This is a genomic window from Kluyvera sp. NPDC087067, from assembly GCF_044745165.1.
In the GTDB taxonomy this organism is placed as follows: domain Bacteria; phylum Pseudomonadota; class Gammaproteobacteria; order Enterobacterales; family Enterobacteriaceae; genus Kluyvera.
Genome location: NZ_JBIUZS010000012.1, coordinates 1 through 57,671, shown reverse-complemented (window position 1 = coordinate 57,671; position 57,671 = coordinate 1). Strand labels below are relative to the sequence as shown.

The following is a 57,671-nucleotide window of genomic DNA, read 5'->3' as shown; positions in this document are numbered from 1 at the left end:
TCTTGCAGCAAGTTGGCGATAATACTGCCGCGTACCGCGGGCACGTCATGCACTTCTTTAATTGTTGCTTCCTGCGCAAACGCTGAGATAGGCAGCAATAGCGCCAGTAATCCACTCCATGAGAACCGCATCAGACACTTTCCTCTGAGATTTATAAAAACGATGAATAACAAAATGACACGTATTCTACCTGTTTGTGTAAGTCTTGCTCATCAAACCTTTCCAAAAGTAGAAATCATCGCGTTATGAGCATAAAATCAACATTTCATTAACATTGAATGCAAGGTCGCTATGTCTGTACAACTCACCGCTGATGCCGCTCTCAAGCTGGTTGGCGAAATCTTTGTCTATCATATGCCGTTTAACCGGGCGCTAAATCTGGAGCTGGAAGTCTACGAGAAAGCCTTCGCGCAGTTGAGTTTTAACAATCAACCGATGATGGTCGGCAACTGGGCGCAGAGTATTTTGCACGGAGGCGTGATTGCCTCAGCGCTGGACGTCGCAGCCGGTCTGGTCTGTGTTGGCAGTACGCTGACGCGGCATGACACCATTAATGAAGATGAGCTACGTCAGCGGCTATCAAAAATGGGTACCATCGATCTGCGCGTTGACTATTTACGTCCGGGCCGCGGTACTCGTTTTACCGCCACCAGCACATTGCTGCGTGCCGGCAATAAAGTGGCCGTCGCCCGCGTGGAGTTGCACAACGAAGAACAAACGCATATTGCCAGCGCCACCGCGACATATATGGTGGGATAACCGCCATAATCGCGTAACATTGTGTGACTTTTCTCGAAATGGATATTTCTCATGGATCCCAAACAGACGCGTCAGGGCGTACTTCTTGCCCTTGCCGCCTATTTTATCTGGGGCATTGCACCCGCCTACTTTAAGCTGATTTATTACGTCCCTGCCGATGAGATCCTGACCCACCGCGTCATCTGGTCGTTTTTCTTCATGGTGGCGCTGATTAGCATCAGCCGTCAGTGGACGCAGGTCAAAACGCTGCTGAAAACCCCCAAAAAAATCTTTCTGCTGGCGCTGTCGGCGGTGCTGATTGGCGGAAACTGGCTGTTGTTTATCTGGTCAGTCAATAACCATCATATGCTTGAGGCCAGCCTCGGATACTTTGTTAACCCACTGGTAAACATTGTGTTGGGGATGATTTTCCTCGGCGAGCGTTTCCGCCGGATGCAATGGCTGGCGGTGATTCTGGCTATTTGCGGGGTGCTGGTTCAGCTCTGGACGTTCGGCTCGCTGCCGCTCATCGCGTTAGGATTAGCGTTTAGCTTCGCGTTCTACGGCCTGGTGCGCAAGAAAATCGCCGTAGATGCCCAGACCGGTATGCTCTTTGAAACGCTCTGGCTGCTGCCGGTGGCGGCAATTTATCTGTTCGGTATCGCCGACAGCGCGACAAGCCATATGGGGAGTAACCCGTGGTCGCTTAATCTGCTGCTGATTGCCGCGGGCGTTGTCACGACGATTCCGCTGCTGTGCTTTACCGGTGCCGCCACCCGTCTGCGCCTGTCGACGCTGGGTTTCTTCCAGTATATTGGCCCAACGTTAATGTTCCTGCTGGCGGTGACATTCTACGGCGAAGTGCCGGGAGCGGATAAGATGGTGACCTTTGCGTTTATCTGGGTTGCACTGGCGATATTTGTGATGGATGCGGTGTATACGCAGCGACGAGGGCGTCGCGGATAAATCCTTGCCGGATGGCGCTTCGCTTATCCGGCCTACAAGTCATTGCTAACCGTAGGCCGGATAAGGCGCAGCCGCCATCCGGCACGGCAATTACAGCCAGTTCTTGCGTTTAAAGTACAGATACGGCGCAAGCCCCGCCAGAATCATAAAGATAATCGCGCCCGGGTAACCAAAGCTCCAGCGCAGCTCCGGCATAAACTCAAAGTTCATCCCATAGCTCGACGCCACAAGCGTTGGCGGCAGGAATACCACCGAGACCACCGAGAAGATTTTGATAATGCGGTTCTGCTCGATGTTGATAAAGCCCATCGCCGCCTGCATCAGGAAGTTAACCTTCTGGAACAGTGATTCATTGTGCGGCAGCAGGGATTCGATATCTCGCAGGATTTCACGCGCCTGCTCCAGCTGATTTGCCGGTAGACGCGCTTTACGCACCAGGAAGTTCAGCGCGCGCTGGGTATCCATCAGACACAGGCGCACCTTCCAGCCGATATCTTCCAGTTCAGCAAGCGTTGAGAGTGCATCATCGTATTCATCGCCCTGACGCCCTTCCATAATCACACGGCTGAGCTTTTCGAGATCGCTGTAAATATTTTCAATTTCATCCGCCAGCTGTTCGATTTTTGTTTCGAACAGATCGAGCAGCAGCTCGTAGGCGTTGCCGTCCATCATAAGCTGGCTACGCGCACGCATACGGTACAGGCGGAATGCCGGCAGTTCGCGCTCACGCAGGGTAAACAGGCGGCCTTCGCGGATGGTGAATGCGACGGTGGAGTTACCGGCGTGATCGTCCGCATCTTCATAGAAGAAGAAGGAGTGAATATGCAAACCGTCTTCGTCTTCAAAAAAACGCGCGGATGCTTCGATGTCTTCCAGTTCAGGGCGCGTGGCCAGGTTCTGGCCCAAATCCTTTTGCACACGGTTTCGTTCATCGTCATCCGGCTCGACTAAATCTACCCATACCGAACTGGCCAGGTGATCAATCTCGTCCGCTTCAAGACGCGTTAAACGATTTTTTTCCAGTTGAAATGCGCTCAGCATGACCGGGACTCCCAATGCAAAAAATTATCGGACAGCCGGTGGGCACACAGAAACTACAGAGGTTTCAGACCATTAAACAGCCTGACTCAATGCGACGGGATCAATACGAGTCGCTGACAACCGCTAAGGCTATCAGCATAAGAGGATAGCCTTAGGAGTTGTTCCTGGATGACAGGAAGGTGAGCCAGCATCTACTGGGTGTGTCCAAGGCTTTGTCCTCTTAGCGTAATCGTGCGCGCATGTTACGCCAGCAAAAAAACGGCGTCAACACGCAACGAAACGCTAACCGGCATTAATTACCTTCAATTCATTAAGGCTAGCAGTTCGTTACAAAATAATGATATTTTTCCGAAAGTTATACCGTTTCCAGTCTGGCGTAAGCTGCCACCAGCCATTTGATCCCTTGCCCCTGGAAAGCAACCTGAAGACGGCTATGCTCACCGCTGCCTTCCAGATTGACGATAGTCCCTTCGCCAAATTTGGCATGGCGAACGCGCTGCCCCAGCTTATAGCCGGTATCGTTCTCTGTCATCGGCGTGCCCATGCGCTGATGGTTAACCGGGCGGCTAACCGTGGCGCGCAGACGCACTTCCTCGACACAGCCTTCCGGTAGCTCGCCGATAAAGCGCGATGGGCGGTGATAGACCTCTTTGCCATACAGACGGCGCGTTTCAGCGTAGGTCAGGGTCAGCTTTTGCATGGCGCGGGTGACGCCAACATAGGCCAGGCGGCGCTCCTCTTCCAGACGTCCGCCTTCATCCAGCGACATCTGGCTCGGGAACATGCCCTCTTCCATACCGACGATAAATACCTGCGGGAACTCCAGCCCTTTGGCCGAGTGCAGGGTCATCAACTGCACCGCATCCTGCCAGGTGTCGGCCTGACCTTCCCCGGCCTCCAGCGCCGCATGGGAGAGAAACGCCTGCAGCGGCAGCAAGTCTTCTTCTTCATCGTTGTAGCTGAACTGGCGCGTTGCCGTTACCAGTTCGTCTAAGTTCTCGATACGCGTCTGGCCTTTTTCGCCTTTCTCCTGCTCATACATCATGCGCAGACCGGAATCTTTAATCACCCGGTCAGTCTGCACGTGCAGCGGCATGTCGGCGGTTTCCTGCGCTAGTGCATCAATCAGCTCCATAAAGCGCTGTAATGCGCTTGCCGCGCGTCCGGCAAGGGCTTTTTCTTGCAGCAGCTCGCGACAGGCCTGCCACAGCGTCAGCTGGCGCTCACGCGAGGTCTGACGCACCACGTCCAGCGTACGATCGCCAATGCCGCGCGTTGGCGTATTCACCACACGTTCAAAAGCGGCGTCGTCATTACGGTTGGAGATAAGACGCAGATAGGAGAGCGCATCTTTGATTTCCTGACGCTCGAAGAATCGCATCCCGCCGTAAATTCGGTACGGCATACTGACCTGTAACAAGGCCTCTTCCAGCACGCGCGATTGGGCGTTGCTGCGATAGAGAATGGCACACTGCTCCAGCGCGCCGCCGTTGTCCTGCCAGGTTTTGATACGATTGACCACGAAGCGCGCTTCGTCGAGTTCGTTAAACGCACAGTAAAGCGAGATTGGCTCACCGTCGACACCGTCGGTCCAAAGCTTCTTACCCAGACGCCCGTTGTTGTTCTCAATCAGGGCGTTAGCGGCACTCAGGATATTATTCGTTGAGCGATAGTTCTGCTCCAGACGAATGGTTTCGGCACCGGGGAAGTCGTTCAGGAAGCGCTGGATATTTTCCACCTGGGCGCCACGCCAGCCGTAGATTGACTGGTCATCATCGCCGACGATCATCACCTTGCCCGTGTCGCCCGCCAGCAGGCGGATCCAGGCGTACTGAATGTTGTTAGTATCCTGGAATTCATCCACCAGAATATTGGAGAAACGTTCACGGTAGTGCTGGAGGATATGCGGCTTGTTAAGCCATAGCTCATGGGCGCGCAGCAGCAGCTCGGCGAAATCCACTAATCCGGCACGGTCGCACGCTTCCTGATAGGCCTGGTAAACCTTCTGCCAGGTTTGTTCCACCGGGTTGCCGTAGCTTTGCAGATGGTGCGGGCGCAGCCCTTCGTCTTTCTGGCTGTTGATAAACCACATCGCCTGACGCGGCGGCCACTGTTTCTCATCAAGGTTCATCGCCTTGATTAGCCGCTTAAGCAAACGCAGCTGGTCTTCGCTGTCGAGGATCTGGAAATCCTGCGGCAGGTTGGCGTCGAGATGATGGGCGCGCAGCAGTCGGTGCGCCAGCCCGTGGAAGGTGCCAACCCACATTCCGCCCTGAGAGGTTCCCATCAACTGAGCGATACGGTGGCGCATCTCCGCCGCCGCTTTGTTGGTAAAGGTCACCGCCATGATGGAGTACGGTGAGCAGTTTTCCACGCTTTGCAGCCAGGCGATACGGTGCACCAGCACACGTGTCTTACCACTGCCCGCCCCCGCCAGCACCAGCATATTGGTGCGCTTGGCCGCGACGGCTTCGCGCTGTTTATCATTGAGGCTGTCGAGCAGGTAAGAAACGTCCATTGGCACCGCCGGAAAAATAGAGGCCCAGTGATACACTGGGAATTTATACAGAGTTATTGGTGATTATATCAGCGAGGTCAGAGATGCCAACCGCGAAATCTCAATGTGCGGCAACAAACGGCTATCCGCGGTCTGCATCAGGTCGGCATTTTCCGGTTTAATCCAGCACGCCTGCATACCGCAGCGGATTGCGCCCGCAACGTCGGTGGTCAGGTCATCGCCCACGTGCAGGATCTCGCTTAGCGGTAGATTCAGTTTTTGCGCCGCCAGATGGTACATATCGGCAAAAGGCTTGGAGCGCCCGTCGGGGCCCGCGCGCAGGACAAACTGGAAATAGTCGCTCAGACCGAACAGCTCCGGCTGAGCGTTACCGTTGGTGATCGCCACCAGCGGCCATTTTTGCGCAAGCTTAGTGAGCGTATCGTGGGTTTCATGCGGTACATCAACCCGGCTACGCCACTCAGCGAAGTTCGCCATCGCCGCATCGGCGCCGTTGGCCGCCTCTTGTGCCGTGAGCCCGGCCTGACGCAGGCCGAATTCCAGCGCACGCCAGCGCCACTCGGTCACGTCGTGGTAAATTTCCGGTTCGCTTTTTAAGAGTTCATCACGCCAGCCTTGCAGCATACGGGCGTCAAAGTCTGCCAGCACCGGATGGTAGCCACGAACAAAGCTCACCGACTCTTGCATCGTCCTGTCAATGACCGGGCGGTTATCGTAAAGGGTATCGTCAAGGTCAAAGGTCAACGCGGCAATGGTGCCCAGCGGTCGATAAAAACGCATTATTTCTCCCGTTTGGCGCGTGGATGCGCCGCATCGTACACCGTAGCAAGGTGTTGAAAATCAAGATGGGTATAGATTTGAGTGGTGGAAAGGTTCGCGTGGCCCAGCAGCTCCTGCACGCCGCGCAGATCGCCGCTCGACTCCAGCATGTGAGTGGCAAACGAGTGGCGCAATTTATGGGGATTCACATGGCTATTGAGCCCCTGCTTGATGCCCCATTCGGCAAAGCGTTTTTGCACATTGCGCGCGGAAATGCGTTTGCCTAATTTCGACAAAAACAGCGCATCATCATCGCCGCCAAACAATCCACGTAAGTCCAGCCAGTGCTCAATCCACGTCACAGCATTGCGGCCAATCGGCAAGCGGCGCTCTTTGCTGCCCTTGCCCATCACCCACACTTCACCGGTATCTAAATCGAGATGTTTGATATCCAGCCCAACCAGCTCGGATAATCGCAGGCCCGCGCCGTACATCACTTCAAGCATGGCGCGGTCGCGTACCGCCAGCGGATCGTTAAGGTCGATATCCAGCAGACGGTTGACGTCGTCGACGTCGATATTTTTAGGCAGATGGCGCGGGGCTTTTGGGGCCGCAATCCCTTTTGCCGGGTTCGCCGGTAGTTCGCCCTGACTCACCATCCAGTCAAAGAAACTGCGCAGCGCCGACAGGCGTAGCGCCAGACTCGCGGCCCCCAAACCTTTACGGCGGCTGCGGGTGGCGAAGCTACGCACCATTGCAGCATCACATTGTTGCCAGTTCTGCATGCCCATGGCGGCGGCCAGTTCAATAATGGCATCAAGCTGACGCTGATAGTTCAGTAGCGTTATCGGGCTAAGCTGGCGCTCTACGCCCAGATAGCGCAAAAAGCGCGTGACGGCGGGCGCCAGAGAGAGGTCGGTCATACGCGTTCAATCCAGCGTTCCAGCAGGCCTGGAAGCATCAGCGCAATCTCCTGCAATAATTGCGTTCCCTGCCCCGGTTGGTAATGCTGCGGGTCACGGCTACTGAATAAGATAACCCCGAGATCGCCATCGCTGCCCATCATCGACATCGCCACGGAACCCACGGCTTTAGCTTCTGGCAACACCAGTAGCAGTTCTGGGCCGTTGAGATTGCCAAGATAGTGGTTTGATTGGCCTAAACGCTGAATACGCAGCGGCTCAAATGCCTGCCGTGAAAGCACCAGGTGGGTGTATTTCGACGGTGCGCCCAAACGCCAGCGATCGGAAAACAACCGCAGCGATGCGCCCGCCAGCCCCAGCTCGCGCGCCCAACGGTGGAAGCGTAACAGGAGATCATCCAGACTTTCCGCACAGGCCAGACGATTTTGCAGATGCAGCAGACGGTAGAACAGCCCTTCATTGGCCGTTGCCTGATCCATCAGCTGGTCCATATTCTCTTCCAGCATGGCGATATAGTTGCGCGAGCGCGCCATGTGCCACTCCACCAGCGACACCATGCCGCGCACCGGGTGCGGCACGCGCATTTGCTCGACAACGGCGGCATTTCGAATAAAGAATTCAGGATGTTGCAACAGATAATCGACAACCGCACCGTCATTTAGCGCAATGGCTGCATCCTGTTGTTCTTCCCCGACATGTTTCATAGATGAATAAATCCGTCATAGACGTGTGCCGCCGGGCCAGTCATAAACAGCGGTTGGCCCGGGCCTTTCCAGGCGATATCAAGACGCCCGCCCGGCAATTCCACGCGCACTTCCTGGGCCAACAAACCTTGTTGAATGCCGACCGCAACCGCCGCACACGCCCCGCTTCCGCAGGCTTGGGTTTCACCGGCGCCGCGCTCATACACGCGCAAACGGATATGTTCACGCGCGACAATCTGCATAAAACCAATGTTTGCACGTTCAGGAAAGCGTTCATGGCTTTCCATGACCGGGCCAAGCGTTTCGACCGCCGCAGTATCGACGTTATCGACCTGAATCACGCAGTGCGGATTGCCCATGGAAACCACGCCGCACAATACTGTCTGTTCCGCCACACGCATAATATAGGTCTTTTCCGCTTTGTTGGCGCGGAAAGGAACCTGTGACGGCTCAAAGTTCGGCTCGCCCATATTAACGCGAACCAGTTCGTCGTCCGTTACGGTTAATACCATACGGCCGTTTGCCGTGCTCACACGGATGTCACGTTTATTGGTCAGGCCTTTCAGACGCACGAAACGGGCAAAACAGCGCGCACCGTTTCCGCATTGAGAGACCTCGCTGCCATCAGCGTTGAAAATGCGGTAGTGAAAATCCAGGTCAGGATCGTAAGGCGGCTCGACGACCAACAGCTGGTCGAAGCCCACGCCATGATGCCTGTCCGCCAGGCGACGAATCAGCTCTGGCGAGAAAAAAACATTCTGCGTTACCGCGTCGACAACCATGAAATCGTTGCCGAGGCCATGCATTTTAGAAAACTGCATCATCTACTCCAGTTGCGCGGAACAGAACGTATTAATTATTAGTAGTTAACTTGCGTCGGGCCGCCGGTATCACCACGGTTGTTACGATCCGGAGTATCGCTTTGTACCGGAGAGGTGACCGGTTGGGTCGGCGGTGCGGCCGTTTTATCCGCCGGAGGAAAATAGAGCGGGCCTTTCAGGCCGCAGCCAGCAAGGCTAAACAATGCGAGTAACAGCGCCAGCGGTCGAAAAATATTATTCATTGTGAAGATGCCTGTTGTTCAATGCTTTCTATTTTCTATCATCGCAGGAGAAGCCGCAAAAGCAAGTGTTAAGCGCCTGACTGCAACGTGATTTGTTTCACGCTATACTGCCGAATCACTAAAAAACGGGAAACAACCATGAACGACAGTGAATTTCATCAATTGGCCGATACCCTGTGGATGACCATTGAAGAGCGCCTGGACGATTGGGAAGGCGACAGCGATATCGACTGCGAAATCAACGGCGGCGTGCTCACCCTCAGCTTTGAAAACGGCAGCAAAATTATTATTAACCGCCAGGAGCCGCTGCATCAGGTGTGGCTGGCGACCAAGCAAGGCGGCTACCATTTTGACCTGAAGGGCGATGAGTGGATTTGCGACCGCAGCGGTGAAAGCTTCTGGGATTTGCTGGAACAAGCCGCAACGCAGCAAGCGGGTGAAGAAGTTAGCTTCCGTTAAGGCTGATTGCCGGATGGCGGTATAAACACCTTATCCGGCCTATAAACGCTGCGAAACAAGTGGGCCGTATAAAGCTAAGCCGCCATCCGGCACTAAAATTAAGAGAAATACTGCTGCAGCAGCGGCGTATTATCGTTGTCCTGATTGGACGGTGGCGGTGGCGTGATCGTCTGGCTACGGAATGGGATCACCTGCGTGCGGCCATCAACCTTCACAATCTGGTAGAACTGCGGCAGGTTGAAGTTGATAAAACTTGAGCCGTAGGTAAAGCGGTCGTGCGACGATGAGTAGAAACGACTGACGTCACGCACCAGCTCCTCTTTACTGCCCTCACAGTGGTGATACACCTCGGCGCGGTTGCTCTCGTCGAGAATGTAGATATTAAAGCCTTGATCTTCGCCCGATGCTTCAAAGAAGAACTGGATAATCCCTTCGCTGGCAAAACCATCCACGACCGGCGGTAACTCCACATGGTTGGTCTCAACTTGTACCGACAGGCCATGCAGCTTGTTGTGCGAAATCGCGCCGTAGAACTCAATGGCGTTTTCCAGCTTCTGCACCGACACGTTCAGGCGCTCAAAGAACAGCCCCCAGGTCTGCCCGGAGACGCGCAGCGCTTTAAAGCGCCCGGTTTCATGACGGGTGCTGGAAAGGCGCAGCTCAATACATTCCGATACCAGCTGCTGTACGCGGGTACGAATTAAGCCACGCAGATGCTGGCTGTAGCAGAACACTTCAACGCTATCCGGCGGCGCAGCATCCTGGTGCATTTTGCCCAGAATAGTTTTCAGCGCCTCAATCATCGCCTGTTCGCCGTTAAAGTGCAGCGTACGCACCTCGTTCCACGAGTTGCGGTACAGCAGGTCGACGCTGCCGACCAGGCATTTTTGATCTTCGCCAAAGCTGAAGGTATCAAGCTTACGGAAGTCGAAATGCACCACCTGATTGCGGAACGCCGCCGTCGGGTCATATTCGAGGTTAACGATAATCGCCAGATGGCGAATTTCGCACGGGCTGTACAGCGCTTTCGGCGTCGGTGACGGTAAACGCAGCGGGAAGTGGTGCGATACGTCGGCGACCATTTCCTGAAGCTTCGCCAGGTCAACAATCCCATTGCCTTTAATATACAGGCGCGTACGGGAGGTCAACAGGCCGTTAAACCAGGCCCAGGCCACCAGCTTATTGAGATAGCGGTTATATTCCAGCGGCTGGTGACTAACGATAGATTCCATGTTCGGCGCACGGTTGTAGAGATACCAACCCGTACGGTTAGCGCGTCCCGGCGGAACATAGATGAAGGTCAAATTCGGTTCGGAAAGATCCGGGGAAATTTGCGGGTTCACCAGCGTGACTTTACCCGGCAATGCTTCAAACGCCGCGTACAGTTTACGCGTCAACACGCCGATATCCTGCGGGCTAGCGGAAACACTGAGATTATTACGGCGGGCAAAGCGGATCAGGTTACGATAGCTTTGCATCATCGCATCAAGCAGTTCGTTGTGTGCTTCACGCACCTGATCAATTTTCCAGTTGGCCCGGTTGTCGAGAATTGCCAGACGTTCTTCGCTCCAGCCCCACTCTTTCACCAGTTGCCCCACCACCTCACGACGCCAGCCGACGCAGGCACGTTCACGGCTGAGCTTTTCGCAGACTTTCAGGTAGAAACAGCGACGCACAAGATCGAGGCGGGTTTCATCTTCAATCGCCTTCAGATACTCGGTGACGCGCTCCAGCATCATGCAGTAGGCATCAAGACCAAAGGAGACAATCTCGCCATCGTGCAGGCGCTGTTTGATATCTTTCGCCAACAGGCGGGTATTCGGGTATTCCCAGGAATAGGCTTCCAGCAGCAGGGTTTTCAGCACCGCTTTGTACGGTGAATCAATACTCTTGTAGAGCTGCCACAGGCTGGCGCCAAAGTACTCTTCGGCAGAGAGCGAGCTCAATCCGCCGAGGTCGAGCCATTCGTTTGGCGTCAATACACCCTGCGCGTAGAGCGTCATCACGTAATCGTCGTAATGCTCTTCTTCTTCGCACGGCACCATATTCCACAGAATACGTTTGCCCGCGAGGCGTACCGCCGTACGGTAAAATTCGTCGAGCAATAAAATGTGCTGCGTTGAACCGCAGTCTTCGCCACCAAGGCTGCCGCTTTCATTGTGACGGAAGCGGTTTTCGTCGATCAGGAAGAAGCTGACTTCAACGCCCAGCGAGGCCGCCCAGCTTTCCAGCAGGCTACATTTTCGCTGCAATAATTGGCGTTCATCGTTATCCAGCCACGACTGGTGGCAGACCCAGATATCGAGGTCTGAGGAGCAGCTTTGCCCAACGGACGAGGTGCTACCCATAGAGTAGATGCCCGTTATCGGCAGCTCGCCCTTCGCAGAGGTCTGCGGCGGCATACCGCGGTGCAGCTCGAGCTCATCCAGGTAATGGCGTTGGGTTTCATCAGGCGTGTAGATGCAGATGCCCTTGGGAACGTTACCGTCAAGGTAACCCGGCATCAGCGGATGATGATAATGTAATAATGTCGGCAGTAGACTGTATACCTGCTGGAAAGCAGGGCCCATGGCTGCAAGCGCGCGATCTACACGCAGTTGGTTGATAGCATCCAGTCTCTGTTTTAGCGTCTCAATATAGAGGTACAAGACATATCGCCTGATGTTCAAACCTCGACGTATCTTTAAGTCGTACAGGTACGGAGGTTTTTAGTATTTCAACAAGAAGAACCGTTACCGTTTTTCGTCCGCCGTTGTGATGATTAAAATTCGGACAAAAAATGGTTTAAAACGTGATCAATCTAACACCTTGCCGGTTGACGGTAAAGAATGTTGCACTACAACAAGTGTAGCATTGAATGCTGTTGTAAACCCCGGCATACGATCAAGACAGTGCCAGTAATACCAGGTAAACACAACTCCGTTTACGTCTGCCATCATTTACACAACGGGCACGCTTCCTGCATTGCGATTTGTTCTGAGTATGAAACCCTGAAAACTAACATCATTAAGTCAACAATGTTAGGATGAAGAACGGACGATAATGACGGTAACAAGCATGTTAGACAAAGTTTTGAGAATTGCCACACGCCAAAGTCCGCTCGCTCTCTGGCAAGCGCACTATGTTAAAGACCGCCTGATGGCTTGCCATCCTGGGCTTACGGTGACGCTTGTCCCCATGGTGACGCGCGGAGACGTAATCCTTGATACGCCGCTTGCTAAAGTGGGCGGCAAAGGGCTTTTTGTCAAAGAGCTGGAGCTGGCACTGCTTGAAGATCGCGCCGATATCGCCGTGCATTCGATGAAAGATGTGCCCGTTGAGTTTCCCTCCGGGCTGGGCCTCGTGACCATTTGTGAGCGCGATGACCCACGAGATGCTTTCGTCTCTAACCGTTACACCTGCATGGATGAACTTCCGGCAGGCAGCATCGTCGGCACCTCCAGCCTGCGCCGCCAGTGTCAGATTGCCCAGCGCCGCCCGGATCTGGTGATTCGCTCGCTGCGCGGGAACGTCGGCACGCGCCTTAGCAAGCTCGATAACGGCGAATACGATGCCATTATTCTGGCCGTCGCAGGCCTTAAGCGCCTTGAACTCGATGCCCGCATTCGCCAGCCTATGTCGCCGGAGGAGTCGCTCCCGGCCGTGGGTCAAGGTGCCGTCGGCATTGAATGCCGTCTCAATGATGAACAAACCCGCGCCCTGCTCGCCCCGCTAAACCACGACGAAACCGCTATCCGCGTGTGCGCCGAGCGCGCCATGAACACGCGTCTGGAAGGCGGTTGTCAGGTTCCTATTGGCAGCTATGCAGAACTTATCAACGGTGAGCTGTGGCTTCGCGCGTTGGTTGGTTCGCCGGACGGCAGTGAAACGGTACGCGGCGAACGTCGCGGCAAACCCGAGGACGCCGAGCGCATGGGAATTGAACTGGCCGATGAACTGCTTGATAACGGCGCACGAGAAATACTGGCCGCCGTGTACGACGGAGATGCCGCCGTATGACCATCCTGGTAACCCGTCCCTCTCCGCAAGGAGAAGCGTTAGTCAGCCGTTTACGCGCGCTGGGGCGTGTTGCCTGGAGTTTCCCGCTTATTAATTTTACCCCCGGCCGCGAGCTCAATACGCTCGGTCAGGCGTTAGGTGCTTTAGGCGATGGCGATTTGGTTTTCGCACTGTCGCAACACGCCGTCAGCTTCGCTCATGCGCAGCTACAGCAACAACGCCTTCACTGGCCGACATCGGCACACTATTTTGCGATTGGCCGCACCACGGCGTTAGCCTTGCATCAGGTCAACGGGATGGATGTTCGCTATCCATTAGATCGGGAAATCAGCGAAGTGTTGCTACAATTACCTGAATTGCAAAATATTGCGGGAAAAAAGGCGCTCGTCCTGCGGGGGAATGGTGGACGTGAATTAATCGCCGAAATCCTCACCGCACGCGGTGCTGATGTGACGCTTTGTGAATGCTATCAACGCTGTCCCATCCATTACGATGGCGCGGAAGAAGCCATGCGCTGGCAGTCGCGCGACGTCACGACGATTGTCGTCACCAGCGGCGAAATGCTGCAACAACTGTTGACGCTCATTCCCCTCTGGTATCGGGAAAACTGGTTGTTTAAGTGCCGACTGCTGGTGGTGAGTGAACGCCTTGCAAAACTTGCCCAGGAGATGGGCTGGCAGGATATTCAGGTTGCCGATAGCGCAGACAACGATGCGCTGCTGCGCGCATTACAATAACTCTCAAAATTGGAAGCCATAATGACGGAACAAAAAGAAAACTCCGCCGTGGTTGAAGAGTCCAGGGACACCGTGAACATCACGCCACAACCCGACGCTCGTAAGCCAGAAAATGCTGAGAAGAAAAATAACGGCGGGAAAGCCAGTCTGGTGCTGAGCGCAGTCGCGATCGCCATTGCGCTGGCAGCAGGCGTTGGCCTTTACGGCTGGGGCAAACAGCAGGCCGTCAATCAATCCTCCACCAGTGATACGCTTGCCAACCAGCTTATTGCGCTGCAAAAAACGCAGGATGAGCAAAAAGAGGCGCTGGAAACCACCCTTAAACAGCAGGCGGCTCAGTTAGAAAAGGCCAAAGCCGAACAAAGTGAGCTGGCAAAGCAGCTCGACGAAGTTCAGCAGAAGGTCGCTGCTATCTCTGGCACCGACTCAAAAACCTGGCTGCTGTCTCAGGCTGATTTCCTCGTGAAGCTGGCGGGACGCAAGCTGTGGAGCGATCAGGATGCCACCACGGCGGCGGCACTATTGAAAAGCGCCGATGCCAGCCTTGCCGATATGAACGATCCGAGTCTTATCACCGCCCGTCGGGCAATCACTGAAGACATTGCCAGCCTTGCGGCGGTATCCCAGGTGGATTACGACGGCATCATTCTTAAAGTGAATCAGTTAGCAAACCAGGTCGATAATCTGCGCCTGGCGGATAACAATACCGATGATTCCCCGATGGATAACGATGGCGGCGAACTGTCAGCATCGCTTGGCGAATGGCGCGTGAATCTGCAAAAAAGCTGGCAGAGCTTTATGGACAGCTTTATTACCATTCGCCGCCGCGATGAGACCGCCGTACCGCTGCTGGCACCTAATCAGGACATCTACCTGCGGGAAAACCTCCGTTCTCAGCTGCTGGCAGCCGTACAAGCGGTGCCACGCCATCAGGATGAAACCTATAAGCAGGCGCTGGATAATGTCTCAACGTGGGTTCGCGCCTACTACAACGTCGACGATCCCGCGACCAAAACCTTCCTCAGCGATATTGAAACGCTGAGCCAGCAGAGCATTTCGATGGACGTACCGGAAACGCTGCAAAGCCAGCCGATTCTGGAAAAATTGATGCAGACTCGGGTGCGTAACCTGATGGCGCAACCGGCCGTTGCCCAGCCGGCGGCACAACAACCTGCCGCGCCAGCACCAGTGCCTGAGCCGCCAGCCAAGCCACAAGGAGAATAATCGATGCTGAAAGTTCTCTTACTCTTTGCGCTGCTAATTGCCGGCGTGGTGGTCGGCCCAATGGTTGCCGGGCATCAAGGCTATGTGTTGATCCAAACGGATAACTACAACATCGAAACCAGCGTGACCGGACTGGTCATTATTATGATTCTGGTGATGGTGGTGCTGTTTGCGCTGGAGTGGATCCTGCGCCGCATCTTCCGCACTGGCGCGCATACGCGCGGTTGGTTCGTCGGGCGCAAACGCCGTCGCGCACGTAAACAAACTGAACAAGCGCTATTGAAGCTGGCGGAAGGCGACTATCAGCAGGTCGAAAAGCTGATGTCGAAGAATGCCGACCATGCCGAACAACCGGTAGTGAACTATCTGCTGGCAGCCGAAGCAGCGCAGCAGCGTGGCGATGAAGCTCGTGCTAATCAGCATTTGCAACGCGCGGCGGATATTGCCGGAAACGATCTGATCCCGGTCGAAATCACCCGCGTTCGCTTGCAGCTTGCCCGTCATGAAAATCACGCGGCGCGCCACGGCATTGATAAGCTGCTGGAGATTGCGCCACGCCATCCAGAAGTGCTGCGTTTGGCGGAACAGGCGTATATTCAGACCGGTGCCTGGAGCTCGCTGCTGGATATCATTCCATCGATGGCGAAAGCCCAGGTTGGCGATGAGGCTCATCGCAACGCGCTGGAGCAGCAAGCGTGGATTGGCCTCATGGATCAGGTACGCGACGATAGAGGCAGTGAGGGTCTGCGCGAATGGTGGAAAAACCAGAGCCGCAAAACCCGCCATCAGGTTGCGCTACAGGTTGCTATCGCCGATCACTTAATTGAGTGTGACGATCATGACACTGCCCAGCAGATCATTATCGACGGCCTTAAACGCCAGTATGACGACCGTCTGGTGATGCTGATCCCACGTCTGCACACCAATAATCCTGAGCAGATGGAAAAACTGCTGCGCCAGCAAATTAAATCAGTGGGCGATCGTCCGCTGTTATGGAGCACGCTGGGCCAGTCGCTGATGAAACATGGCGAGTGGCAGGAAGCGAGTCTCGCTTTCCGCGCCGCACTGAAGCAGCGCCCGGATGCCTATGATTATGCCTGGCTTGCCGACGTGCTCGACCGCCTGAAGCAGCCGGAAGAGGCCGCGACCATGCGCCGGGAAGGGTTAATGTTAACGTTGCAGAATAACCCGCAAGCGTAGACGTGACGCGTTTTCTAAAAGGGACCGAAAGGTCCCTTTTTTAATGGCAACACGCGCGGGCTACCGTTCAGACATAAAAAAACGCCTGCTCGTATTCGGAGCAGGCGCTAAACAGGTTTAATTCGACAACTATTGGTGCTTCACTCAACGTAATGTCCATGGTGTCTGATGAGGCGAAAGCGACATCTGTCAGTGGACGATAAGCACCGTAAACGGCTCTGCGTCATTCCTGGGTTTATGAGGCCAAAGGCGAACATAAGAGATGGAATGAGCATCTACGCGGCGCATTATGTCACAGGATCCTAAGGGATGACACCTCTCGTTACATAAAAATGATCGCCGCCTGGCGGCCCCATCCTGCGCCACAAAAAGTCGGCTGGAGGTCAACACGCTTTGCTGGGCAAAAGTGTATTCCGCGAAAATAAAAATATAATTAAATAACTGAATGCGATATTTAATCTTCATTTATTTACTGACTTTATATTTAAAGAAGAAGTAACAATTTAGAACGCTATAAGCCTCGCATCTCTTCGGAAGTTATATTTACAGTATCAAAATATCAGGTATAAGATTCTGAGCACGAGAAGAAATGGCGCTGCTCATCCCTATATATATTCATAAATATTATGTAGTTATATCATTCATTTATCCCTGAGCGGCTCCAGATATACAGCATTGATATTTATTGAATATATATATTATGGAGAATCTATAATGGATTTATCATTTCCTCGCAAGCTGCTTGCGGTTGCCGTCATCGCCGCGCTCCCCGCTCTCGCGAATGCTGCGGATACCCCGGCAGTCGCGACGGCAAAACCGGGTTATTCTGGTTACGATCATCCCAACCAATATTTAGTTAAACCGACAACCAGCATCGCGGATAATATGATGCCGGTTATCATGCACCCCGATCAGAATAAAGAAACCCAGCAAAAGCTGGCGGAGATAGAGAAAAAAACCGGTAAGAAACCGAACGTCATCATCTTCATACTTGATGATGTGGGCTGGATGGATGTCGGTTTTAACGGCGGCGGCGTGGCAGTGGGTAACCCGACTCCAGATATTGACGCGGTCGCAAACCAGGGCCTCATCCTCACCTCCGCCTATTCCCAGCCAAGCTCCTCCCCGACCCGCGCGACCATCCTGACCGGACAATATTCCGTTCACCACGGTATTCAAATGCCGCCAATGTACGGTATGCCTGGCGGCCTGGAAGGGTTAACCACGTTACCGCAGCTGCTGCACGATCAGGGCTATGTCACTCAGGCTATCGGTAAATGGCATATGGGCGAAAACGAAGGTTCCCAGCCGCAGAACGTCGGCTTTGATGATTTCCGCGGCTTCAACTCCGTCTCTGATATGTATACCGAATGGCGCGACGTTCACGTCAACCCGGAAGTGGCATTAAGCCCTGCCCGTTCCGAATACATTAAGAACCTGCCGTTCAGTAAAGATGATGTCCACGCGGTACGCGGCGGTAAGCAGGAAGCGATTGCCGATATTACGCCAAAATATATGGAAGACCTCGATCAACGCTGGATGAAATACGGCGTCGACTTCCTGAATAAAATGACCAAAAGCGATAAACCGTTCTTCCTGTACTACGGCACGCGCGGCTGTCATTTTGATAACTACCCAAATGCCAAATATGCAGGCAGCTCGCCGGCACGTACCTCATACAGCGATTGCATGGTTGAGATGAACGATGTCTTCGCCAATCTGTATAAAACGCTGGAGAAAAACGGCCAGCTTGATAACACGCTAATCGTTTTCACCTCCGACAACGGCCCAGAAGCGGAGGTTCCACCGCACGGTCGTACGCCGTTCCGCGGCGCGAAAGGATCGACCTGGGAAGGCGGCGTTCGCGTCCCAACCTTCGTTTACTGGAAAGGGATGATCCAGCCGCGTAAATCTGACGGCATCGTCGATCTTGCGGATCTGTTCCCAACGGCGATGGCGTTGGCCGGTAAGCCAGGCGCTGAAGTGTCAAAACTGGTGCCAAAAACCACCTTTATTGACGGTATCGATCAGTCATCATTCTTTATTGGCACGAACGGCCAGTCTAACCGTAAAGCGGAGCACTACTTCTTGAACGGTGAGCTTTCAGCCGTGCGTATTGATGAATTCAAATACCACCTGCTGATTCAGCAGCCTTATGCGTTTACGCAAAGCGGCTATCAGGGCGGTTTCACAGGTGCGGTGATGCCAACGGCAGGCACCATGATCTTTAACCTGTATACCGACCCGCAGGAAAGCGAGTCTGTCGGCGTGCGTCATATTCCGATGGGCGTGCCGCTACAGACTGAAGTTCATGATTACATGAACATTCTGAAGAAATACCCACCGAAGGTACAAATCAAGCTGTAAGGCTTGCTGCCCACTCCCAGCCGGAAGTGGGCTTTTGCTATTTTTTCACCATGACCAGATTCGCCCGCATGATATCGCTGGCGGGGCGACCGCTTGCCAGCAGGTCAGCCATTGCCTTCAGATACGGCGGCAGGTGGCTGAAATAATGCTGGAACCCGGCGCAAAGATAGTTCAGCCCCGGCTCACCAGAGGCGGTCAGCATAAAACGATGCTTCGGACAGCCGCCCCAGCAGGCTTTGAGCACTTTGCATTCGCGGCACTGCGCGGGCAACGTGCTGTACTTGTCTTTACCAAACGCGACCTGCGAGGGAGAATCGACCATGCTCGCAAAGGTGTCCTCATGCAAATTACCCAGCCGGTACTGGAGATAGACAAAGTGATCGCAAGCATAGACGTCACCGTTATGCTCAACGACCAGCGAACGTCCGCAGGTAGGTTGATGATGACAAACCGCGCCCGGTGCACCGACAAAGCTGGCGAAGGCCCACTCGATATTCATCACGAATACCCGGCCTACATCGCGCGTGACCCAACGATTAAATACGGCAACCAGAAAATCACCGTATGCCTGCGGCTCCACCGACCATTGGGTCAATGAACCTTTCATCTCACCTGGCGCATGGAGCGTCAGCCCGGCCTGGGCAGCGCTCGCGTCGGCGAGACGTTCAACAACCGGGATAAACTGGATAAACTCCACGCCCGCCTCACATAGGAAATCGTAGATGCGGAGAGGCTCGCTGGCACTGGTGCGGTTTACGCAGGCCAGCACGTTGTAATTCACGCGATGCTTTTGCAGCAGCGATAGCGCACGCATCACCAGCTTATGCGTCGGGCGACCGCCTTTGGTCAGGCGATATTGATTATGGATCTCCGCCGGGCCATCCAGCGACAGTCCCACCAGGAACTGGTTTTCCGCCAGAAAGGCGCACCACTCGTCATCCAGTAGCACGCCGTTGGTCTGAAAGCTGTTACTGATTCTTCGGCCCGCGCCAAATTTCTGTTGCAGAGCTAACGCCCGCCGATAGAAATCGAGGCCCAGCAGCGTGGGTTCACCGCCCTGCCAGGTAAAGGCAATCTCGTTTTGGGATTCATTGGCGGCAATATAGTGGCGCACGTAGGCTTCCAGCGTAGCGTCGTCCATACGCTGCGTCGGATGAGAAGAATACAGGGCGTGTTTTTCGAGGTAGAAACAGTAGTCACAGTTCAGATTGCACTCTGAACCGCTTGGTTTGGCCATCGCGTGAAACGCGCGCGTCGGAACCTGTTGCAGCATGTTCACTCCTTCCTGAGCAAAATGGTGTCCATAAGGAAGAAGGGATAGTACTGCGACGACAGAAATGGAAAGGGGCGTTTATTGCGGCGTGATGTGAGCAGGATTGCAGAAAACAAAAAACCCCGCCGAAGCGGGGTTCAAAATTGGTCGGCGAGAGAGGATTCGAACCTCCGACCCACTGGTCCCAAACCAGTTGCGCTACCAAGCTGCGCTACTCGCCGAAATACTGCGGTACTGCTTTTTGAATTTTGAGTTCAATTCGTTGTTTTGTTAACGGAAGATACGTAAACAAAAAACCCTGCCTGAGCAGGATTCAAAATTGGTCGGCGAGAGAGGATTCGAACCTCCGACCCACTGGTCCCAAACCAGTTGCGCTACCAAGCTGCGCTACTCGCCGAAATTTTGCTTACTGCTTTTTGAACGCTTCGTTCAATTCGTTAAAGTCGTGGTGCGAAGGGAGGGACTTGAACCCTCACGTCCGTAAGAACACTAACACCTGAAGCTAGCGCGTCTACCAATTCCGCCACCATCGCATGTTCACAACTTTATCAAATAATGGGGTGGCTAATGGGATTCGAACCCACGACAACTGGAATCACAATCCAGGGCTCTACCAACTGAGCTATAGCCACCACTACTTATTCTTTCTACGCGGTCATTAAAACCACCGCAGCTCCAGCACCGGGTAAATGGTGCGCCCGACAGGATTCGAACCTGAGACCTCTGCCTCCGGAGGGCAGCGCTCTATCCAGCTGAGCTACGGGCGCTTAGCGCCGTTGCGGGGTCGGATATTACGGACTTCCTACCCCGCTGTCTAGTGCCTTTTTAAAGAAAATTATCGTTTGCTCATGCTTTGCGCATTTTGTCGCTTATTTCTGCAAATTTTGCACTTTTGCGCCCTGGCTCATGCCAAATACCTTATAAACCAGCGTCACAATGGCTAAGAACAGTGCTCCGACAAACAACGACATACGGGTATCTTCATTCAATCCCATCCCGATAAGTACACAAACCAGGAAGGCCATCGTCACGTAGTTGGCCCAGGGGAACAAAATGGAGCGGAACGGATGGTTGGCAATCGCTTCTTTATGGGCACGGCGGAAGCGCAGCTGGCTAATCAGGATAACAAACCACGGCACCATGCCCGGTAACACGCTGGCGCTGTAGACATAAACAAACACGCGCTGCGGGTTAGGAATGATGTAGTTGAGGCATGAGCCAATCAGCAAGATCACAATCGACACGCTAACGCCTGCTGCCGGCACGCCGCTTTTGGTCACTTTCGCCATCGCCGCCGGGAGCTGGCGGTTTTTCGCCAGTGCGTAGAGCATGCGTCCACAGCTATACATACCGCTGTTACAGCCGGACAGCGCCGCCGTCAGTACCACAAAGTTGATAATCCCTGCCGCCGCGGTAATCCCGATTTTAGCAAAGGTGAGAACGAATGGGCTGCCGTTGGTGCCAATCTGGTTCCACGGGAAAATCGTGACGATGACAAAAATCGCGCCGACATAGAAAATCAGGATACGCCACAGCACTTTGCCTACCGCGCTGCGCAGCGTGGTCTGCGGGTTTTTCGCTTCACCGGCGGTCATACCGATAAGCTCTACGCCCTGATAAGAGGCGACCACAATACACAGCGCCGTCAGGAAGCCTTTCCAGCCGCCCGCAAAGAAGCCGCCGTGCTCGGTCAGATTACTAAAGCCAATCGACGTGCCGCCGTTACCAAAGCCAAAGAAAATCACGCCGAGACCAATCACGATCATCACGATAATGGTGGTGACCTTAATCATCGCAAACCAGAATTCGATTTCACCGTACAGGCGTACCGCCGCCAGGTTGGCAAGCGCCACAAGCCCGACGGCAATCAAGGCCGGGATCCACTGCGCCATTTCCGGGAACCAGAACTGGACGTAAACCCCTATCGCGGTTATCTCCGAGATGCCCACCGCCATCCACATAAACCAGTAAGACCAGGCGGTGAGATAGCCGAAAAAGGGGCTCATGTATTTATGCGCGTAGACCGCGAACGAACCGGTTACCGGCTCGATAAACAGCATTTCCCCCATCGAACGCATGATGAAGAAAACAAAAATTCCCGCAAGAATATAGGCAAGCAGTACCGACGGGCCAGCCCACTTCAGCGTGCTGGCGGAGCCCATAAACAGGCCGACACCAATGGTGCCCCCCAGGGCGATTAATTCAATATGACGGGCTTCCAGACCGCGCTGGAGCTCCGGTTTTTTCTCTGCCATAAGTCCTCTTGTGTTTGCATATGGCCGGTCGATGCCGGTTTTATTTTTATAAAAAATGAGATGTCTGTCGGATGCGGATGTCTGCGTAAAAATACGCAGATACCTTTAGGGCAGGCGAATGGTTTAACAATTTCGAATAAATGGCAAATATAAATGAGGAGGAAAGTATCGAAATTGTGAAAGTATCACGCAGGAAATGCGCGATACCTTCACCTTAGAGCCTATCCCAGTAGGCGTAATTGTTGAAGCCAGTTTGGTGCCGGACAGCGCGGAGAAACCGGAGCGTACACGTAGTACGTGAGGATTTCGAGCACTGCCCGGTGCCAAAATGGCGAATAAAATAGCCTAATGGGATAGGCTCTTAAAGCGCAGGATATTCAGAGATTATTACTGTAATGCCAGCGTAAATAACGCAGCAGGCGAAGCTGACGCTTGATGCGGCTAGGCTGGGAGAGCAAGCGATACAGCCATTCCAGACCCAGATTCTGCCACACTTTGGGGGCGCGCTTGACGTGGCCGGTAAAGACGTCGTAAGTGCCGCCAACGCCCATATACAGCGCATCGGGATAAACCTTGCGGCAATCGCGCATCAGGATCTCCTGCTTTGGCGATCCCATCGCGACGGTAACAATCTTTGCGCCGCTGTCACGAATGCGCTCAAACAGCGCCTGTCGCTCCTGCGCCGTGAAATAGCCGTCCTGCGTGCCCACCAGGTTGACGTTCCACTGCTTACGCAGCTTTTCCGTGGTTTCCGCCAGCACGTCAGGCTTACCGCCGATCAGAAAGACCGGCGTACCTTCTGCACCGGCACGCGCCATCAGCGCCTCCCACAGGTCGGCACCCGCCACCCGCGAGACATTAGCCTTAGGGTATTTTTTATTGATAGAACGCACCACGCTAATCCCATCGGCATATTTAAATTCTGCCGCGTTAATCAGCGTCTTTACCTCTGCGTCATCTTCTCGCGTCAGCATCTTCTCGGCGTTAATCGCCACCAGCGTACCCTGCTTCAGGTTGCCGCCCGCATAGAGGAAGTCCAGCGCATGCTGCATATTGCGCCAGCCAATCAGCTCCAGCCCCCGCAATGTGTAGGTTGGTGCGGTCAGTGAATCGTCCATTTTACCCTTCTCTAACGTGCAGGGGATGTTTTGACCGCTGATGAATTAGCCCGGCACTTTCAAACAACCAGTACAACAGTTTCGCCACCAGCAAGCAGACCCCAAAGATAACCATAAAAAAGACCACGCGAGAGCCGAAAGAGTCCAGCCCCTCGCGAGCCAGCACGATCATATTAAAGATCGCGCCAAAACAAAAACTGTGCAAAATGGCCGCTTTATAGCGGTTCGGTTCCTCATTGCCCAGCATGTACAGCCAGTCAAACCACTTAATAATCAACCCGACCGCCACTGCGCCAATCGGTACAAACCACACACCGCCCATCACCACCAGCGAGCCAATCAGCGTCGGCGAGATGGCGAGCCCGGAGTGGTTGTTAAGCACTTCCCAGGTAAAGTAGTTGGCGGTATTGAGTATCACGCCCGGCCGCGATGGCCACAGCCAGCTCGGAATAAAGACGTAGAAGTCGCGCGCAATCGGTGCCAGCCCCTGAAACTCTATCTTGTCGTAGTTTTGCAACAGTAGCGCCAGGTTCTCCCACGGAGAAAAGGTATCGCGCGTCAGGTAGAGGAAGGTATAAAACGCCTCATCACCGCTCACGTTCATGCCATAGCGCTTAAGCGCCAGCCAGAACATCCCCACAATGCCCATCACGCCTGCTGCCGCCAGCATCCACAACGAAATCCAGCCGCGAATAATACCGATAAACAGGAAGATGGCAAAAGCGATGATGATATTCGCTCGGGTGCCGCCCACAATCGCATAGGTCAGCAGCCCAAAAGCCACGGTGGCGAGCAGGAAACCTATCCAGGCTTTCCAGCCAGGCTTTAAGAAATAAATCACCAGCATCGCCGGAATAAAGAAGTAGAAGAAGCGTTTGAGCGCCACGCCGGAGACTTCACTGGAGAAAATCTGGCTATATGAGTGCAGCTTAAAGAGCAGAAAACCGTTATGCAGGAAGAAGGTGCCGACCGTGAGCAGCGCCAGCCCCATCAATAAAATCCAGGTGATATGCGTCTCTACCCGGTTCATGGTAAATAATGGTCGACGCGGCGCGCTGCCTACGGTGGCTCTGCGCAGCCGGGTTTTGTAGGTGACGTAGTACAACGCGTAAAAGCAGACCGAAACCAACAGCGTTTGCAGCAGCACCTCAGGCGGCGCGACGCTCACGTCGAAGCGAAACACCAGCGTGCAGGTGAGCGGGAAGCCGAAGAAGAAGGTCAGTAAAAACAGCAACGAGAAAAAAACGTTGAAGTTAAAGCGGACGCGGCGAAATTCAAACCATGTCAGGGTGCCGATAAACAGCGTCGATAACAGCCAGACGGCAAACAGCCCGGTAAACTGCATTTCGCTCATACCGCTTCCCCCGCCGCCAGCCGCAGCGCCCGATGCCAGGGCGCCAGATAATTAGGTTTGAAAAAGGCGATATCGTTTTTATCCACCAGCGCCAGTTGACGCTGAGCTTCACGTACCACCGGCACGGTTAACGTATCGTCGGTAAACAGCACCGGAATATGCTGCTCCACCATATCCTGCCAGAATGGATTCTGACGGTTCAGCACGCAGGGGATCCCCGCTTGCACCAGTAAGCACAGCGTGCCAATGCCCTGCTGGCGGGCAAAAATAAAGTAGCCGAGATCGCAACGGCGCAGCAAGGCCAGATACGCGTCAAATTCCAGTTTTTCACGCAGGATCTGCACATTTTCGCGACTGAAAAGCGCCTGCGCCGCGTGTTCTACCTCATCAATATAGGCGTTATTATTGGCCGGATATCCCATTGGCACCATCACATTGACCGTATCGCCAAACTGCTGATGAACCGCCTTAAGCGCAGCAACGTGTTCATTACTGCGATCGCCGGAGTTCCCGACCAGAATCGTCAGCTTACCGTCGCGCGGAGCACCGTCCGCCAACTCGTTCAGCGAGGGATCCATTCGCGTTGGGAAGTAGAGCAGCTCGCCGGACACCTGGGGGTGCCGCGCGCCAAAGTAGCTCAGGTCGCCACGGGTCGCGAAAACGTGCCCCACTCGCCCCTGTGCCATGCGGCGCAGTGGATAAAACAGGCGGAATTTGAGTCCGCGTGAGACTTCGTACAAATCGGCGCCCCAGATGTGCCAACTCACCTGCGATGGCTTCAAGCCGCCGCTGAGTAAGGCCAGCCAGATACCGGTATTAAATTGACCGTGGAAGAAGAAGCGCTGCTGGCGATTCGCTTTGGCCCTCGCCACCACCGCTTTCGCCAGCGTCGATTTATCCGTAAAGCGCTCAATCGTCAGCTCAGGAAACGCCGTAGCCAGAGCGTCATCATGGCTCACCACCATAAAATGCCGGGCATGCGCGTATTCTGTTGCCAGTTCGTCAGCAAAAAAACGTAGCACCGTCTGGTTATGGTGGGGAATATCCGATCCCAGGATATGTAAAAGTTGGGTCATTGCCGTTTACGCCAAATTAAAAATACGCCGCTGCACAGCGTGAAATAGACAATATAGGTCGCCATGTAAGCCTGAGTCGCCCCCAGCGCGCCGTGCGTGGGGATAAGCCAGTGGGAGAAACCGGTTAACAAGGCAAACTGACTTAGCTCGGCCAGAATATACAAACGCAGCGAGGCTTTGGCGATAACTAAATAACCAAAAACGTAAGCGCCTACTTTCAATACATCGCCGACCAGCTGCCACGCGAACAGGTCGCGCATGGCGACAAATTTCGCCGAGAACAGTAACCAGATCGCAAAATCACGCAGTAGCCAGACGGTGAGGCTTGCTGCCGCGACCGCGGGCAGAACAAACTTCAACGAGCGGCCAATTTCGCGGGAGATATCCTGCTTTAGCGTCAGCCGGGAGAGCGTGGGCAGCAGGTAGACGCTAAACGAAGCGGTGATAAATTGCAGATAGGCATCTGAAATACTGCTGACGCCCTGCCAGATACCGACTTCATCCCAGCTGTAATGCGCCGCCATCAGGTTTCGCATCATCACATAGGCCACCGGCATGGTGACCGAGGTCATCAGCGCCATCAGCGTGAACTTGCTAAGCTGGCCCGCCAGCGGGCGATCCCACTGCGGCTTCAGATAGCGCCACGGGATCGTGCCGCGCATGGAAAGCATCACCGCCGCCGGAATAACAATCAGCGCCGGAACCAGCGCCAAACCCAGCAATGCGCCTTCATATCCGTCGAAGCGGTAGCAGGCATAATAGGCAATGACGCCAATCACGCTACCGGCAATCAGCGACAGCGCGTTACCCGCCGCATCGCGAAAACCCTTCATCAGCGCCAGCAGCAGGTTCGCCCAGGCGATGCCCATTTGCACCAGCGCGACCAGGCGCACCAGCCCCTGATAATTCGTGTGACCAAACAGTCCCTGACTAATCGGGGCCGCCGCCAGCAGGAAAATCAGCGCCAGCAGCGTAGAAAACCCCAGCACCATCGCCGAGGAGGTTCCGACCACCTGACGCAGACGCGCCGGATCATCATGATGCTGGGCGACAAATTTCGTCACCCCGTTGAATATCCCCGCACCGGCCAGCACGCCAAGCACGGTCACCAGTTGGCGAAAATTTCCCGCCTGACCAACGCCTGAAGGGCCAAACGACACCGCCAGCAGTTTTACCACCAACAGCCCAACGCCAATTTTTACCAGCGTGGACGCGGCGGTCCACACCGAAGCTTTAGCCAATGACATATCAGGCGAAGTAGCTCAGCAGCGTATTGATCACGGTGCGCTGATCGACCGATGACAGGTTATAGAACAGCGGCAAGCGGAGTAACCGCTCACTTTCCGTTGTGGTATGACGATCTTCACCACGGAACTCGCCAAACTTCTCGCCCGCCGGGCAAGAGTGCAGCGGAATGTAATGGAACACGGCAAGGATTTCGGCTTCTTTCAGCCAGTCAATCAGCGCACTACGGTCTTCCATATCGCGCAGCTTGATGTAGAACATGTGCGCGTTATGTCCGCAATCGGGCGGGATCACCGGCAGCTCGATGCGCCCGGCGTTCGCCAGCGGCAGCAGCGCGTCGTAATAGTGTTGCCACAGCGAAAGGCGCTGTTTGTTGATGCGTTCGGCGGCCTCCAGCTGCGCCCACAGATAGGCGGCCTGAAGGTCGGACATGAGATAGCTGGAACCAATATCGCGCCAGGTATATTTATCCACCAGCCCGCGGAAAAACTGGCTGCGGTTGGTGCCTTTTTCACGAATGATTTCAGCGCGCTCAACCAGCGCACGGTCGTTAATCAGCGTTGCGCCGCCTTCACCGCCCGCGGTGTAGTTCTTGGTTTCATGGAAGCTAAAGCAACCAATGTGCCCGATAGAACCCAGCGCGCGGCCTTTGTAGGTTGACATCACGCCCTGCGCGGCATCTTCCACCACGAAAAGGTTATATTTCTTCGCCAGCGCCATGATGGTGTCCATCTCACAGGCGACACCCGCGTAATGCACCGGCACGATAGCGCGGGTTTTATCGGTGATCGCCGCTTCAATCTGCGTTTCATCGATATTCATCGTCTCTTTGTGAACGTCCACAAAGACGATCTTCGCCCCACGCAGCACAAATGCGTTGGCGGTAGAGACAAAGGTGTAGCTCGGCATGATCACTTCATCACCCGGCTGGATATCCAGCAAAATCGCCGCCATTTCCAGCGAGGCGGTACAGGATGGGGTCAGCAACACTTTGGCGCTGCCGAAGCGCTGTTCCATCCATTGCTGACAGCGACGGGTAAAACCACCGTCGCCGCACAGTTTGCCGCTGCCCATTGCAGACTGCATGTAATCGAGTTCTGTACCCACGACCGGTGGGGCGTTAAATGGGATCATGATGTCACCTGTATAGCCAGTACGCGGTGCTGACAACGTTGGCACCGCTGTGAATATAGCGTTGAAGTGCTGCGGTATTGCCGGCTTGCGTCGCCACCCGTAGCGTCGAATGGCCGCGAGTATGCGCCCAGCGCACCGCCGCCTGCATCAGTTCTGCTCCAGCACCACGACCGGCCAGCAGGCCAATACGGGCGTCAGAGGTATTTAATTCACGTAAGGAGACAAATCCACGGATTGCGCGGCGCTCATCACGCAAAATGAGGCATTGCGTGTCGAAGGTGCCTTTTACTGCGTTTTCAATCCATTGGGCGTAGAAACGTCCGCTGGCGTCGGCGGCGTACCACGGCGCACGGAAGCGGCTTAAGGCAAACGCCTGCGCCGCCTGCACCCGCAGGTCGGGGATATCGGCCTGCGTTGCCACTTCAATCTGCGAACCGGCGACGGCCGTCACCGGCAGCGCCAGATCGACTTCACCTTCCACAAGCTGGAAACCCAGCTGCTGGAGGGAATCAAGCGCTTCAACCTGGTGTGCGGCAATCTTTGCCTGCACCCGCGACCAGCCGACAAGCCTTTCGGCGGTGAGCGTCGGCGCATCGTCCGCAAAGCGGACAATGGCACTTGTCACGTCAAAGAACTGGTTTTCCCAGGTCAGAGGCTCAATATTGGCGCGGACGGGCACGGAGCAACTCCAGCAGGTATTGACCGTAACCGGTTTTAGACAGCCTCGCGGCAGCGCGTTTAACGCCCTCATCATCGAGCCAACCGTTACGCCAGGCAATTTCTTCCAGGCAGGCGATTTTAAAGCCCTGCCGTTTTTCAACCGTCTGCACAAACGTGCTGGCTTCAATCAGGCTGTCATGGGTGCCGGTATCGAGCCAGGCAAAACCGCGCCCCAACAGTTCCACGTTTAGCTTGTTATCGTCGAGGTACATCTGGTTAAGCGAGGTGATCTCCAGCTCGCCGCGTTCAGATGGCTTCACGCGCTTCGCGTATTCAACCACATCACCATCATAGAAATAGAGCCCAGTCACCGCCCAGTTGGATTTTGGCTGCTTTGGCTTCTCTTCCAGCGACAGCGCGTGGAAATTATCGTCAAACTCAACCACGCCAAAGCGCTCAGGATCCATCACCTGATAACCGAATACCGTCGCCCCCTGCGTGCGCGCCGCAACGTTGCGCAGTTTCGGGCTAAAGGCCTGACCGAAGAAGATATTGTCACCCAGCACCAGGCACGATGGTTCGCCGTTCAAGAACGTTTCGCCAATAATGAATGCCTGCGCCAGACCGTCCGGGCTCGGCTGCTCGGCATACTGCAAGGAGATACCGAACTCACTGCCGTCGCCCAGCAGACGCTGGAAGCTGCTTTTGTCTTCCGGGGTGGTGATGATCAGAATTTCGCGAATACCCGCCAGCATCAGCACTGACAGCGGGTAATAAATCATCGGTTTGTCGTAAATCGGTAAAAGCTGTTTTGATACGCCACGGGTGATCGGATGCAGACGCGAACCCGAACCACCAGCAAGAATAATGCCTTTCATTGCGTTCTCTCCTCCGCAGGATTAACCCTTCAGGCCCAGACGTTCGCCCTGATAGCTCCCGTCCTGTACCTGCTTCCACCAGCTTTCGTTGGCAAGGTACCACTGCACGGTTTTACGCATTCCGCTTTCAAAGGTCTCTTCCGGCATCCAGCCCAACTCTCGGGCAATTTTCGACGCATCAATGGCGTAGCGCAGGTCATGTCCGGGACGATCGGCGACAAAAGTGATCAGATCGCGATAGTGCGCAAGGCCCTGAGGCTTCTGCGGCACCAGCTCTTCCAGCAGCGCGCAAATGGTCTCGACCACATCGAGATTTTTACGCTCATTATGGCCACCAATATTGTAGGTTTCGCCGATGGCGCCTTCGGTGGCGACCCGGTAAAGCGCACGCGCGTGATCGTCAACGTACAGCCAATCGCGAATTTGCTGGCCGTTGCCATACACCGGCAGCGGTTTACCCGCCAGCGCGTTGAGAATGGTCAACGGGATCAGTTTTTCCGGGAAATGATACGGACCGTAGTTGTTCGAGCAGTTGGTAATCAGCGTCGGCAGGCCGTAGGTACGCAGCCACGCGCGCACCAGGTGATCGCTGCTGGCCTTAGAAGCGGAGTAAGGGCTGCTTGGCGCATACGGCGTCGTTTCGGTAAAGAAATCGTCCGCGGAATGCAGGTCACCGTACACTTCATCGGTAGAGATATGGTGGAAGCGGAACGCGGCTTTCAAAGCGTCATCAAGCGTCGCCCAGAAGCTGCGAGCGGCTTCCAGCAGCGTGTAGGTGCCGACAATATTGGTTTCGATAAACGCCGCAGGCCCGTCGATAGAGCGGTCAACGTGACTTTCCGCCGCCAGATGCATCACCACATCCGGCCGATAGTGCGCAAAGACGCGATCTAATTCGGCACGGTCGCAGATATCCACCTGCTCAAAAGCAAAGCGCGCATCGTGCGCCACCGGAGCCAGCGAGGCCAGGTTGCCCGCATAGGTGAGCTTGTCGACTACCACCACGCTGTCTGCCGTGTGGTTGATGATATGGCGAACGACCGCCGAGCCGATAAAGCCCGCGCCGCCGGTGACCAGGATCCGTTTCAACGCCAGACTCCTTTGGTATCGACCACATACTGCTGCGTAATCGCATCACCGCTAATGGCTTTAAACTGCGCGTGATCCACCAGCATCACAATAACATCGGCGCTAGCCAGCGCGGTTTCTACCGATACCAGTGAGCAAAGCCCATCGAGTTTTTTCGGCAACTGATGAATATTCGGTTCGACCACCAGCGTTTCGCCGCTGTGCCATTGGGCAATCAGCTCGGCAATTTCCATCGCCGGACTTTCACGCAGGTCATCAATGTTGGGCTTAAACGCCAGGCCAAAGCAGGCGATTTTCAGCTCGCTGGCACGTTTGTCGTTGGCAGCCAGGCAGTCGGCCACATTGGCCTTCACCTTATCAATAACCCACAGCGGCTTATGGTCGTTCACTTCACGCGCGGTGCGGATAAGACGCGCCTGTTCTGGGTTTTGCGCCACGATAAACCACGGGTCGACGGCGATACAGTGGCCACCAACGCCAGGGCCTGGCTGGAGAATATTGACGCGTGGATGGCGATTCGCCAGGCGAATCAGTTCCCAGACGTTAATCTCCTGATCGGCGCAGATAAGCGAAAGTTCGTTAGCAAAAGCGATATTGACATCGCGGAAGCTGTTTTCCGTCAGTTTGCACATTTCAGCCGTGCGGGCATTGGTCACCACGCATTCACCTTCAAGGAAGATGTTGTAAAGCTCGCTGGCGCGCGCCGAACATACCGGCGTCATACCGCCAATGACGCGGTCATTCTTGATAAGCTCAACCATCACCTGTCCTGGCAACACGCGCTCCGGGCAGTAGGCGATATTAATATCTGCCTGCTCGCCAGCCTGCTGCGGGAAACTCAGGTCAGGACGCATTTCAGCCAGCCAACCGGCCATCAGCTCGGTGGCGCCGACCGGAGAGGTTGACTCGAGGATCACCAGCGCGCCTTTTTTCAGTACCGGTGCAATAGAGCGTGCCGCCGCTTCCACGTACACCATATCCGGCTCGTGGTCGCCTTTGAACGGCGTCGGTACGGCAATCAGGTAAGCGTCCGCCGCGACCGGCGTAGTCGTTGCACGCAGGTAGCCATCCGCCACGGCGGTTTTGACCACCCGGTCGAGGTCAGGCTCAACAATATGAATTTCACCGCGATTGATGGTATCTACCGCGTGTTGATTGATATCGACACCCACAACCTGTTTTTGCCGTGAAGCAAATGCAGCCGCAGTAGGAAGGCCGATATAGCCCAGACCGATCACCGAGAGGGTTGAGAAACTCATAGCGTTACCTGATTATTTTTTAATGCTGATAAGATACGTTCGCATGCCTGGCCATCCCCGTAAGGGTTATGCGCCCGGCTCATTCTTTGATATTCGTTTTCATCACGCAGCAGACGCGTCACTTCGTCCACAATGCGTTGGCTATCCGTTCCGACCAGACGCACCGTACCGGCATCAATCGCTTCCGGGCGCTCGGTGGTTTCGCGCATGACCAGCACCGGTTTGCCCAGCGATGGCGCTTCTTCCTGAATGCCGCCGGAGTCGGTAAGAATCAACCACGCATGGTTCATCAACCAGACGAACGGCAGATAATCCTGCGGCTCGATAAGAATAACGTTATCGATATGGCCCAGAATACGATTAACCGGCTCAGAGACGTTCGGGTTCAGGTGCACGGGATAGACAATCTGCACGTCGGCGTTATTGGCGGCAATTTGCGCCAGCGCGTGGCAAATCTGTTCAAAGCCCTGACCAAAGCTTTCGCGGCGATGCCCCGTCACCAGGATCATCTTTTTACCGTTGCCGAGGAACGGGTAGCGAGCGAATAGCTCATCTCGGAGCTTGTCGTCGTTCATCACCCGATCGCGCACCCAGAACAGCGCGTCAATAACCGTATTACCGGTGACGTAAATATGCTTACCGGAGAGATTTTCCCGCAGCAAATTCTGCCGTGAGTTTTCCGTTGGCGCAAAGTGGTACGTTGCCAGATGCCCGGTCATCGTGCGGTTCGCCTCTTCCGGCCACGGCGAGTAGATATCGCCGGTGCGCAGGCCTGCTTCCACATGGCCGACGGGCACACGTTGATAAAACGCGGCAAGACTGGCAGCCGCCGTGGTGGTGGTATCGCCATGCACCAGCACGACGTCCGGCTTAAAGCTTTCCAGAACGGGCTTTAACCCCTGCAAAATACGGCAGGTTATTTCGGTTAGGCCCTGTCCTGGACTCATAATATTCAGATCATAGTCCGGGACGATGGAGAAGAGTTTGAGCACCTGATCAAGCATTTCCCTATGCTGCGCAGTCACGCAAACTTTTGCCTCAAAATGAGGATCCTTTGCTAGTGCATGAACCAGAGGCGCCATTTTTATCGCCTCTGGGCGAGTGCCAAATACAGTCAGTACTTTCACATCGATTCTCTTTTTTAGATGGTACCGGCCCATCGTCCTTTATTTTGATGAGGAATTACTGCGCGCGACGGCGCGCCAGTGCAATCCCGGCACCCACCAGTGCCCCGACAATTCCCCACATGACCATCAGAAATGCGCGACGCGGGCTAGTGCGCGCAACTGGCTCCTCAGGCGTCCGTAAGTACCGGTAGGTCTGGAAGCTGGCTGCCAGGGTTGGCCCGACGTTGAGGGTCGTTAGCATCGCTTTGGCCTCATCGTAATCAAGGTCAAACGTTGGCCCGACGGCCTGAAGATTTTCCAGACGGGCCTGTAGCATTGGACGACCTAACAGCGAGAGTTCAGAATCCGGTAATTCATCGGCCGGAATATCCGTCTCGCTGCGATTAATATTGTGCTGCTGGGCAATTTTCAGCGCGGCTTCAATGCTGTGCATCCGGCGGTCATAAATCGCCTTCGCCACTTCTTCCTGACGTTTCACCTGCGCTTTCACCTGAATGGTGCGCGCGGCCCATGCGCCTTTCAGCTCATCATTGAGATGTCCGGCTGCACGCTGGCTGGCAAACGCCACATACTGACGAAGCAGGTTGTTGGCATCCTGGGCTGTCTCCGCCGACAGTTTCACGCTGTCGCTCTGGTTTTTCAGCATATCCCCTGGCATAAACTGAATATCGTTTACCAGGTCATCCAGCTGGGCGGCGTCGGCGCGTGAGTTACCCACCATGCGCTGCTTGTAGTAATCCGTTTGCGACCAGAAATCACGGCGTGTATCCCACGATGAGAGCTGCATGATGAACTCTTTGTAAACGTCATCCATCACCGAAGGAGGCGCGACGGTCGTCGGATTAACCTTCACATCGAGATTGCGCAGGAACTGCTGCTGCGAGTAGTACCCGTCCAGCATATTGACGGTAGGTCGGTCAGTTATCGCCGTCGTACTCCATTCCTGTCGGGCGAAAAAGGTATAAATCAGTACGATAGCGGCAAACAGCACCGCAAGACCGATAATCCAGTGTTTCCCCGACCACAACGCGCGAAACAGGCCACGAATATCCAGTTCATTCTCGGCACTTGATGACCGTGCTTCTGGTAATGGTTGTGTCATTACTACCCCAGTTTTACTTGGTTAATTTTGGATGGTTATCACTGTTCCGACGCATTCTGCGCTTCACACGTTTGATAAAGCGCGCCACTTTCCAGGCCCGTTTGATGCAGTAACCATAAAGCGCAAAGGCCATGAGGAACAGTATCAGCATGACCCACTCAGGTACAACACGGGTGTATTCGGCGGCAACGCCAATCGCAGCCAGCAGTGCAGCGGCTGCGGTAATCAGTACCAGCGCCTGACGGGAGGTAAAACCGGCGCGCATGATCAGGTGATGGATATGCTGTCGGTCAGCGGAAAACGGGCTCATTCCCTTGCGCAGACGGCGATACATAATCGCGACCATGTCCATCAGCGGGATGGCGACAATCCATAATGCCGTCACCGGGCTGATAGGGTGATGCGTTCCCTGGGTGGTTTCCAGCAGGATCCAGATGACCGTAAAACCAATCAGCGTACTGCCCGCATCGCCCATAAACACTTTAAAGCGGCGACCAAGAATGCCGAGGTTCAACATGATATAAGGCAGAATGGCGGCAATCATCGCGAAGCACCACATGGCGAGGCTCGTTTGCCCATCAAACCATAAGATAAGCCCAATGGCGCCAAAGCTCACGCTCGATAAGCCACCGAGTAGGCCATCGATACCGTCGACCATATTGAAAGCGTTTATCACCGCCCAGACGGCGAAAAGCGTGAGGAAATACCCGAAAGGCCCAAGAACCAGCTCCCAGGAGCCAAAAATATAGCCCAGGCTGCGCAACGAGAGGTTGGCGGCGGTCATCATCACAATGCCAATTAAGGCCTGAACGGTGGCGCGGAATTTCACGCTGATGTCATAGCGATCGTCGAGTGCGCCCACCACGACCAGGACGCCGGCACAGGCGAGATAGAGTGAAGCGTGAGGGATATAATAATCTGCGGTCGCAAAAGTTAGACAGATCCCGGCATATACCGAGATACCGCCCACAAGTGGAATGATTCCCTGGTGACGTTTACGATAATTAGGTCGGTCCACCAAACCAATCTTTTTAGCCGCTTTGCGCGCGAAAAAAAGAAATACGGTGGTGAACAAGAAAATACCGATCAAGTCAGTACCGACGGCCAGTAAACTCACAATTTATACTCGCTGCGAATATTAGTAGCGAAAGTATACCCACGATAGTGACTCATCAGAAGAGCAAGGCTGATGAATATTGGGGAAACTCGCCTGATTTATAACCGATTTTGCAAACTAGCTATCATTGTAGCTGCAAACTCCAATTGTCCGCGAAAAAAATGATTCGCCACATCACCTAAACTCCTAAAAACAAAAACGCCACACAATTGTGTGGCGTTTATCAGCAAAAAAACAATTTTACGAACGTTTCATCATGTCGAAGAAGTCGTCGTTAGTCTTGGTCATTGCCAGTTTATTAATGAGGAATTCCATCGCGTCGATTTCACCCATTGGATGGATGATTTTGCGCAGGATCCACATTTTCTGCAGCTCTTCTTGCGTGGTGAGCAGCTCTTCTTTACGGGTACCGGAACGGTTGTAGTCGATAGCCGGGAAGACGCGTTTTTCAGCAATCTTACGAGAGAGGTGCAGTTCCATGTTGCCGGTACCTTTAAACTCTTCATAGATAACTTCATCCATTTTAGAGCCGGTATCGACCAGAGCCGTAGCGATAATCGTCAGGCTACCACCCTCTTCCACGTTACGTGCGGCGCCGAAGAAACGCTTCGGACGATGCAGGGCGTTAGCGTCGACACCACCGGTCAGCACTTTACCGGAAGCCGGTACGACGGTGTTGTAGGCACGTGCCAGACGGGTGATGGAGTCGAGGAGGATGATAACGTCTTTCTTGTGTTCAACCAGACGCTTCGCTTTCTCGATAACCATTTCCGCGACCTGAACGTGGCGAGATGCAGGTTCGTCAAAGGTAGAAGCGATAACTTCACCTTTCACCAGGCGCTGCATTTCGGTCACTTCTTCTGGACGTTCGTCGATCAGCAGAACCATCAGGACGCAGTCTGGGTGGTTGTAGGCAATGCTCTGCGCGATGTTCTGCAGCAGCATGGTTTTACCGGCTTTCGGCGGTGCCACAATCAGACCACGCTGGCCGCGACCGATTGGCGAGGCCAAATCCAGTACGCGAGCGGTTAAGTCTTCGGTAGAACCGTTACCACGTTCCATACGCAGACGAGAGTTTGCGTGCAGCGGGGTTAAGTTCTCAAACAGGATCTTGTTACGCGAGTTTTCCGGCTTGTCGTAGTTAACTTCGTTAACTTTCAACAGCGCAAAGTAACGCTCACCCTCTTTCGGCGGACGGATCTTACCCGAAATGGTGTCACCAGTGCGGAGGTTGAAACGGCGGATTTGGCTAGGGGAAACGTAGATATCATCGGGACCGGCGAGGTAGGAACTGTCTCCAGAACGGAGGAAACCAAATCCATCCTGAAGTATCTCCAGCACACCGTCGCCAAAGATATCTTCGCCACTCTTTGCGTGCTGCTTCAGGATGGCAAAAATGATGTCCTGCTTGCGCATACGTGCCTGGTTTTCCAGACCCATATTTTCGCCGAGAGTAATCAGCTCAGAAACCGGCGTATTCTTTAATTCGGTAAGATTCATAATGGTGTGAGTTCTTAAACTTGGGGGAAATCTCGAACTTAATGTTGTGAATGGTATGGCAGGGTCATCCATGCCTGTTTACGGCCATCACTCATGTCTGTTCGCTGTCTGTCACAGGAAAGTACGCAGAACTGAATCGACAAGACGGAAAGAGTGACAAACCTGGAATTTTTTCAACCTCTGACGCCATACAACACAACGGGAGGTTTAGATAAACAAGATTCAAACAAGGTATGTTTAAAACGAAGTCAAAGTTAACTTAGCACGACTAAAGGCAGGCGTCCAGAGTTCCGCTCAATTTAAGAACACTGGACGCCGGAATCGAATTTCTTACGCCAGATTAGCGTCGAGGAACTCTTTCAGTTGGCCTTTAGACAGCGCGCCAACTTTAGTTGCTGCAACTTCGCCGTTCTTGAACAGCAGCAGCGTAGGGATACCGCGGATGCCATACTTCGGTGCAGTACCTGGGTTCTGATCGATGTTGAGTTTAGCAACGGTCAGTTTACCCTCATACTCCGCAGCGATTTCATCCAGAATCGGGGCGATCATTTTGCACGGACCACACCACTCTGCCCAGAAATCGACGAGTGTCAGCCCGTCAGCCTTGAGTACGTCCGTGTCAAAACTGTCGTCAGTCAGGTGAATAATTTTATCGCTCATATTTAACTCCACAGGAATAAGCCTGGTGTGTTGGTGTAGCATTAACCAACGAGGTGTTGATGTTGACTTCGCCAACAAAGGTTGACGTTATTTCACCGGATACGCTTTCTTAATGCAATAGTAAGCTGATATTCTACCACACTATGAGCAAAACACATTTAACAGAACAGAAGTTTTCCGACTTCGCCCTGCACCCTAAAGTGGTTGAAGCCCTTGAAACTAAAGGGTTTTATAATTGCACACCCATTCAGGCGCTGGCATTGCCGCTGACGCTTGCTGGACGTGATGTGGCTGGACAGGCGCAAACCGGTACCGGGAAAACGATGGCGTTTCTGACGTCCACGTTTCATTATCTTCTTTCTCACCCGGCAAATTCAGACCGCCAGGTGAATCAACCGCGCGCCTTAATTATGGCGCCAACCCGTGAGTTGGCAGTCCAGATTCACGCCGACGCGGAGCCGCTGGCTGAGGCGACGGGCCTGAAACTGGGTCTGGCTTATGGCGGTGATGGCTATGATAAACAGCTGAAAGTGCTGGAAAGCGGCGTCGATATTCTGATCGGCACCACGGGCCGTCTTATTGATTATGCAAAACAGAACCACATCAACCTGGGCGCGATTCAGGTGGTGGTGCTGGACGAAGCCGATCGCATGTACGATCTGGGCTTTATTAAAGATATCCGTTGGTTGTTCCGTCGCATGCCGCCAACCAACCAGCGTCTGAATATGCTGTTCTCTGCCACCCTGTCCTATCGCGTCCGCGAACTGGCGTTCGAACAAATGAACAATGCCGAGTACGTGGAAGTTGAGCCAGAGCAGAAAACCGGCCACCGTATTAAAGAAGAACTTTTCTATCCGTCGAACGAAGAAAAGATGCGTCTTCTGCAAACGTTGATCGAAGAAGAGTGGCCAGACCGCGCGATTATTTTCGCCAACACCAAGCATCGCTGTGAAGATATCTGGGGTCATCTGGCGGCTGACGGCCATCGTGTTGGTCTGCTGACTGGCGACGTGGCGCAGAAAAAACGCCTGCGTATTCTGGAAGATTTTACCAGCGGCGATATCGATATTCTGGTTGCGACCGACGTTGCTGCCCGCGGCCTGCATATTCCAGCCGTGACGCACGTCTTTAACTATGACCTGCCGGATGACTGTGAAGATTACGTTCACCGCATCGGCCGTACCGGTCGTGCTGGCGCTAACGGCCACTCTATCAGCCTTGCCTGTGAAGAGTACGCCCTGAACCTGCCAGCGATTGAAACCTACACCGGTCACTCTATTCCGGTCAGTAAGTACAATCCCGATGCGCTGTTAACCGACTTGCCAAAACCATTACGTCTGACGCGCGTTCGTCAGGGCAATGGCCCACGCCGTTCGGGCGCACCGCGTAATCGTCGTCGTTCAGGTTAAATAAGTTATGCCATACACAAAATCATTCAAATTTTATCAAGGCGGCAAGCAAACGAATCCCGATGAGCTTACATTAGTCAGTGATTCGGATGAGTGCGCGCAGCCAACGCAGAGACAATTTGAAGGATGAAGTGTATGACTTCCACCTCGCTTTATGCAGCTATCGACCTTGGTTCCAATAGTTTTCATATGCTGATTGTTCGCGAGGTGGCGGGCAGTATCCAGACGCTAACGCGCATTAAGCGCAAAGTGCGTCTGGCTGGCGGACTTAACCGCGAGAACGAACTGTCGATGGAAGCGATGGAACGTGGCTGGCAGTGCTTACGCCTGTTCGCCGAACGTTTACAGGACATTCCCCCGACACAAATCCGCATCGTTGCGACCGCCACGCTGCGTCTTGCCGTCAATGCTGATGTCTTTATCGCCAAAGCCCAGGAGATCCTCGGCTGCCCGGTGCAGGTTATCCGTGGCGAAGAAGAAGCGCGCCTGATTTATCAGGGCGTCGCGCACACCACCGGCGGCGACGATCGCCGTTTAGTGGTCGATATTGGCGGCGCCAGCACTGAACTGGTCACCGGTACTGGTGCGCAAACCACCTCGCTGTTTAGCCTTTCAATGGGCTGCGTCACCTGGCTTGAACGCTACTTCACCGACCGTAATCTGGCGCAGGAACATTTCGACGAAGCCGAACGCGCTGCGCGTGAAGTGCTTAAACCGGTTGCCGACGAACTGCGTCACCATGGCTGGAAAGTCTGCGTCGGTGCTTCCGGCACGGTTCAGGCGTTGCAGGAAATCATGATGGCGCAGGGGATGGATGAACGCATCACCCTAGCCAAGCTTCAGCAGCTCAAACAACGCGCTATTCAATGCGGGCGTCTGGAAGAGCTGGAAATCGAAGGGCTGACGCTAGAACGCGCGCTCGTTTTCCCAAGCGGGCTGGCGATTCTTATCGCTATCTTCACCGAATTGAACATCCAGTGCATGACGCTGGCCGGCGGCGCACTGCGCGAGGGCCTGGTCTACGGTATGCTGCATCTGGCGGTCGATGAAGATATTCGCAGTCGCACGCTGCGCAATATTCAGCGTCGATTTATGGTCGATACCGAGCAGGCTAACCGCGTCGCACAATTAGCGCAAAATTTTGCCGATCAGGTAGGAAATAGCTGGGATCTTGAGCCGTTAAGCCGCGAACTGTTGCTGAGCGCCTGCGCGCTACATGAAATTGGTCTGAGCGTGGATTTCAAGCAAGCGCCGCAGCATGCCGCTTATCTGGTTCGCAATCTTGACCTGCCCGGCTTTACCCCTGCGCAAAAGAAGCTCTTAGCGACTCTGCTGTTAAACCAGACCAACCCTATCGATCTCTCGTCACTCCACCAGCAAAATGCCGTGCCACCTCGCGTAGCCGAGCACCTTTGCCGCCTGTTACGTCTGGCCATTTTGTTTGCCAGCCGTCGCCGTGACGATCTCGTTCCCGATATGCTATTACAGGTAAACGATGAGACGCTGATTCTCACGTTGCCTCAAGGATGGCTTTCGCAGCATCCGTTAGGCAAAGAGACTATCGATCAGGAAAGCCAGTGGCAGAGCTATGTCCACTGGCCATTGGACGTACGGTAATACGCTGATTGCCGGATGGCGCTACGCTTATCCGGCTTACGGTTTGGCTTTTTTCGCCGCCATCATCGCTTTCAGGTTTGCCAGGTGGCTTTGTCCTTTCTGCATCCGCTCTTCAGCGCTCACCACTTTGCGCTCCTGCTCCCAGATAACATCATCCTGCGGCAATTCCAGCAGGAATCGGCTCGGCTCTGGTCGGACTAACTCGCCGTACTGCCGACGTTCCTTGCACAGCGTGAAAATAAGCTCTTTCTGCGCACGAGTGATGCCCACGTAGGCCAGACGACGTTCCTCATCGATATTATCTTCATCAATGCTGCTCTGATGCGGCAAGAAGCCCTCTTCCATGCCGACCATAAACACGTACGGGAACTCCAGTCCTTTCGAGGCGTGAAGGGTCATGAGCTGTACTTGATCCAGCTCTTCCTCACTTTCACCGCGTTCCATCATGTCGCGCAGCGTAAAGCGCGTCACGACCTGAGTCAGCGTCATCGGCTCTTCCAGCTCACTGCCTTCGAGCATTTCCGTCATCCAGCCAAACAGCGTGTTGACGTTTTTCATGCGCATTTCGGCGGCTTTCGGGCTAGGCGAGGTTTCAAACAGCCAGGATTCGTAGTTAATGCCGTGGATCAGATCGCGCACCGCCGCAATCGGTTCGCGTTCCGCAAGACGCTGGACTTCACCCAGCCAGTGGGTAAAGCGGGTCAATGACTCATAGCCGCGCCCGGTAAGCGTTTGGTTCAGGCCCATATCAAAGCTGGCGGTGAACAAACTTTTATTACGGGTCGTTGCCCACTCGCCGAGCTTTTGCAGCGTCGCCGAGCCAATTTCACGTTTCGGCGTGTTGACGATGCGCAGGAAGGCGCTGTCGTCGTCCGGGTTACTCAGCACGCGCAAATAGGCCAGCAGATCCTTTATCTCCGGGCGGGAGAAGAACGAAGTGCCGCCGGAAATTTTGTACGGGATGCGGTTTTGCATCAGGAATTTTTCGAATACCCGCGACTGATGGTTGCCGCGATAGAGGATGGCGTAATCCTTATATTCGGTTTTGTTGACGAAGTGATGGGCGATAAGCTCGCCGGTAACGCGCTCCGCTTCATGCTCTTCGTTATTGGCACTCAGTATTTTTAGTTCAGGCCCGTACTGCAGTTCAGAGAACAGACGCTTTTCAAACACATGTGGATTATTGGCAATCAGGATGTTCGCCGCTTTCAGTATGCGCCCAGATGAACGGTAGTTCTGCTCAAGCTTTATCACCTGCAAGGCCGGGAAATCTTTGCTCAGCAGCACCAGGTTTTGCGGACGCGCCCCGCGCCACGAGTAGATAGACTGGTCATCATCACCCACCACGGTAAAGCGCGCGCGGTTGCCCACCAGCAGCTTCACTAGCATATACTGACTGGTGTTGGTGTCCTGATATTCATCGACCAGCAGATAGCGAATTTTGTTCTGCCAGCGTTCGCGTACTTCTTCATTACGCTGCAACAGCAGCGTCGGCAGCAGGATCAGGTCATCAAAGTCCAGCACGTTGCAGGCTTTCATGTGTGCGTCATACAGACCATAGCAATGAGCAAAAATACGATCGCGCTCGCCTTTTGCGCTGGCCGCCGCCTGCGAGGGGGTCATCAGATCGTTTTTCCAGTTAGAGATCGTTGAGATCAACTGCTGGAACAGAACCTTATCGTCTTCGATAAGCCCTTCGGTCAGATCTTTAAGCAATGCAGTTTGATCGGTATCGTCAAACAGGGAGAAGTTCGATTTCATCCCCAGCGCCGCGTATTCCCGCTTGATGATATCCAGCCCCAGCGTATGGAAGGTGGAGATCATTAAGCCACGCGCCTCTTTACGCCCCAACGTTTGCGCCACACGCTCTTTCATTTCACGCGCGGCTTTGTTGGTAAAGGTTACGGCGGCGATATGCCGCGCCTGATAACCACAGGCGTGGATCAGGTGCGCAATTTTATTGGTGATAACGCGGGTTTTGCCGGATCCAGCACCCGCCAGCACCAGGCAGGGTCCGGTGACGAATTCGACGGCTTGTTGTTGTCCGGGGTTCAAACGCATGACGTATTGCTCAATCTGTAAACACGGGGGTGTGGATTGTAGCAGAAAGTCCGACTGAGATTTACCCGCTAAATGGTAAAGTGTTGGCTGCAATCCTTTGATGAGAATGAGCCCATGGCGAAGAGCGCGTCAGCCCTGCATATCCTGGTAAAAGAAGAAAAACTGGCCCTTGAAATCCTCAGCAAGCTTGAACGCGGTATCAGCTTCGATCATCTGGCCAAACGCTATTCACGCTGCCCTTCCGGGCGCAACGGTGGCGATCTTGGCGAGTTTAAACAGGGCGTGATGGTTGGCCCATTTGATGCCGCCGTTTTTAGCTGCCCGCTGTTAAAACCGTATGGGCCGGTGAAAACCAAATATGGCTATCACATCATCAAAGTGCTGTATCGCCGATAAGCCGTGCTAAAATCGCCGGCCTGAATCTCCTCCATAAAGGCACAATCATGGCTAAAACAGCGGCAGCACTGCATATCCTGGTAAAAGAAGAACAACTGGCACTGGATCTGCTGGAACAGATTAAAAACGGCGCAGACTTCGAGAAGTTAGCGAAGAAGCACTCTACCTGCCCGTCAGGTAAGAAAGGCGGTCACCTGGGTGAATTCCGTCAGGGCCAGATGGTTCCTGCGTTTGATAAAGTGGTCTTCTCTTGCCCGGTGCTGGAGCCAACTGGCCCACTGCACACGCAGTTCGGTTATCACATCATTAAGGTGCTGTACCGTAACTGATTTACGCGGGTAGAAAACAGCATCGATATTTGCATGGTGCTTCCCCGGAGTCGGCGTTGCCTCGTCCGGGCTACCGGTGAGCGTAGGCCTGATAAGCGCAGCGCCATCAGGCTATGTGCAGTTATGCCTGATGGCGCTGCGCTTATCAGGCCTACAGGGTATTTCGACATACCTTCAACGTTTGCTTAATCCGCGTGTTCTTCGGGCATAAAAAAACGGCCCGGTAGCGAGGCGCTGACCGGGCCGGATGATAACGGGGTTTGATTAGCCTGCGACGGCGATACGCTTCATATCCGTCATGTAGCCGCGCAGTTTCTTACCAACCTGCTCGATAGCGTGGCCGCGAACCGCTTCATTCACGTCGCGCAGCTGAGCGTTATCGACCGCACCTTCAGCAATCGCTTTACCCAGATCGCCCGGCTGGATTTCCGCCATGAACCCTTTGAGCAGCGGTACACAAGCGTAAGAGAACAGGTAGTTACCGTATTCTGCGGTATCGGAGATCACCACGTTCATTTCGTACAGACGCTTACGGGCGATGGTGTTCGCGATAAGAGGCAGCTCGTGCAGTGATTCGTAGTAAGCCGACTCTTCGATGATGCCGGAATCGACCATGGTTTCGAATGCCAGCTCAACGCCCGCTTTCACCATCGCAATCATCAGAACGCCTTTATCGAAGTACTCCTGCTCGCCGATTTTGCCTTCAAACTGCGGTGCGGTTTCGAACGCGGTTTTACCGGTCTCTTCACGCCAGGTCAGCAGTTTTTTATCGTCGTTGGCCCAGTCCGCCATCATGCCGGAGGAGAATTCGCCGGAGATGATGTCGTCCATGTGTTTCTGGAACAGCGGCGCCATGATCTCTTTTAACTGTTCGGACAGCGCGTAAGCACGCAGCTTAGCCGGGTTAGACAGACGATCCATCATCAGGGTGATACCGCCCTGCTTCAGCGCTTCGGTGATGGTTTCCCAGCCGAACTGAATCAGTTTTTCAGCGTATGCCGGGTCGGTGCCTTCTTCCACCAGCTTGTCGAAGCACAGCAGAGAACCGGCCTGCAGCATACCGCACAGAATGGTCTGCTCGCCCATCAGGTCAGATTTCACTTCCGCAACGAAAGAGGACTCCAGAACGCCCGCGCGGTGACCGCCGGTTGCTGCGGCCCAGGCTTTGGCAATCGCCATACCTTCGCCTTTCGGATCGTTTTCCGGGTGAACGGCGATAAGCGTCGGTACGCCGAAACCACGTTTGTACTCTTCACGCACTTCGGTACCCGGACACTTCGGCGCCACCATGACTACGGTGATGTCTTTACGGATCTGCTCGCCTACTTCAACGATGTTAAAACCGTGGGAATAGCCCAGCGCCGCGCCGTCTTTCATCAGCGGCTGAACGGAGCGCACAACATCGGAGTGCTGTTTGTCCGGCGTCAGGTTAACGACCAGATCTGCCTGCGGGATCAGCTCTTCGTAGGTGCCCACTTTGAAGCCGTTTTCGGTCGCTTTACGCCAGGAAGCGCGCTTTTCAGCAATCGCTTCTTTACGCAAGGCGTAAGAGATATCCAGACCGGAGTCACGCATGTTCAGGCCCTGGTTCAGACCCTGTGCGCCACAGCCGACGATGACCACTTTTTTACCCTGAAGGTAGCTTGCGCCATCGGCGAATTCGTCGCGGCCCATAAAGCGACATTTACCCAGCTGCGCCAGCTGCTGGCGCAGATTCAGTGTATTAAAGTAGTTAGCCATGGTGATACCTCGTGATGTTGTACTGTCTTATTGTTCGGTTCGCGTTTCAGCGAGAATGAATCCACATTACAACAGGAAATTTATTGCGGAAATTGATATATTCACAACGTCACGTTGCAATTTATGCAATGTAAAATCATGGAGTGCGAGCCGTGGATTTACGCGATCTAAAAACCTTCCTGCACCTGGCGGAAAGTCGCCATTTTGGGCGCAGCGCGCGGGCGATGCACGTCAGTCCCTCAACGCTTTCCCGGCAAATTCAGCGGCTGGAAGAAGACCTGGGGCAGGCGCTATTTGTCCGCGATAACCGCACGGTAACGCTCACCGAAGCGGGTGAGGAACTGCGCGTCTTTGCCCAGCAGACGTTGTTGCAGTATCAGCAGTTGCGCCACACGCTCGATCAACAAGGGCCGTCGCTGTCAGGCGAGCTGCATATCTTCTGTTCGGTGACCGCCGCGTATAGCCATCTGCCGCCGATTCTTGACCGTTTTCGCGCAGAACATCCGTCGGTGGAGATTAAGCTCACCACCGGCGATGCGGCCGATGCCATGGAAAAAGTAGTGACGAGTGAGGCTGACCTGGCGATTGCTGGCAAGCCGGAGACGCTGCCGGGCGCGGTGGCATTTTCCATGCTGGAAAACCTGGCGGTGGTACTGATCGCCCCGGCCTTACCCTGCCCGGTACGCAATCAGGTTTCCGTTGATGAACCCGACTGGTCAACGGTGCCGTTTATCATGGCCGATCAGGGGCCGGTACGTCGCCGTATCGAACTGTGGTTCCGCCGTCATAAAATCAGTAATCCATCAATTTACGCCACGGTGGGCGGTCATGAAGCGATGGTCTCGATGGTCGCCCTGGGCTGCGGCGTGGCGCTGCTGCCGGAAGTGGTACTGGAAAACAGCCCGGAGCCGGTGCGTAACCGCGTGATGATTTTAGAACGCAGCGACGAGAAAACCCCGTTTGAGCTGGGCGTCTGCGCGCAGAAAAAACGGCTGCATGAACCGCTCATTGATGCTTTCTGGAAAATTGTGCAGGAGCGTAAAATCGAGGAAGGCAATTAGCGGCCGCATCGCGCAGAGGAAGGCCTGAAGGCTAAAATCAGTGGTAGATTCAGTATTGAAGCTCCTTTTCTGTATAATGCCCGTGCCATAATACAGAGATGTAGCGGGGGGCTTGCTAATCATGATGTTCAGCAAGCCAGAACAGACGGTGTCATTGCGCACTTGACAGCGAAATACAAACTTAATTAGCCATCATTATGATAATCAAACCAAAAATTCGTGGATTCATCTGTACAACGACCCATCCGACTGGCTGCAAAGTCAATGTGGAAAAACAGATCGAGTATGTTAAGCAAAACGGGAAAATCGCCAACGGCCCATCCCGCGTGCTGGTAATCGGTGCATCAACCGGTTACGGCCTTGCTTCCAGAATTTCCGCAGCATTTGGCAGCGGTGCCGCCACTATCGGCGTATTTTTCGAAAAACCAGGTACGGAAACCAAACCGGGTTCCGCAGGCTGGTATAACTCAGCGGCCTTCGATGAAGCCGCTAAGCGTGAAGGTCTGTACTCCAAAAGCATCAACGGCGATGCCTTCTCCGATGAGTGCCGCGATGCGGTTATTAAGCTTATCAAAGAAGATCTGGGCCAGATCGATTTAGTCGTTTACTCACTGGCTTCCCCAGTGCGTAAAATGCCGAAAACCGGTGAAGTCGTTCGTTCTGCGCTGAAACCAATCGGCGAGGTTTATACCTCTAAAGCGATTGATACCAACAAAGATCAGATCATCACCGCCAGCATTGAGCCGGCAACCGAAGAAGAAGTGCAGAACACCGTCACCGTGATGGGCGGCGAAGACTGGGAACTGTGGATGGGCGCGCTGAGTGAAGCAGGCGTGCTGGCCGAAGGCGTGAAAACCGTGGCCTACTCCTACATCGGTACCGACCTGACCTGGCCAATCTACTGGCACGGCGCGCTGGGCAAAGCGAAAGAAGACCTTGACCGCGCCGCCGGTGAACTGCGTAACCAGTTGGCTCCGCTGCACGGTTCTGCAAACGTCGCGGTACTGAAGTCCGTTATCACCCAGGCGTCTTCTGCGATCCCGGTGATGCCGCTGTACATCTCCATGGTGTTCAAGCTGATGAAAGCGCAGGGCATTCACGAAGGGTGCATCGAGCAGATCAACCGTCTGATGACCACCAGCCTGTACGGCGACAAGATTGCGCTTGATGACAACCAGCGTATTCGTATGGATGACTGGGAACTGCGTGATGACATTCAGCAAGCCTGCCGTGACCTGTGGCCGCTGATCACCACCGAAAACCTGGCGCAAGAAACCGACTATGCAGGGTACAAGAAGGAATTCCTGAACCTGTTCGGTTTCGACCTTGAAGGTGTGGACTACGACGCGGATGTAAACACCGAAGTCGAATTCGACGTAATCACGCTGTAGTTGGCTGATTAGTCGCAAAAAAAGGGGTTCATGGAAAACATGAACCCCTTTTTTAATGGGCCTTCCGGCTAACCGGCAAGGAAGAAGCGGAACGCCGGGTTATGGGTTTCGTCGTGACACTCATAGCCCAACTCATTGAGCCGGGTTTCGAAATCCGGTTCATTCTCACCTAATTCAAATGCTGCCAGCACGCGGCCAAAATCGGTTCCGTGGCTGCGGTAGTGGAACAGCGAAATATTCCAGTGCGTACCTAAAGTATGCAGGAACTTCAGCAGCGCGCCCGGTGATTCCGGGAATTCGAAGCTGTAGAGACGCTCCTGCAAAGGCTGTGATGGGCGACCGCCAACCATATAGCGCACGTGCAGCTTAGCCATTTCGTCATCGGAGAGATCCACCACGCTATAACCGCCATCGTTAAGCAACTGGAGGATTTCTTTGCGTTCTTCCAACCCTCGGCTCAGGCGCACCCCGACAAAAATACAGGCGTCCTTCGCATTGGCATAACGGTAGTTAAATTCAGTTACCGAACGCCCGCCTAACAGCTGGCAAAACTTCAGGAAGCTGCCCTTCTCTTCGGGAATGGTGACCGCTAGCAGCGCTTCACGTTGTTCTCCCAGTTCGCAGCGCTCGGAAACGTAGCGCAGGCCGTGGAAGTTAACGTTCGCGCCGGAAAGCACATGCGCCAGCCGCTCACCGCGAATGTTGTGCTGAGCGATGTATTTTTTCATCCCCGCCAGCGCCAGCGCGCCTGACGGCTCGGCGACCGCGCGCACGTCTTCAAACAGATCTTTCATCGCCGCACAGATTGCATCGCTATCGACGGTGATGATGTCATCGAGATATTCCTGGCACAGACGGAAGGTTTCATCACCGATGCGTTTCACCGCTACGCCTTCGGCAAATAGCCCAACGCGCGGCAGGTCGACCGGATGACCGGCCTCCAGCGCCGCTTTCAGGCAAGCCGAGTCCTCGGCCTCCACGGCAATCACTTTGATTTGTGGCATCAGCTGTTTAATCAGCACCGCCACGCCCGCTGCCAGACCACCGCCGCCAACCGGCACAAAAACCCGGTCGAGATGCGCATCCTGCTGAAGCAGTTCCAGCGCCAGCGTACCTTGTCCGGCAATCACCATCGGATGATCGAACGGGGGTACCCAGGTGAAACCCTGCTGCTGCGACAGTTCAATCGCTTTGGCCTTGGCTTCATCAAAATTCGCCCCGTGCAGCAGCACTTCGCCGCCGAAACCGCGAACGGCATCAACTTTAATATCGGCAGTTGCCGTTGGCATGACGATAAGCGCCTTCACGCCCAGCCGTGAAGCCGAGAACGCTACGCCCTGCGCGTGGTTACCGGCGGATGCGGTGATCACTCCGTGGGATTTCTGCTCCGCCGTCAGGCCTGCCATCATCGCGTAGGCGCCGCGCAGTTTGAAACTGTGCACCGGCTGGCGGTCTTCGCGCTTCACCAGAATCACGTTATCAAGGCGCGATGACAGCTTGTCCATTTTTTGCAGCGGCGTCACCTGTACCGCTTCATAGACCGGCGCGCGGAGCACCGCTCTGAGATATTCCGCCCCCTCAGGGGCGCCGGATAGGGGTTGTGAATCTGCCATGATTAGCCACCCAGTTTTGATTTATCGCGAACTGCGCCTTTATCGGCGCTGGTTGCCAGACTGGCATAGGCACGAAGGGCAAAGGAGACCTGACGCTCGCGATTTTTCGGCGTCCAGGCTTTATCACCACGGGCTTCCTGCGCTTCACGACGTGCGGCAATTTCCGCATCGCTGAGCTGCAATTGAATGCCGCGGTTCGGGATATCGATAGCAATCATGTCGCCGTCTTCGATAATCGCAATGTTGCCGCCGCTCGCCGCTTCCGGCGAAACGTGACCGATAGACAGACCCGATGTTCCGCCGGAGAAACGACCGTCGGTGATAAGCGCGCACGCTTTACCAAGCCCCATGGATTTCAGGAAGGTGGTTGGGTAGAGCATTTCCTGCATCCCCGGCCCGCCTTTCGGCCCTTCGTAGCGGATCACGACAACATCGCCCGCCACCACTTTGCCACCGAGGATCGCGTCAACCGCATCATCCTGGCTTTCATAGACTTTCGCCGGGCCGGTGAACTTCAGAATGCTGTCATCCACCCCTGCGGTTTTCACGATACAGCCATTTTCCGCAAAGTTACCGTACAGCACCGCCAGACCACCGTCCTGGCTGTAGGCGTGCTCTAGCGAGCGGATACAGCCTTCAGCGCGATCGTCATCGAGGCTATCCCAGCGGCAATCCTGTGAGAACGCCTGAGTGGTGCGGATGCCAGCAGGGCCCGCGCGGAACATTTTTTTGACCGCTTCATCCTGGGTGACAGTGATGTCGTACTGCTCCAGCGTCTGCGGCAGAGAGAGACCGAGGACGTTTTTCACGTTGCGGTTCAACAGACCAGCTCTGTCCAGCTCGCCGAGGATCCCCAGAACGCCACCTGCACGGTGAACGTCTTCCATATGGTATTTCTGGGTACTTGGCGCCACTTTACACAGCTGCGGCACTTTACGAGACAGCTTGTCGATATCACTCATGGTGAAGTCGATTTCCGCTTCCTGCGCCGCCGCCAGCAGGTGCAGAACGGTGTTAGTGGAACCGCCCATGGCGATATCCAGCGTCATGGCGTTCTCAAAGGCTTCTTTGCTGGCGATGTTACGCGGCAGCGCCGAGGCATCGTCCTGCTCGTAATAGCGTTTAGTCAGCTCGACGATACGCTGGCCTGCGGTGAGGAACAGCTCTTTACGGTCAGCGTGGGTCGCCAGCAGCGAGCCGTTGCCCGGCTGCGAAAGCCCGAGCGCTTCGGTCAGGCAGTTCATCGAGTTGGCGGTGAACATACCGGAACAGGAGCCGCAGGTCGGGCAAGCGGAGCGTTCAACCTGATCGCTTTGTGAATCAGAGACTTTTGGATCAGCGCCCTGGATCATCGCATCAACCAGGTCGAGTTTGATGATTTTGTCAGACAGTTTGGTTTTACCGGCTTCCATCGGGCCGCCGGAAACGAAGATAACCGGAATGTTCAGGCGCAAAGAGGCCATTAACATCCCCGGGGTGATTTTGTCGCAGTTGGAGATACAGACCATTGCGTCGGCGCAGTGGGCGTTCACCATATACTCGACGGAGTCGGCAATCAGTTCGCGCGACGGCAGGGAGTAAAGCATGCCTCCGTGGCCCATCGCGATACCATCATCCACCGCAATGGTGTTGAACTCTTTAGCCACGCCGCCGGAGGCTTCAATTTGCTCGGCAACCAGTTTACCGAGGTCGCGCAGGTGCACGTGGCCCGGCACGAACTGGGTAAACGAGTTTACGACGGCAATAATCGGTTTACCGAAATCATCGTCGGTCATCCCGGTGGCGCGCCACAGTGCGCGAGCGCCCGCCATATTGCGGCCGTGAGTGGTGGTGGCGGAACGGTATTTAGGCATGCTTAGTACTCCCAGTCTTTATCTTGTTAAATGGAGTGCTGCGTGACACCCCATCTTTTTATGCTTATGGATTAACCTGATCCAACCAACCCCATTTATCTTCGGTTTCACCGGTAAAGAGGCCAAAGAATGCTTGCTGAACGCGTTTGGTGACCGGGCCACAGCGGCCTTCACCGACCTGGATACCGTCGACGCTACGCACCGGCGTGATTTCAGCGGCGGTACCGGACATGAAGACTTCATCTGCAAGGTACAGGGATTCGCGAGACAGCACCTGCTCGCGCACTTCAATACCGAGGTCTTTCGCCAGCTTGATGATGGCGTCACGGGTGATGCCCGGCAGCGCGGAGGAGGTGAACGGAGGGGTGAAGATCACGCCATCTTTCACTTCAAACAGGTTTTCACCCGCCCCTTCAGACAGGTAGCCGTTCACATCCAGCGCAATCCCTTCCTGATAACCATGGCGGCGCGCTTCGCTGCCAACCAACAGTGAGGAGAGGTAGTTACCGCCCGCTTTCGCGGCGGTGGGAATGGTGTTTGGCGCGGCGCGGTTCCAGGAAGAGACCATCGCATCGATCCCCTGATCCAGCGCTTCAGCGCCCAGGTAGGCGCCCCACGGGAACGCCGCGATGATCACGTCAGTGGTGTAGCCCTCTGGCGGGTTAACCCCCATACCGACGTCGCCCACAAAGACCAGCGGACGAATATAGGCGCTGGTCAGGTTGTTTTTGCGCAGCACTTCACGGCAGGCTTCCATCAGTTCATCAACGCTCTGAGAGACCGGGAAGCGATAGATTTTGGCGGAGTCACGCAGACGCTGCATATGCTCGCGGTGGCGGAAAACAACCGGGCCTTTGTGAGAGTCGTAGCAGCGGATGCCTTCGAACACGGAAGTCCCGTAGTGCAGCGCGTGGGACATCACGTGAACCTTCGCATCTTCCCAACGTACCATCTCACCGTTGAACCAGATGTAATCCGCTTTTTTCGTCGTCATTTCTCTTCCTCTTGCGCTCAGGCGCGAATTTGTTGTTGTGATGTGCTTGTACACTGTTGAACGGCAACGTAAGCCACGTCCACCAGTTTATTTAATTGGCTAAACAATAAGTCGACCGGGCGTTGGCTGGCAACGGTCAGTTCGATATTGATATTCTGCGCATCGCTGGCGGTTTCCATGTTCATCGAGCAAATCTGGAAGCCACGATGGCGAACCACACGTAAGACGCGTTCTAAGGTTTCCGGGTTGAAGCGGGCCTGCACATTGACCTGATGTTGCATCATGATAATTTCTCCAGCATTTGTGAGTTGCTCGCACCTGGCGGCACCAGCGGCCAGACATTCTCAAGTTCGTCGATTGAGACATGAAGCAGGTATGGACCTTCGCTTGCCAGCATGGTGTCGAGTGCCGCTTCAACCTGGTCTTTACGGGTGATGTGCTGGCCTGGGATGCCGAAAGCATTGGCCAGCATGAGGAAATCGGGGTTGTCGGTCAGGGTGGTTTCGCTGTAACGCTCCTGGAAGAACAGCTGCTGCCATTGGCGAACCATCCCTAAACGCTGGTTGTCGATTAAAACGATCTTCAGCGGTAACTGCTTGCGTTTTACGGTGCCCAGCTCTTGTACATTCATCATGAAAGAGCCGTCACCGGAGATACAGATAACCGTATCATCCGGTCGCGCTACCTGAGCGCCGACCGCCGCCGGCAGGCCAAATCCCATGGTGCCCAAACCGCTGGAGGTGATGAAGTTTTCCGGGCGGGTATAGGTCATATGCTGGGCTGACCACATTTGGTGCTGACCAACATCGGTGGTGACAACGCTATCGGCCGGTTTACGGTCAGACAGCTGTTTTAACAGCAGCGGCGCATAGATAGGCTCGCCTGGGTGATCGTAACGCCACGCGTGTTCAGCGCGCATCGCCGCAACATGCTCGCACCAGCCGTCAATCGCCAGTGTCTGCTGCAGAGCGGGCAGCAAGGCATTCAGGTCCCCCTGCAACGCGACGTGAACCTGACGCAGTTTGTTCATTTCGGCCGGGTCGATATCCATATGGATAACTTTCGCGTGCGGAGCAAAGGTATTGAGCTTACCGGTGACGCGGTCGTCGAAGCGGGCGCCAACGGCGATCAGCAGATCGCACTCCTGTACCGCCAGATTGGCGGCTTTGGTGCCGTGCATCCCCAACATACCGAGATAGTACGGATATTCCACCGGCACCGCCCCCAACCCTTTCAACGTGCAGGTCGCGGGAATTTTTGTGATCGCCATAAACTCACGCAGCGCGGGAACGGCCTGCGCCATCCCGACACCACCACCAACATACAGCATCGGTTTTTGCGCCTGCGCCAGCATCTGCTGCGCCTGGGCGACTTCGGCATGGGGGAAAACGTCGGCACTTTCAACGGTGGAGAAATACGGCTCCAGATCGCCCTGCGCAATCTGGACATCTTTAGGAATATCAACCAGTACAGGACCAGGACGGCCTGAGTTTGCCACCTGGAATGCTTCTGCCATGATACGCGGCAGCTCTTCCAGAGATTGCACCAGGAAACTGTGTTTCGTGCAGGCCAGCGACAAACCGAGAACGTCCACTTCCTGAAAAGCATCCGTACCGATAAGCGGTGCGGCAACCTGACCGGTGATGGCAACAACGGGAACAGAGTCGAGCAGTGCATCAGCCAGACCGGTTATCAGGTTAGTGGCACCCGGGCCTGAGGTCGCGATGCATACGCCAGTTTTGCCGGTAGCCCGGGCGTAGCCGATAGCCGCCACCGCCGCACCCTGCTCGTGTCGACACAGTAGATGCTCTACGCCGCCGTCATACAGAGCGTCGTAAACCGGCATGATGGCACCACCAGGATAACCAAATACCGTTTCAACTCCCTGCGCCCGCAACGCATGTACCACCCACTGTGCGCCATTCATAGTTAGTTCCCCGCCGTAGATCGTGAGAAACAGAATATTATGCTATTGCTCACTCTCTACTCCTCGTTAATGTTTTTAAGTCATAAAAAAACCCCCGGACCTTTCGGTGCGGGGGTCTTAGTTCGTTAAGGCTTGATTCCTAAGCCTTTCCTCGTCCAAGTACAGCCCCGCACGGTGGGATAATAATCACCACCACGCTAATCACGACTAGGCTAATCACTCGTAGAAGGGCTTTCATTTTTGTATTTTCTTGCATCTTGTTCGAAGGAATACCTACAGAGTTACCACAGACATCACAAAATGCACAAGTTTTTTTATAGCGCCGATACTTACCTTGCTAACAAAATTCGCAAAAGAAATTGTTTTATATGGAAAAATTATGAAATGAAAATATTTCACTTTTTGTCCTCCCCGCCTAAAGCCGGGGCATTTGTCTGGCGAGCGTTTGAAAAATGCGAGCGTCATTCCTGAATTTTTGAAATGCCGTGAAAAGCAGCCAAAATAGCTGAATAAGGTACGTATATACGTAAAAATGCAGGTTATTACGAGAAGATTGCGATACATAATGCCGCCATCCAGGGAGGAATTATGTCACTATCCGTTGTCTATACGCGCGCTGCGCTGGGGATTAATGCCCCACTCATTACCATCGAAGTGCATATCAGCCAGGGCTTGCCTGGGCTGGTCATGGTTGGGCTGCCAGAAACCACCGTTAAAGAGTCTCGCGACCGCGTCCGCAGTGCCATTATCAACAGTGGATATGCCTTTCCGGCTAAAAAAATCACCATCAACCTGGCCCCTGCTGACCTGCCCAAAGAGGGTGGGCGATATGATTTACCTATCGCTATCGCGCTCCTGGCGGCGTCTGAGCAGCTTAACAGCCAGAAGCTGGGACAATATGAGTTCGTTGGAGAACTGGCGCTTACGGGCGCGCTGCGTGGCATTCCCGGGGCTATATCTGCCGCTATGGAGGCGATAAGCGCCGGAAGGCAAATAATACTGGCCGAGGAGAATGCTCCGCTGGTGGGTTTGCTGGGCGGTAACGACTGCCTGATTGCCAGCCACTTACTTGAAGTTTGCGCATTTTTAGAAGACAAGCAGGCGCTGCGCCTTCCGCCACCGGAAAGCGTGTCCATCACCGAAAGTGAAGAAGATCTTAACGACGTGATTGGACAACAACAGGGTAAGCGCGCGTTGGAGATCACCGCGACTGGAGGACATAACCTATTATTGATAGGCCCCCCAGGCACCGGAAAAACGATGCTAGCCAGCCGACTACGTGGATTATTACCCCCCTTGAACGACCGCGAAGCTCTGGAAAGCGCCGCCATTATCAGTCTGGAGAATACCTGCGATGTACGGACTCAATGGCGCTGCCGACCCTTTCGCGCGCCCCACCATAGCGCGTCATTAGCGGCAATGGTGGGAGGTGGGTCGATACCCGCGCCTGGTGAGATTTCGCTGGCGCATAACGGCATCCTGTTTCTGGATGAGCTACCGGAGTTTGAACGGCGGGTACTGGATGCGCTGCGGGAGCCAATCGAGTCCGGCAAGATACTGATTTCCCGTACACGCGCAAAAATTACCTATCCAGCACGCTTTCAACTGATAGCGGCCATGAATCCCAGCCCAACGGGGCACTACGAGGGGCAACATAACCGCTGCACGCCGGAACAAACGCTGCGCTATCTCAATCGGCTTTCAGGCCCGTTCCTCGACCGTTTCGATCTCTCACTAGAGATTCCTTTACCCCCTCCGGGTTTACTCACCCAACACACGCAGCAAGGAGAGAGTAGCCTCACGGTACAGGCCAGGGTGATGACGGCGCAGCGCTATCAATATGACCGACAAGATAAACTTAATGCCCACTTAAACAGCAGCGAAATCAAGCAATACTGCACGTTGAACGAGAATGATGCGCTTTGGCTTGAACAGACGCTAATGCGGCTTGGGCTGTCTATACGCGCCTGGCAGCGCCTGCTGAAGGTTTCACGTACGCTGGCGGATATGGAGGGAGTCAGATGTATTGAACGGCGTCATTTGCAAGAAGCGCTCAGCTATCGCGGTATCGACAGGATGCTGCTGCATCTGCAAACGTTACTACAATAAAAAAGGGGCCGAGGCCCCTTTTTTATTAATCGTCGCTGTCGGTGTAGTCTTCAGCGCCTTCTACCTGTGGTTTACCGCCAGACAGGGTATGGAAGCGTTTTGGACGCTTAATGCGCGTCACGTACTTGTGCCATACGCGCTCAGCTTCGGTCACCGGCTCACGTTCACCACGGCATACGGTAAGGAACTGCTGTTCCTCTTCGGTCGCGGGCTCACGTTTGCCGAGATCCAGTTCGTTAAAGGCAAAGCCATAACGCTCCAGCAGTTGCGCCTCTTTGATGGTGAAATCACCATGACGAGAGAATCCACGCGGATAATTTTTATTATCGAAAAAACGATTAGTTGTCGCAAAGCTTTCCGCCATCCTACACGCTCCTAATTCTTTGGCCGAGCTATTTATGGCGCGGAGTATTAGATACGCTTGACAGAGTGTAAAACAAAAGATTTAAATCATTACGACAAAAAAATTTGCGGAGAAAGCTGTGGATACCGAATTGCTGAAAACTTTCCTCGAAGTGAGCAGAACTCGCCACTTCGGGCGGGCTGCGGAAGCGCTCTATCTGACACAATCGGCGGTAAGCTTTCGCATACGTCAGTTAGAAAATCAGCTTGGGGTAAACCTGTTCACCCGCCATCGCAATAATATCCGGCTGACTGCGGCAGGTGAGAAGCTTCTTCCCTACGCAGAGACGCTGATGAGTACATGGCAAGCCGCTCGCAAGGAGGTGGCGAATACCTCGCGACACAATGAGTTCTCGATTGGTGCGAGCGCCTCGCTATGGGAGTGTATGCTCAATGAATGGCTTGCCAGATTATACCAGGCGGACGATACGCTGCAGTTTGAAGCGCGGATTGCTCAGCGCCAATCACTGGTCAAACAGCTCCACGAGCGCCAGCTCGACCTGCTGATCACCACCGAAAGCCCAAAAATGGATGAATTTAGCAGTCAACTGTTGGGGCATTTCCCTCTTGAGCTGTACTGTGCGACACCCAAAACGGTCAAAACAGAATTGAACTATCTTCGCCTTGAGTGGGGGGCTGACTTTCAGCAACACGAGACCGGACTCATCGCCAGCGATGACATTCCGCTTTTAACCACCAGTTCAGCGTCTCTGGCCCGTCGCCAGCTGTTGCCTTTAAAAGGTTGCACCTGGTTGCCAACAACGTGGGCACAGGAGCAAGGCGAGCTCTATCCCGTTGCAGATGGCTCGATGATTTCACGTCCTTTATACGCAATCTGGCTGCAAAATAGCGACAAACAGGCGCAAATTCGCGACATTTTGCAAAACAGCGTTTTTTAAAGCAGGGAAAGATCGTTGGCCCGGAGAAACAGCTTTGGGCCTTAGAAAGGCAAATTTTAGACAAAAAAAATCCTTTGCCGAAGCAAAGGATTATATATGGCAGGGGCGGAGAGACTCGAACTCGCGACACCCGGTTTTGGAGACCGGTGCTCTACCAACTGAGCTACGCCCCTAAAGACTTCTTAATTTTTCTTATCATTAAGCCTGCTAAGTTAGCAGGCTTAATTTTGAATAAGTGGCGGAACGGACGGGACTCGAACCCGCGACCCCCTGCGTGACAGGCAGGTATTCTAACCGACTGAACTACCGCTCCACCGAATTTCTT

Annotated in this window: 51 protein-coding genes, 7 tRNA genes and 1 pseudogene (1 of these 59 running past the window's edge); 16 read left to right on the top strand and 43 right to left on the bottom strand. The window is 54.4% G+C overall.

Annotated elements, in window-relative coordinates; genetic code table 11:
* Positions 1 to 131, bottom strand: the 5' end (the start) of a protein-coding gene (gene pldA, locus ACIPDS_RS21125; protein WP_400740121.1) for a phospholipase A. 736 nt of this gene lie to the left of the window's left edge; 131 of the gene's 867 nt are visible here — the first part of the coding sequence; it begins with the start codon at positions 129 to 131; its stop codon lies off the left edge, out of view.
* Positions 132 to 291: 160 nt separating this feature from the next.
* Between pldA and yigI the strand changes: the two genes are divergently transcribed.
* On the top strand, positions 292 to 759 hold the full coding sequence (yigI, locus tag ACIPDS_RS21120; protein WP_166517177.1) for an acyl-CoA thioesterase YigI: 468 nt from the start codon (positions 292 to 294) through the stop codon (positions 757 to 759).
* A gap of 51 nt (positions 760 to 810) precedes the next feature.
* Entirely contained in the window at positions 811 to 1,704 is an 894-nt protein-coding gene (gene rarD / locus ACIPDS_RS21115; protein ID WP_166517178.1) for an EamA family transporter RarD, read from the top strand.
* A gap of 90 nt (positions 1,705 to 1,794) precedes the next feature.
* Here rarD and corA read toward each other — a convergent pair whose 3' ends face one another.
* From corA to ACIPDS_RS21075, 8 genes are all read right to left on the bottom strand, one after another.
* Positions 1,795 to 2,745: a magnesium/cobalt transporter CorA gene (gene corA, locus ACIPDS_RS21110; protein ID WP_400740117.1), complete on the bottom strand. Its 951-nt coding sequence runs from the start codon at positions 2,743 to 2,745 to the stop codon at positions 1,795 to 1,797.
* 151 nt (positions 2,746 to 2,896) lie between these two features.
* A complete protein-coding gene (gene ysgD / locus ACIPDS_RS21105) occupies positions 2,897 to 2,953 on the bottom strand; it encodes a YsgD/CorL family protein (protein WP_218007475.1) in 57 nt (18 codons plus the stop codon).
* Between the two features lie 147 nt (positions 2,954 to 3,100).
* Positions 3,101 to 5,263 carry a DNA helicase II gene (uvrD, locus tag ACIPDS_RS21100; RefSeq protein WP_400740114.1) on the bottom strand — a complete coding sequence of 721 codons (2,163 nt, stop codon included), beginning with the start codon at positions 5,261 to 5,263 and terminating at the stop codon, positions 3,101 to 3,103.
* Between the two features lie 63 nt (positions 5,264 to 5,326).
* Entirely contained in the window at positions 5,327 to 6,043 is a 717-nt protein-coding gene (yigB, locus tag ACIPDS_RS21095) for a 5-amino-6-(5-phospho-D-ribitylamino)uracil phosphatase YigB (protein WP_400740111.1), read from the bottom strand.
* Complete coding sequence (gene xerC, locus ACIPDS_RS21090; protein WP_166517182.1) at positions 6,043 to 6,945, bottom strand: tyrosine recombinase XerC; 903 nt, start codon at positions 6,943 to 6,945, stop codon at positions 6,043 to 6,045. The genes yigB and xerC overlap by 1 nt, the downstream gene beginning before the upstream one ends.
* Positions 6,942 to 7,649, bottom strand: coding sequence for a DUF484 domain-containing protein (locus ACIPDS_RS21085; RefSeq protein ID WP_400740107.1), 708 nt, complete (start codon positions 7,647 to 7,649; stop codon positions 6,942 to 6,944). Before ACIPDS_RS21085 ends, xerC begins: the two co-directional genes overlap by 4 nt.
* The gene (dapF, locus tag ACIPDS_RS21080; protein WP_166517223.1) at positions 7,646 to 8,470 is read right to left on the bottom strand and encodes a diaminopimelate epimerase; all 825 of its coding nucleotides are present in this window, start codon (positions 8,468 to 8,470) and stop codon (positions 7,646 to 7,648) included. The genes ACIPDS_RS21085 and dapF overlap by 4 nt, the downstream gene beginning before the upstream one ends.
* Positions 8,471 to 8,508: 38 nt before the next feature.
* Entirely contained in the window at positions 8,509 to 8,712 is a 204-nt protein-coding gene (locus tag ACIPDS_RS21075; protein ID WP_400740104.1) for a lipoprotein, read from the bottom strand.
* A gap of 138 nt (positions 8,713 to 8,850) precedes the next feature.
* On the opposite strand from ACIPDS_RS21075, the gene cyaY reads away from it, so the two are divergent.
* Positions 8,851 to 9,171 carry an iron donor protein CyaY gene (gene cyaY / locus ACIPDS_RS21070; RefSeq protein WP_166517185.1) on the top strand — a complete coding sequence of 107 codons (321 nt, stop codon included), beginning with the start codon at positions 8,851 to 8,853 and terminating at the stop codon, positions 9,169 to 9,171.
* A 98-nt stretch (positions 9,172 to 9,269) separates the two neighbouring features.
* Here cyaY and cyaA read toward each other — a convergent pair whose 3' ends face one another.
* Positions 9,270 to 11,819, bottom strand: coding sequence for a class I adenylate cyclase (cyaA, locus tag ACIPDS_RS21065; protein WP_400740100.1), 2,550 nt, complete (start codon positions 11,817 to 11,819; stop codon positions 9,270 to 9,272).
* Between the two features lie 409 nt (positions 11,820 to 12,228).
* Between cyaA and hemC the strand changes: the two genes are divergently transcribed.
* From hemC to ACIPDS_RS21040, 5 genes are all read left to right on the top strand, one after another.
* Positions 12,229 to 13,170: a hydroxymethylbilane synthase gene (hemC, locus tag ACIPDS_RS21060; protein WP_400740097.1), complete on the top strand. Its 942-nt coding sequence runs from the start codon at positions 12,229 to 12,231 to the stop codon at positions 13,168 to 13,170.
* Complete coding sequence (gene hemD, locus ACIPDS_RS21055) at positions 13,167 to 13,907, top strand: uroporphyrinogen-III synthase (protein ID WP_400740095.1); 741 nt, start codon at positions 13,167 to 13,169, stop codon at positions 13,905 to 13,907. The genes hemC and hemD overlap by 4 nt, the downstream gene beginning before the upstream one ends.
* Positions 13,908 to 13,928: 21 nt before the next feature.
* Positions 13,929 to 15,131, top strand: a complete 1,203-nt coding sequence (gene hemX / locus ACIPDS_RS21050; protein ID WP_400740093.1) for a uroporphyrinogen-III C-methyltransferase — start codon at positions 13,929 to 13,931, stop codon at positions 15,129 to 15,131.
* Between the two features lie 3 nt (positions 15,132 to 15,134).
* Positions 15,135 to 16,331 carry a protoheme IX biogenesis protein HemY gene (gene hemY / locus ACIPDS_RS21045; RefSeq protein WP_400740090.1) on the top strand — a complete coding sequence of 399 codons (1,197 nt, stop codon included), beginning with the start codon at positions 15,135 to 15,137 and terminating at the stop codon, positions 16,329 to 16,331.
* Between the two features lie 714 nt (positions 16,332 to 17,045).
* Entirely contained in the window at positions 17,046 to 18,698 is a 1,653-nt protein-coding gene (locus ACIPDS_RS21040; RefSeq protein WP_400740088.1) for a sulfatase-like hydrolase/transferase, read from the top strand.
* 37 nt (positions 18,699 to 18,735) lie between these two features.
* On the opposite strand, the gene ACIPDS_RS21035 is transcribed toward ACIPDS_RS21040, so the two are convergent.
* The 22 genes and pseudogenes from ACIPDS_RS21035 to trxA all read right to left on the bottom strand — a co-directional run bounded on the left by ACIPDS_RS21035 (position 18,736) and on the right by trxA (position 37,545).
* Positions 18,736 to 19,971, bottom strand: a complete 1,236-nt coding sequence (locus ACIPDS_RS21035) for an anaerobic sulfatase maturase (protein WP_400740085.1) — start codon at positions 19,969 to 19,971, stop codon at positions 18,736 to 18,738.
* Positions 19,972 to 20,115: 144 nt separating this feature from the next.
* A tRNA-Pro gene (locus ACIPDS_RS21030) sits at positions 20,116 to 20,192 on the bottom strand.
* Positions 20,193 to 20,291: 99 nt separating this feature from the next.
* Positions 20,292 to 20,368 (bottom strand) — tRNA-Pro (locus ACIPDS_RS21025).
* 49 nt (positions 20,369 to 20,417) lie between these two features.
* Positions 20,418 to 20,504: transfer RNA gene (locus ACIPDS_RS21020), tRNA-Leu, on the bottom strand.
* 23 nt (positions 20,505 to 20,527) lie between these two features.
* Positions 20,528 to 20,603: transfer RNA gene (locus ACIPDS_RS21015), tRNA-His, on the bottom strand.
* Positions 20,604 to 20,661: 58 nt separating this feature from the next.
* Positions 20,662 to 20,738 (bottom strand) — tRNA-Arg (locus tag ACIPDS_RS21010).
* A 102-nt stretch (positions 20,739 to 20,840) separates the two neighbouring features.
* Positions 20,841 to 22,226 (bottom strand): amino acid permease, encoded by a 1,386-nt coding sequence (locus ACIPDS_RS21005; protein WP_166517193.1) that lies wholly within the window; start codon positions 22,224 to 22,226, stop codon positions 20,841 to 20,843.
* Positions 22,227 to 22,603: 377 nt separating this feature from the next.
* Complete coding sequence (gene wecG, locus ACIPDS_RS21000; protein WP_400740083.1) at positions 22,604 to 23,344, bottom strand: lipopolysaccharide N-acetylmannosaminouronosyltransferase; 741 nt, start codon at positions 23,342 to 23,344, stop codon at positions 22,604 to 22,606.
* A 1-nt stretch (position 23,345) separates the two neighbouring features.
* Positions 23,346 to 24,698 carry an ECA oligosaccharide polymerase gene (gene wzyE / locus ACIPDS_RS20995; RefSeq protein WP_400740080.1) on the bottom strand — a complete coding sequence of 451 codons (1,353 nt, stop codon included), beginning with the start codon at positions 24,696 to 24,698 and terminating at the stop codon, positions 23,346 to 23,348.
* On the bottom strand, positions 24,695 to 25,774 hold the full coding sequence (locus ACIPDS_RS20990; protein WP_400740078.1) for a TDP-N-acetylfucosamine:lipid II N-acetylfucosaminyltransferase: 1,080 nt from the start codon (positions 25,772 to 25,774) through the stop codon (positions 24,695 to 24,697). The genes wzyE and ACIPDS_RS20990 overlap by 4 nt, the downstream gene beginning before the upstream one ends.
* Entirely contained in the window at positions 25,771 to 27,021 is a 1,251-nt protein-coding gene (wzxE, locus tag ACIPDS_RS20985; RefSeq protein ID WP_400740076.1) for a lipid III flippase WzxE, read from the bottom strand. Before wzxE ends, ACIPDS_RS20990 begins: the two co-directional genes overlap by 4 nt.
* Before the next feature lies 1 nt (position 27,022).
* Positions 27,023 to 28,153, bottom strand: coding sequence for a dTDP-4-amino-4,6-dideoxygalactose transaminase (gene rffA, locus ACIPDS_RS20980; protein ID WP_400740073.1), 1,131 nt, complete (start codon positions 28,151 to 28,153; stop codon positions 27,023 to 27,025).
* Positions 28,154 to 28,157: 4 nt separating this feature from the next.
* A complete protein-coding gene (rffC, locus tag ACIPDS_RS20975) occupies positions 28,158 to 28,832 on the bottom strand; it encodes a dTDP-4-amino-4,6-dideoxy-D-galactose acyltransferase (RefSeq protein WP_400740070.1) in 675 nt (224 codons plus the stop codon).
* Positions 28,810 to 29,691: a glucose-1-phosphate thymidylyltransferase RfbA gene (gene rfbA / locus ACIPDS_RS20970; RefSeq protein WP_400740067.1), complete on the bottom strand. Its 882-nt coding sequence runs from the start codon at positions 29,689 to 29,691 to the stop codon at positions 28,810 to 28,812. Before rfbA ends, rffC begins: the two co-directional genes overlap by 23 nt.
* A 21-nt stretch (positions 29,692 to 29,712) precedes the next feature.
* A complete protein-coding gene (rffG, locus tag ACIPDS_RS20965; RefSeq protein ID WP_400740064.1) occupies positions 29,713 to 30,780 on the bottom strand; it encodes a dTDP-glucose 4,6-dehydratase in 1,068 nt (355 codons plus the stop codon).
* Positions 30,777 to 32,039, bottom strand: coding sequence for a UDP-N-acetyl-D-mannosamine dehydrogenase (gene wecC, locus ACIPDS_RS20960; RefSeq protein WP_166517202.1), 1,263 nt, complete (start codon positions 32,037 to 32,039; stop codon positions 30,777 to 30,779). The genes rffG and wecC overlap by 4 nt, the downstream gene beginning before the upstream one ends.
* Entirely contained in the window at positions 32,036 to 33,166 is a 1,131-nt protein-coding gene (gene wecB, locus ACIPDS_RS20955; protein WP_400740061.1) for a non-hydrolyzing UDP-N-acetylglucosamine 2-epimerase, read from the bottom strand. The genes wecC and wecB overlap by 4 nt, the downstream gene beginning before the upstream one ends.
* Positions 33,167 to 33,221: 55 nt before the next feature.
* Entirely contained in the window at positions 33,222 to 34,268 is a 1,047-nt protein-coding gene (gene wzzE / locus ACIPDS_RS20950; RefSeq protein WP_166517204.1) for an ECA polysaccharide chain length modulation protein, read from the bottom strand.
* A 13-nt stretch (positions 34,269 to 34,281) separates the two neighbouring features.
* The gene (gene wecA / locus ACIPDS_RS20945) at positions 34,282 to 35,385 is read right to left on the bottom strand and encodes a UDP-N-acetylglucosamine--undecaprenyl-phosphate N-acetylglucosaminephosphotransferase (protein ID WP_166517205.1); all 1,104 of its coding nucleotides are present in this window, start codon (positions 35,383 to 35,385) and stop codon (positions 34,282 to 34,284) included.
* A 240-nt stretch (positions 35,386 to 35,625) separates the two neighbouring features.
* Positions 35,626 to 36,885, bottom strand: a complete 1,260-nt coding sequence (gene rho, locus ACIPDS_RS20940) for a transcription termination factor Rho (protein ID WP_052285527.1) — start codon at positions 36,883 to 36,885, stop codon at positions 35,626 to 35,628.
* 89 nt (positions 36,886 to 36,974) lie between these two features.
* A pseudogene (locus ACIPDS_RS20935) lies at positions 36,975 to 37,075 on the bottom strand (hypothetical protein); the annotation flags it as partial.
* Positions 37,076 to 37,215: 140 nt separating this feature from the next.
* Positions 37,216 to 37,545 (bottom strand): thioredoxin TrxA, encoded by a 330-nt coding sequence (gene trxA / locus ACIPDS_RS20930; protein WP_062777354.1) that lies wholly within the window; start codon positions 37,543 to 37,545, stop codon positions 37,216 to 37,218.
* Positions 37,546 to 37,688: 143 nt separating this feature from the next.
* Here trxA and rhlB point away from each other — a divergent pair, with 143 nt between their 5' ends.
* Entirely contained in the window at positions 37,689 to 38,954 is a 1,266-nt protein-coding gene (gene rhlB / locus ACIPDS_RS20925; protein WP_400740056.1) for an ATP-dependent RNA helicase RhlB, read from the top strand.
* 135 nt (positions 38,955 to 39,089) lie between these two features.
* The gene (gene gppA / locus ACIPDS_RS20920) at positions 39,090 to 40,571 is read left to right on the top strand and encodes a guanosine-5'-triphosphate,3'-diphosphate diphosphatase (protein WP_400740053.1); all 1,482 of its coding nucleotides are present in this window, start codon (positions 39,090 to 39,092) and stop codon (positions 40,569 to 40,571) included.
* A 36-nt stretch (positions 40,572 to 40,607) separates the two neighbouring features.
* Here gppA and rep read toward each other — a convergent pair whose 3' ends face one another.
* Positions 40,608 to 42,632 (bottom strand): DNA helicase Rep, encoded by a 2,025-nt coding sequence (rep, locus tag ACIPDS_RS20915; RefSeq protein ID WP_166517208.1) that lies wholly within the window; start codon positions 42,630 to 42,632, stop codon positions 40,608 to 40,610.
* A 114-nt stretch (positions 42,633 to 42,746) separates the two neighbouring features.
* Between rep and ppiC (ACIPDS_RS20910) the strand changes: the two genes are divergently transcribed.
* Both ppiC (ACIPDS_RS20910) and ppiC (ACIPDS_RS20905) read left to right on the top strand, forming a co-directional pair.
* On the top strand, positions 42,747 to 43,028 hold the full coding sequence (gene ppiC, locus ACIPDS_RS20910; protein WP_166517209.1) for a peptidylprolyl isomerase PpiC: 282 nt from the start codon (positions 42,747 to 42,749) through the stop codon (positions 43,026 to 43,028).
* Positions 43,029 to 43,075: 47 nt separating this feature from the next.
* A complete protein-coding gene (gene ppiC / locus ACIPDS_RS20905) occupies positions 43,076 to 43,357 on the top strand; it encodes a peptidylprolyl isomerase PpiC (RefSeq protein ID WP_052285532.1) in 282 nt (93 codons plus the stop codon).
* A 264-nt stretch (positions 43,358 to 43,621) separates the two neighbouring features.
* On the opposite strand, the gene ilvC is transcribed toward ppiC (ACIPDS_RS20905), so the two are convergent.
* A complete protein-coding gene (gene ilvC / locus ACIPDS_RS20900; RefSeq protein WP_400740048.1) occupies positions 43,622 to 45,097 on the bottom strand; it encodes a ketol-acid reductoisomerase in 1,476 nt (491 codons plus the stop codon).
* 152 nt (positions 45,098 to 45,249) lie between these two features.
* Here ilvC and ilvY point away from each other — a divergent pair, with 152 nt between their 5' ends.
* Positions 45,250 to 46,158 carry an HTH-type transcriptional activator IlvY gene (gene ilvY, locus ACIPDS_RS20895; RefSeq protein ID WP_166517212.1) on the top strand — a complete coding sequence of 303 codons (909 nt, stop codon included), beginning with the start codon at positions 45,250 to 45,252 and terminating at the stop codon, positions 46,156 to 46,158.
* A 197-nt stretch (positions 46,159 to 46,355) separates the two neighbouring features.
* The gene (fabV, locus tag ACIPDS_RS20890; protein ID WP_400740044.1) at positions 46,356 to 47,549 is read left to right on the top strand and encodes an enoyl-ACP reductase FabV; all 1,194 of its coding nucleotides are present in this window, start codon (positions 46,356 to 46,358) and stop codon (positions 47,547 to 47,549) included.
* 68 nt (positions 47,550 to 47,617) lie between these two features.
* Here fabV and ilvA read toward each other — a convergent pair whose 3' ends face one another.
* The 6 genes from ilvA to ilvL all read right to left on the bottom strand — a co-directional run bounded on the left by ilvA (position 47,618) and on the right by ilvL (position 54,174).
* Positions 47,618 to 49,162 (bottom strand): threonine ammonia-lyase, biosynthetic, encoded by a 1,545-nt coding sequence (gene ilvA, locus ACIPDS_RS20885; protein WP_166517214.1) that lies wholly within the window; start codon positions 49,160 to 49,162, stop codon positions 47,618 to 47,620.
* A 2-nt stretch (positions 49,163 to 49,164) separates the two neighbouring features.
* The gene (gene ilvD / locus ACIPDS_RS20880; protein WP_400740042.1) at positions 49,165 to 51,015 is read right to left on the bottom strand and encodes a dihydroxy-acid dehydratase; all 1,851 of its coding nucleotides are present in this window, start codon (positions 51,013 to 51,015) and stop codon (positions 49,165 to 49,167) included.
* Positions 51,016 to 51,079: 64 nt separating this feature from the next.
* Entirely contained in the window at positions 51,080 to 52,009 is a 930-nt protein-coding gene (gene ilvE / locus ACIPDS_RS20875; protein WP_166517216.1) for a branched-chain-amino-acid transaminase, read from the bottom strand.
* A gap of 17 nt (positions 52,010 to 52,026) precedes the next feature.
* Positions 52,027 to 52,293: an acetolactate synthase 2 small subunit gene (gene ilvM / locus ACIPDS_RS20870; protein WP_062777332.1), complete on the bottom strand. Its 267-nt coding sequence runs from the start codon at positions 52,291 to 52,293 to the stop codon at positions 52,027 to 52,029.
* A complete protein-coding gene (ilvG, locus tag ACIPDS_RS20865) occupies positions 52,290 to 53,936 on the bottom strand; it encodes an acetolactate synthase 2 catalytic subunit (RefSeq protein WP_400740037.1) in 1,647 nt (548 codons plus the stop codon). The genes ilvM and ilvG overlap by 4 nt, the downstream gene beginning before the upstream one ends.
* 139 nt (positions 53,937 to 54,075) lie before the next feature.
* Entirely contained in the window at positions 54,076 to 54,174 is a 99-nt protein-coding gene (ilvL, locus tag ACIPDS_RS20860) for an ilv operon leader peptide (protein ID WP_400740034.1), read from the bottom strand.
* A 350-nt stretch (positions 54,175 to 54,524) separates the two neighbouring features.
* Between ilvL and ACIPDS_RS20855 the strand changes: the two genes are divergently transcribed.
* Entirely contained in the window at positions 54,525 to 56,045 is a 1,521-nt protein-coding gene (locus tag ACIPDS_RS20855) for a YifB family Mg chelatase-like AAA ATPase (RefSeq protein WP_400740031.1), read from the top strand.
* Between the two features lie 25 nt (positions 56,046 to 56,070).
* On the opposite strand, the gene ACIPDS_RS20850 is transcribed toward ACIPDS_RS20855, so the two are convergent.
* Complete coding sequence (locus ACIPDS_RS20850) at positions 56,071 to 56,409, bottom strand: DUF413 domain-containing protein (protein WP_400740028.1); 339 nt, start codon at positions 56,407 to 56,409, stop codon at positions 56,071 to 56,073.
* Positions 56,410 to 56,497: 88 nt separating this feature from the next.
* Here ACIPDS_RS20850 and hdfR point away from each other — a divergent pair, with 88 nt between their 5' ends.
* Positions 56,498 to 57,346: an HTH-type transcriptional regulator HdfR gene (gene hdfR / locus ACIPDS_RS20845; RefSeq protein WP_400740170.1), complete on the top strand. Its 849-nt coding sequence runs from the start codon at positions 56,498 to 56,500 to the stop codon at positions 57,344 to 57,346.
* Between the two features lie 97 nt (positions 57,347 to 57,443).
* On the opposite strand, the gene ACIPDS_RS20840 is transcribed toward hdfR, so the two are convergent.
* Positions 57,444 to 57,519: transfer RNA gene (locus ACIPDS_RS20840), tRNA-Trp, on the bottom strand.
* A 63-nt stretch (positions 57,520 to 57,582) separates the two neighbouring features.
* Positions 57,583 to 57,659: transfer RNA gene (locus ACIPDS_RS20835), tRNA-Asp, on the bottom strand.
* Positions 57,660 to 57,671 lie beyond the last annotated feature (12 nt).

Coding starts and splice junctions, on each gene's coding strand:
- ilvE (WP_166517216.1), bottom strand. CDS start 52,009: ATGACGACGAAAAAAGCGGATTACATCTGGTTCAACGGTGAGATGGTA.
- ACIPDS_RS20850 (WP_400740028.1), bottom strand. CDS start 56,409: ATGGCGGAAAGCTTTGCGACAACTAATCGTTTTTTCGATAATAAAAAT.
- ilvL (WP_400740034.1), bottom strand. CDS start 54,174: ATGAAAGCCCTTCTACGAGTGATTAGCCTAGTCGTGATTAGCGTGGTG.
- trxA (WP_062777354.1), bottom strand. CDS start 37,545: ATGAGCGATAAAATTATTCACCTGACTGACGACAGTTTTGACACGGAC.
- ACIPDS_RS20990 (WP_400740078.1), bottom strand. CDS start 25,774: ATGACCCAACTTTTACATATCCTGGGATCGGATATTCCCCACCATAAC.
- corA (WP_400740117.1), bottom strand. CDS start 2,745: ATGCTGAGCGCATTTCAACTGGAAAAAAATCGTTTAACGCGTCTTGAA.
- dapF (WP_166517223.1), bottom strand. CDS start 8,470: ATGCAGTTTTCTAAAATGCATGGCCTCGGCAACGATTTCATGGTTGTC.
- xerC (WP_166517182.1), bottom strand. CDS start 6,945: ATGACCGACCTCTCTCTGGCGCCCGCCGTCACGCGCTTTTTGCGCTAT.
- ACIPDS_RS21035 (WP_400740085.1), bottom strand. CDS start 19,971: ATGCTGCAACAGGTTCCGACGCGCGCGTTTCACGCGATGGCCAAACCA.
- rhlB (WP_400740056.1), top strand. CDS start 37,689: ATGAGCAAAACACATTTAACAGAACAGAAGTTTTCCGACTTCGCCCTG.
- rarD (WP_166517178.1), top strand. CDS start 811: ATGGATCCCAAACAGACGCGTCAGGGCGTACTTCTTGCCCTTGCCGCC.
- ACIPDS_RS21005 (WP_166517193.1), bottom strand. CDS start 22,226: ATGGCAGAGAAAAAACCGGAGCTCCAGCGCGGTCTGGAAGCCCGTCAT.
- rfbA (WP_400740067.1), bottom strand. CDS start 29,691: ATGAAAGGCATTATTCTTGCTGGTGGTTCGGGTTCGCGTCTGCATCCG.
- uvrD (WP_400740114.1), bottom strand. CDS start 5,263: ATGGACGTTTCTTACCTGCTCGACAGCCTCAATGATAAACAGCGCGAA.
- ilvG (WP_400740037.1), bottom strand. CDS start 53,936: ATGAATGGCGCACAGTGGGTGGTACATGCGTTGCGGGCGCAGGGAGTT.
- wzzE (WP_166517204.1), bottom strand. CDS start 34,268: ATGACACAACCATTACCAGAAGCACGGTCATCAAGTGCCGAGAATGAA.
- rffA (WP_400740073.1), bottom strand. CDS start 28,153: ATGATCCCATTTAACGCCCCACCGGTCGTGGGTACAGAACTCGATTAC.
- hemX (WP_400740093.1), top strand. CDS start 13,929: ATGACGGAACAAAAAGAAAACTCCGCCGTGGTTGAAGAGTCCAGGGAC.
- ACIPDS_RS20855 (WP_400740031.1), top strand. CDS start 54,525: ATGTCACTATCCGTTGTCTATACGCGCGCTGCGCTGGGGATTAATGCC.
- ilvM (WP_062777332.1), bottom strand. CDS start 52,293: ATGATGCAACATCAGGTCAATGTGCAGGCCCGCTTCAACCCGGAAACC.
- ACIPDS_RS21085 (WP_400740107.1), bottom strand. CDS start 7,649: ATGAAACATGTCGGGGAAGAACAACAGGATGCAGCCATTGCGCTAAAT.
- cyaY (WP_166517185.1), top strand. CDS start 8,851: ATGAACGACAGTGAATTTCATCAATTGGCCGATACCCTGTGGATGACC.
- ilvA (WP_166517214.1), bottom strand. CDS start 49,162: ATGGCAGATTCACAACCCCTATCCGGCGCCCCTGAGGGGGCGGAATAT.
- rep (WP_166517208.1), bottom strand. CDS start 42,632: ATGCGTTTGAACCCCGGACAACAACAAGCCGTCGAATTCGTCACCGGA.
- hemY (WP_400740090.1), top strand. CDS start 15,135: ATGCTGAAAGTTCTCTTACTCTTTGCGCTGCTAATTGCCGGCGTGGTG.
- wzyE (WP_400740080.1), bottom strand. CDS start 24,698: ATGAGCGAAATGCAGTTTACCGGGCTGTTTGCCGTCTGGCTGTTATCG.
- fabV (WP_400740044.1), top strand. CDS start 46,356: ATGATAATCAAACCAAAAATTCGTGGATTCATCTGTACAACGACCCAT.
- yigB (WP_400740111.1), bottom strand. CDS start 6,043: ATGCGTTTTTATCGACCGCTGGGCACCATTGCCGCGTTGACCTTTGAC.
- ppiC (WP_052285532.1), top strand. CDS start 43,076: ATGGCTAAAACAGCGGCAGCACTGCATATCCTGGTAAAAGAAGAACAA.
- ilvC (WP_400740048.1), bottom strand. CDS start 45,097: ATGGCTAACTACTTTAATACACTGAATCTGCGCCAGCAGCTGGCGCAG.
- yigI (WP_166517177.1), top strand. CDS start 292: ATGTCTGTACAACTCACCGCTGATGCCGCTCTCAAGCTGGTTGGCGAA.
- wecC (WP_166517202.1), bottom strand. CDS start 32,039: ATGAGTTTCTCAACCCTCTCGGTGATCGGTCTGGGCTATATCGGCCTT.
- ACIPDS_RS21040 (WP_400740088.1), top strand. CDS start 17,046: ATGGATTTATCATTTCCTCGCAAGCTGCTTGCGGTTGCCGTCATCGCC.
- ppiC (WP_166517209.1), top strand. CDS start 42,747: ATGGCGAAGAGCGCGTCAGCCCTGCATATCCTGGTAAAAGAAGAAAAA.
- ACIPDS_RS21075 (WP_400740104.1), bottom strand. CDS start 8,712: ATGAATAATATTTTTCGACCGCTGGCGCTGTTACTCGCATTGTTTAGC.
- gppA (WP_400740053.1), top strand. CDS start 39,090: ATGACTTCCACCTCGCTTTATGCAGCTATCGACCTTGGTTCCAATAGT.
- rho (WP_052285527.1), bottom strand. CDS start 36,885: ATGAATCTTACCGAATTAAAGAATACGCCGGTTTCTGAGCTGATTACT.
- hemC (WP_400740097.1), top strand. CDS start 12,229: ATGTTAGACAAAGTTTTGAGAATTGCCACACGCCAAAGTCCGCTCGCT.
- ilvD (WP_400740042.1), bottom strand. CDS start 51,015: ATGCCTAAATACCGTTCCGCCACCACCACTCACGGCCGCAATATGGCG.
- wecG (WP_400740083.1), bottom strand. CDS start 23,344: ATGGACGATTCACTGACCGCACCAACCTACACATTGCGGGGGCTGGAG.
- wzxE (WP_400740076.1), bottom strand. CDS start 27,021: ATGTCATTGGCTAAAGCTTCGGTGTGGACCGCCGCGTCCACGCTGGTA.
- hemD (WP_400740095.1), top strand. CDS start 13,167: ATGACCATCCTGGTAACCCGTCCCTCTCCGCAAGGAGAAGCGTTAGTC.